Annotated in this window: 41 protein-coding genes (2 of these 41 running past the window's edge); 18 read left to right on the top strand and 23 right to left on the bottom strand. The window is 62.7% G+C overall.

Features of this window, described 5'->3' with window-relative positions:
• The 7 genes from EC919_RS14800 to EC919_RS14770 form a co-directional block, all read right to left on the bottom strand.
• On the bottom strand, positions 1–1,873 hold the 5' portion of the coding sequence (locus EC919_RS14800) for a putative bifunctional diguanylate cyclase/phosphodiesterase (protein ID WP_133775109.1). 218 nt of this gene lie to the left of the window's left edge; 1,873 of the gene's 2,091 nt are visible here — the first part of the coding sequence; its start codon is at positions 1,871–1,873; its stop codon lies beyond the left edge, outside the window.
• Positions 1,874–1,999: 126 nt separating this feature from the next.
• Positions 2,000–3,478 (bottom strand): efflux transporter outer membrane subunit, encoded by a 1,479-nt coding sequence (locus EC919_RS14795; RefSeq protein WP_133775412.1) that lies wholly within the window; start codon positions 3,476–3,478, stop codon positions 2,000–2,002.
• 8 nt (positions 3,479–3,486) lie between these two features.
• Complete coding sequence (locus EC919_RS14790; RefSeq protein ID WP_133775107.1) at positions 3,487–6,594, bottom strand: efflux RND transporter permease subunit; 3,108 nt, start codon at positions 6,592–6,594, stop codon at positions 3,487–3,489.
• A 112-nt stretch (positions 6,595–6,706) separates the two neighbouring features.
• The gene (locus tag EC919_RS14785) at positions 6,707–9,802 is read right to left on the bottom strand and encodes an MdtB/MuxB family multidrug efflux RND transporter permease subunit (protein WP_133775105.1); all 3,096 of its coding nucleotides are present in this window, start codon (positions 9,800–9,802) and stop codon (positions 6,707–6,709) included.
• Positions 9,799–11,139 carry an MdtA/MuxA family multidrug efflux RND transporter periplasmic adaptor subunit gene (locus tag EC919_RS14780; protein ID WP_133775411.1) on the bottom strand — a complete coding sequence of 447 codons (1,341 nt, stop codon included), beginning with the start codon at positions 11,137–11,139 and terminating at the stop codon, positions 9,799–9,801. The genes EC919_RS14785 and EC919_RS14780 overlap by 4 nt, the downstream gene beginning before the upstream one ends.
• Positions 11,140–11,336: 197 nt before the next feature.
• Positions 11,337–11,837 carry a thiol peroxidase gene (gene tpx, locus EC919_RS14775; protein WP_133775103.1) on the bottom strand — a complete coding sequence of 167 codons (501 nt, stop codon included), beginning with the start codon at positions 11,835–11,837 and terminating at the stop codon, positions 11,337–11,339.
• Positions 11,838–11,918: 81 nt separating this feature from the next.
• Positions 11,919–12,854: a LysR family transcriptional regulator gene (locus EC919_RS14770; RefSeq protein ID WP_133775101.1), complete on the bottom strand. Its 936-nt coding sequence runs from the start codon at positions 12,852–12,854 to the stop codon at positions 11,919–11,921.
• Between the two features lie 126 nt (positions 12,855–12,980).
• On the opposite strand from EC919_RS14770, the gene EC919_RS14765 reads away from it, so the two are divergent.
• On the top strand, positions 12,981–13,976 hold the full coding sequence (locus tag EC919_RS14765) for an aldo/keto reductase (protein WP_133775099.1): 996 nt from the start codon (positions 12,981–12,983) through the stop codon (positions 13,974–13,976).
• A 123-nt stretch (positions 13,977–14,099) separates the two neighbouring features.
• Here EC919_RS14765 and EC919_RS14760 read toward each other — a convergent pair whose 3' ends face one another.
• From EC919_RS14760 to EC919_RS14750, 3 genes are all read right to left on the bottom strand, one after another.
• A complete protein-coding gene (locus EC919_RS14760; protein ID WP_133775097.1) occupies positions 14,100–17,783 on the bottom strand; it encodes a translocation/assembly module TamB domain-containing protein in 3,684 nt (1,227 codons plus the stop codon).
• Positions 17,784–17,788: 5 nt separating this feature from the next.
• Complete coding sequence (locus EC919_RS14755; RefSeq protein WP_133775095.1) at positions 17,789–19,519, bottom strand: autotransporter assembly complex protein TamA; 1,731 nt, start codon at positions 19,517–19,519, stop codon at positions 17,789–17,791.
• A gap of 66 nt (positions 19,520–19,585) precedes the next feature.
• On the bottom strand, positions 19,586–20,236 hold the full coding sequence (locus tag EC919_RS14750; RefSeq protein WP_133775093.1) for a GNAT family N-acetyltransferase: 651 nt from the start codon (positions 20,234–20,236) through the stop codon (positions 19,586–19,588).
• Between the two features lie 223 nt (positions 20,237–20,459).
• Between EC919_RS14750 and xthA the strand changes: the two genes are divergently transcribed.
• Together xthA and EC919_RS14740 are read left to right on the top strand one after the other, a co-directional pair.
• Positions 20,460–21,272: an exodeoxyribonuclease III gene (gene xthA, locus EC919_RS14745; protein WP_133775091.1), complete on the top strand. Its 813-nt coding sequence runs from the start codon at positions 20,460–20,462 to the stop codon at positions 21,270–21,272.
• Between the two features lie 264 nt (positions 21,273–21,536).
• On the top strand, positions 21,537–22,883 hold the full coding sequence (locus EC919_RS14740) for a substrate-binding domain-containing protein (RefSeq protein WP_133775089.1): 1,347 nt from the start codon (positions 21,537–21,539) through the stop codon (positions 22,881–22,883).
• A gap of 122 nt (positions 22,884–23,005) precedes the next feature.
• On the opposite strand, the gene EC919_RS14735 is transcribed toward EC919_RS14740, so the two are convergent.
• Complete coding sequence (locus EC919_RS14735) at positions 23,006–24,214, bottom strand: acyl-CoA dehydrogenase (RefSeq protein ID WP_133775087.1); 1,209 nt, start codon at positions 24,212–24,214, stop codon at positions 23,006–23,008.
• Positions 24,215–24,371: 157 nt separating this feature from the next.
• Here EC919_RS14735 and EC919_RS14730 point away from each other — a divergent pair, with 157 nt between their 5' ends.
• The 7 genes from EC919_RS14730 (at position 24,372) to EC919_RS14700 (ending at position 33,214) form a co-directional block, all read left to right on the top strand.
• Entirely contained in the window at positions 24,372–25,319 is a 948-nt protein-coding gene (locus tag EC919_RS14730) for a LysR family transcriptional regulator (RefSeq protein ID WP_133775085.1), read from the top strand.
• Between the two features lie 266 nt (positions 25,320–25,585).
• On the top strand, positions 25,586–25,966 hold the full coding sequence (locus tag EC919_RS14725) for a MerR family transcriptional regulator (protein ID WP_133775083.1): 381 nt from the start codon (positions 25,586–25,588) through the stop codon (positions 25,964–25,966).
• A 54-nt stretch (positions 25,967–26,020) separates the two neighbouring features.
• Positions 26,021–26,920, top strand: a complete 900-nt coding sequence (locus tag EC919_RS14720; RefSeq protein ID WP_133775081.1) for a hydroxymethylglutaryl-CoA lyase — start codon at positions 26,021–26,023, stop codon at positions 26,918–26,920.
• A gap of 691 nt (positions 26,921–27,611) precedes the next feature.
• Entirely contained in the window at positions 27,612–28,775 is a 1,164-nt protein-coding gene (locus EC919_RS14715) for an isovaleryl-CoA dehydrogenase (protein WP_133775079.1), read from the top strand.
• 16 nt (positions 28,776–28,791) lie between these two features.
• Positions 28,792–30,399: a carboxyl transferase domain-containing protein gene (locus EC919_RS14710; protein ID WP_133775077.1), complete on the top strand. Its 1,608-nt coding sequence runs from the start codon at positions 28,792–28,794 to the stop codon at positions 30,397–30,399.
• A gap of 17 nt (positions 30,400–30,416) precedes the next feature.
• Entirely contained in the window at positions 30,417–31,238 is an 822-nt protein-coding gene (locus tag EC919_RS14705; protein WP_133775075.1) for a gamma-carboxygeranoyl-CoA hydratase, read from the top strand.
• Positions 31,238–33,214 carry an acetyl/propionyl/methylcrotonyl-CoA carboxylase subunit alpha gene (locus tag EC919_RS14700; protein WP_133775073.1) on the top strand — a complete coding sequence of 659 codons (1,977 nt, stop codon included), beginning with the start codon at positions 31,238–31,240 and terminating at the stop codon, positions 33,212–33,214. Before EC919_RS14705 ends, EC919_RS14700 begins: the two co-directional genes overlap by 1 nt.
• A gap of 766 nt (positions 33,215–33,980) precedes the next feature.
• Here the strand turns inward: EC919_RS14700 and EC919_RS14695 are convergent.
• Positions 33,981–37,466 (bottom strand): indolepyruvate ferredoxin oxidoreductase family protein, encoded by a 3,486-nt coding sequence (locus tag EC919_RS14695; protein ID WP_133775071.1) that lies wholly within the window; start codon positions 37,464–37,466, stop codon positions 33,981–33,983.
• 211 nt (positions 37,467–37,677) lie between these two features.
• Between EC919_RS14695 and EC919_RS14690 the strand changes: the two genes are divergently transcribed.
• The 3 genes from EC919_RS14690 (at position 37,678) to EC919_RS14680 (ending at position 40,434) form a co-directional block, all read left to right on the top strand.
• Positions 37,678–38,145 carry an Lrp/AsnC family transcriptional regulator gene (locus EC919_RS14690; protein WP_133775069.1) on the top strand — a complete coding sequence of 156 codons (468 nt, stop codon included), beginning with the start codon at positions 37,678–37,680 and terminating at the stop codon, positions 38,143–38,145.
• Positions 38,146–38,596: 451 nt separating this feature from the next.
• Positions 38,597–39,136: a DUF4880 domain-containing protein gene (locus tag EC919_RS14685; RefSeq protein WP_133775067.1), complete on the top strand. Its 540-nt coding sequence runs from the start codon at positions 38,597–38,599 to the stop codon at positions 39,134–39,136.
• Positions 39,137–39,291: 155 nt separating this feature from the next.
• Positions 39,292–40,434: a M14 family metallopeptidase gene (locus EC919_RS14680; RefSeq protein ID WP_133775065.1), complete on the top strand. Its 1,143-nt coding sequence runs from the start codon at positions 39,292–39,294 to the stop codon at positions 40,432–40,434.
• Between the two features lie 112 nt (positions 40,435–40,546).
• Here EC919_RS14680 and EC919_RS14675 read toward each other — a convergent pair whose 3' ends face one another.
• From EC919_RS14675 to EC919_RS14665, 3 genes are all read right to left on the bottom strand, one after another.
• Entirely contained in the window at positions 40,547–41,092 is a 546-nt protein-coding gene (locus EC919_RS14675; RefSeq protein WP_133775063.1) for a cytochrome b, read from the bottom strand.
• Positions 41,089–42,174: a catalase family peroxidase gene (locus tag EC919_RS14670; RefSeq protein WP_133775061.1), complete on the bottom strand. Its 1,086-nt coding sequence runs from the start codon at positions 42,172–42,174 to the stop codon at positions 41,089–41,091. The genes EC919_RS14675 and EC919_RS14670 overlap by 4 nt, the downstream gene beginning before the upstream one ends.
• Positions 42,175–42,680: 506 nt before the next feature.
• Complete coding sequence (locus EC919_RS14665; RefSeq protein ID WP_133775059.1) at positions 42,681–44,279, bottom strand: lactate dehydrogenase; 1,599 nt, start codon at positions 44,277–44,279, stop codon at positions 42,681–42,683.
• 280 nt (positions 44,280–44,559) lie between these two features.
• Here EC919_RS14665 and EC919_RS14660 point away from each other — a divergent pair, with 280 nt between their 5' ends.
• Positions 44,560–44,805 carry a hypothetical protein gene (locus EC919_RS14660; RefSeq protein ID WP_133775057.1) on the top strand — a complete coding sequence of 82 codons (246 nt, stop codon included), beginning with the start codon at positions 44,560–44,562 and terminating at the stop codon, positions 44,803–44,805.
• Positions 44,806–44,900: 95 nt separating this feature from the next.
• A complete protein-coding gene (tspO, locus tag EC919_RS14655) occupies positions 44,901–45,341 on the top strand; it encodes a tryptophan-rich sensory protein TspO (protein ID WP_133775055.1) in 441 nt (146 codons plus the stop codon).
• Between the two features lie 6 nt (positions 45,342–45,347).
• Here the strand turns inward: tspO and EC919_RS14650 are convergent, their stop codons facing one another.
• Complete coding sequence (locus tag EC919_RS14650; RefSeq protein ID WP_133775053.1) at positions 45,348–46,553, bottom strand: MFS transporter; 1,206 nt, start codon at positions 46,551–46,553, stop codon at positions 45,348–45,350.
• Positions 46,554–46,658: 105 nt separating this feature from the next.
• Here EC919_RS14650 and EC919_RS14645 point away from each other — a divergent pair, with 105 nt between their 5' ends.
• Together EC919_RS14645 and EC919_RS14640 are read left to right on the top strand one after the other, a co-directional pair.
• Positions 46,659–47,207: a TetR/AcrR family transcriptional regulator gene (locus EC919_RS14645; protein ID WP_122624928.1), complete on the top strand. Its 549-nt coding sequence runs from the start codon at positions 46,659–46,661 to the stop codon at positions 47,205–47,207.
• 90 nt (positions 47,208–47,297) lie between these two features.
• Positions 47,298–48,623: a leucine-rich repeat-containing protein kinase family protein gene (locus tag EC919_RS14640; protein ID WP_133775051.1), complete on the top strand. Its 1,326-nt coding sequence runs from the start codon at positions 47,298–47,300 to the stop codon at positions 48,621–48,623.
• Positions 48,624–48,753: 130 nt separating this feature from the next.
• Here EC919_RS14640 and EC919_RS14635 read toward each other — a convergent pair whose 3' ends face one another.
• The 7 genes from EC919_RS14635 to EC919_RS14605 form a co-directional block, all read right to left on the bottom strand.
• The gene (locus EC919_RS14635) at positions 48,754–49,458 is read right to left on the bottom strand and encodes a YebC/PmpR family DNA-binding transcriptional regulator (RefSeq protein WP_133775049.1); all 705 of its coding nucleotides are present in this window, start codon (positions 49,456–49,458) and stop codon (positions 48,754–48,756) included.
• Positions 49,459–49,650: 192 nt separating this feature from the next.
• Positions 49,651–50,424 carry an enoyl-CoA hydratase gene (locus EC919_RS14630; protein ID WP_133775047.1) on the bottom strand — a complete coding sequence of 258 codons (774 nt, stop codon included), beginning with the start codon at positions 50,422–50,424 and terminating at the stop codon, positions 49,651–49,653.
• Between the two features lie 85 nt (positions 50,425–50,509).
• Positions 50,510–51,721, bottom strand: coding sequence for an acetyl-CoA C-acyltransferase (locus EC919_RS14625; protein WP_133775044.1), 1,212 nt, complete (start codon positions 51,719–51,721; stop codon positions 50,510–50,512).
• A 16-nt stretch (positions 51,722–51,737) separates the two neighbouring features.
• Positions 51,738–52,505 (bottom strand): SDR family NAD(P)-dependent oxidoreductase, encoded by a 768-nt coding sequence (locus EC919_RS14620; protein WP_133775042.1) that lies wholly within the window; start codon positions 52,503–52,505, stop codon positions 51,738–51,740.
• A gap of 131 nt (positions 52,506–52,636) precedes the next feature.
• Positions 52,637–54,031, bottom strand: a complete 1,395-nt coding sequence (locus EC919_RS14615; RefSeq protein WP_133775040.1) for a DHA2 family efflux MFS transporter permease subunit — start codon at positions 54,029–54,031, stop codon at positions 52,637–52,639.
• Between the two features lie 40 nt (positions 54,032–54,071).
• Positions 54,072–54,755 carry a TetR/AcrR family transcriptional regulator gene (locus EC919_RS14610; protein ID WP_133775038.1) on the bottom strand — a complete coding sequence of 228 codons (684 nt, stop codon included), beginning with the start codon at positions 54,753–54,755 and terminating at the stop codon, positions 54,072–54,074.
• An 87-nt stretch (positions 54,756–54,842) separates the two neighbouring features.
• Positions 54,843–56,756 carry a bifunctional sugar phosphate isomerase/epimerase/4-hydroxyphenylpyruvate dioxygenase family protein gene (locus EC919_RS14605; protein ID WP_133775036.1) on the bottom strand — a complete coding sequence of 638 codons (1,914 nt, stop codon included), beginning with the start codon at positions 56,754–56,756 and terminating at the stop codon, positions 54,843–54,845.
• Between the two features lie 270 nt (positions 56,757–57,026).
• Here EC919_RS14605 and EC919_RS14600 point away from each other — a divergent pair, with 270 nt between their 5' ends.
• A protein-coding gene (locus EC919_RS14600) for an MFS transporter (RefSeq protein WP_166650564.1) crosses the window boundary here: on the top strand, positions 57,027–57,671 show its 5' portion. It continues 639 nt past the right edge of the window; 645 of the gene's 1,284 nt are visible here — the first part of the coding sequence; its start codon is at positions 57,027–57,029; its stop codon lies off the right edge, out of view.

Below are 57,671 nucleotides of genomic sequence, written 5' to 3'. Positions count from 1 at the left end.
CGCTGTCGTGCTCCAGGTCGCGGACAAAACCGCGGTCGATCTTCAATTCGTTGGCTGGGAGACGCTTGAGGTACATGAGGCTGGAGTAGCCGGTACCGAAGTCATCGATGGACAGGTCGACGTGCATGTCCGAGAGCTTCTGCAGCACGGTCATGCTCGCGTCGGCGTCGCTCATGGCAGTGGTTTCGGTGATTTCCAGGGTCAGGCAGTTGGCCGGCAAACCGTGGGTCGCCAGCGCGTGCGCGACCGTCTCGACCAGCCCGACATGGCTGAACTGCAACGCCGAGAGGTTCACCGCGATGCGCCAGTCGGTAAAGCCGCTGTCGTACCAGCGCTTCATCTGCCGGCAGGCCTCGTTCAGCACCCACTCCCCGATGGGGATGATCAGGCCGGTTTTTTCCGCCAGGGCAATGAACTTGTCCGGCATCAGCAGCCCGTGCTGCGGGTGATTCCAGCGCACCAGCGCTTCGGCGCCGACCGGCAGATGGGTGCCCGCGGAGAATTTCGGCTGGTAATGCAGGCAGAACTGCCCTTCCCGCAGCGCAAGGCGCAGGTCCTGCAGCAGTTGCAACTGATTGCGCGCATTGGTGTTCATCGAGGCATCGAAGAAGCTGTAGCCGTTCTTGCCGGCGTTCTTGGCGTGGTACATCGCGGCGTCGGCGTTCATCAGCAATTCCTGCTGGGTGCGGCCGTTGCCGGGGTACAGGCTGATGCCAATGCTCACCGTCACCTGCAGATCATGTTCCTGCACGCTGAACGGCTGGCTCACCAGCGACACCTGGCGCGAGGCGACGCTGACCGCCTCTTCGGCGTCCTCCAGCTCGACCAGGAGGACGAACTCATCACCGCCGATGCGCGCCAGGGTGTCATGGCGATGGAAGTTCTCTCGCATACGCACGGCGACTGCACGCAGGAGCTGGTCACCGACGTGGTGGCCGAACGCGTCGTTGACCGGTTTGAAACCGTCCAGATCCAGAAACATCAGGGCGAACGCGCCACCCTGGGCGTCGGCCTTGCGCATGGCCTGATCGATGCGATCCGCCAGCAGAATGCGGTTCGGCAGCCCTGTGAGGTTGTCGTGCAGGGCCAGTTGGGTCAGCTCGCGATTGGCCTCCTTCAGCGACAGCGACAACTGAGCGGTGCGCGCCTCCAGGCGAGCGTCGAGCACGGAGGTCAGCAGTGTGATGCCTAGCACCGCCATGCTGGTGACCAGCACCAGCTTGTCCAGACCGTTGGTGTGCAGGCCGTTGAGCGTGGCGCCGCAAAAGCTGCCATCAGCGAAGTTTGCCGCGCTCATGCCGGTGAAATGCATGCCGAGAATGGCGAACCCCATGATCACCGCCGCACCCGCGCGGGCCAGCCGAACGTAAGGCGTCTGCCGGCGCAACCGCACCGCAATGGCCAGCGCTACGGCCGACGCACTGACGGCGATCAACAGCGAGAGGCCAAACAGTGCGGGGTCGTAATCGATCCCGGGCTGCATGCGCATTGCCGCCATGCCGGTGTAGTGCATGGCGCTGGTGCCGAGGCCCATGACCACGGCACCCAACAGCAGGTGCAGCAGCGGCACGCGCTCGTGACTGACCAGCCACAGGGCGAAGCCCGAGGAAAAGATGGCGATGACCAGCGAGAGCGCCGTCAGCGGGATGTCGTACGCCAACTGGATCGGCAGGTTGAACGCCAACATGCCGATAAAGTGCATGGACCAGATGCCCACGCCCATGGACAACGCGCCACCGCCCATCCACAGGCCACGGGCACGCCCGCTGGCCGAAGCAATGCGCCCGGCCAGATCAAGGGTTGTATAGGACGCGAGTATCGCGACCAGGAACGAAATCAAAACCAGCGAATAGGTGTAATGGCCGATCAACATGGGCTGGCTCTAAGCTCAACGGATTACGGCCTTTCAGCCCTGATCAATTCGGCGGCGATTGTACCGAAATTCCCGCGAAAGTCCCGTCACTCCGTCGCAAAGATGGCACATCGCTAGCCAGGAGAATCAACGGTCGGTGACTTCGGCGCCCGCTGTCAGTCCGGTGGCGGCGTCCCAACCGCCGCCCAACGCGGCAATCAACTGGGCGCTGGCGACCAATCGGCTCTCCAGCACGTTCAGCACGCTGCGTTCGTTGCTCAATGCCGTGGTCTGCACGTTGACCACGTCCAGGTAGCCGATCAGACCGGCTTTGTACTGGTTGTTGGTGAGGCGCAGGGAATCACGGGCCGATTGCAGCGCTTCGTCGCGCACCCCGGCCTCCTGCTCATACACGCGCAACTGGGCCATGTAGTCCTCGACTTCCTTGAAGCCGTCGAGGACGGTCTGGCGGTACTGCGCAACGGTCTGGTCGTACACCGCTTCGGTGCGGTCCACTTCGGCCGAGCGCTGGCCGCCATCGAACAGGGTCATCGCCAGTTGCGGGCCGACCGACCAGAAGCGATTGGGCAGCGAAATCCAGTTGCTGACGGTGCTGCTGCTGTAACCGCCGCTCATGCTCAGGGTCAGGTCCGGGTAATAGGCGGCCTTGGCCACGCCGATATTGGCGTTGGCGGTCATCACCGATCGCTCGGCGGCGGCGATGTCCGGGCGGCGCTCAAGCAATTGCGAGGGCAGCTGCGCCGGGATCTGCGGTACCGCCGGAATCGAGGTGGTCGCCGCGAGGCTGAAATCCGCCGGCGCCTGGCCCATCAGCACGGCAATCGCGTTTTCGAACTGGGCGCGCTGCCATTGCAGGTCGATCAGGTCAGCCTGAGTGCTTTTGAGTTGCGTCTGCGCCTGGGCAGTGGCATCGCGACCGGAAATCCCGGCGCGGTACTGGTTCCGGGTCATGGTCAGCGAGCGCTGATAGGCATCGACGGTCGCCTCGAGCAGGCGCTTCTGCTCGTCGATCACCCGCAGTTGCAGGTAGTTCTGTACCAGCTGCGATTGCAGGCTCAGGCGCATCGACGCCAGATCGGCAAGGCTCGCCTGGGCGCTGGCCTTGTCGGCTTCCAGTCCGCGGCGCAACTTGCCCCACACATCGGCTTCCCAGCTGACGCCCAATTGCGCGTTGTAGGTGTCACGAATGCCGCTGCTGGAACTGCTCAGGCTCGAACTGCTGCTGCCGGTGCCCTGGCTCGAACGGTTCTTGCTGGTGGTCAGGTCCAGCGTCGGGAAGAACGCGCCCCGGGCACTGCGCACCAACGCGGCGGCCTGGCGGTACTGCGCCTCGTACTGCGCCACAGTCTGATTGGACGTGTTGAGCTTTTCCACCAGCGCGTTGAGCTGAGCATCGCCATAGATCTCCCACCACGCGCCGCGCGCCATCGCGTCACTCGGGTTGGCCTGGGTCCAGCCTTCGGCCTGCTTGAAGTGCGCCGGGGTCGGCATGTCCGGGGTCTTGTAATCCGGGCCGACGGCACAGGCACTGAGCAGCAGCGCACCCAAGGCCACGGCAAAGGTCCTGTGAAACGGCAACGTCCGCTGTGGGCCAGGCGCTTTCATCGAGTCGTTCATAGCGGAGTGTCCAGGGCAGCATCCGTCTGCACACCGCGCCATTGGTTGAAACGGTGGCGCAGACGGTCGAGATAAAGGTAAACCACGGGCGTGGTGTACAGCGTGAGGATCTGACTGAGGATCAGGCCGCCGATGATGGTCAGGCCCAGCGGCCGACGCATTTCCGCCCCTTCGGCGCTGCTCAGCAGCAAGGGCACGGCGCCGAGAATCGCCGCCAGCGTGGTCATCAGAATCGGCCGCAGCCGTTGCAGGCAGGCATTGCGAATGGATTCCACCGGGGTCATGCCGCCCTGACGCTCGAGCTGCAAGGCGAGGTCGATCATCAGGATCGCGTTCTTTTTCACCACGCCGATCAGCAGGAACAGCCCCAGCAACGAGATCAGGCTGAACTGCCCGCCCGTGAGGTAGATGCTCAACAGCGCGCCGACCCCCGCCGACGGCAGCGTCGAGAGGATGGTCAGCGGGTGAATGTAGCTTTCGTAGAGAATGCCCAGCACCAGGTACACCGCCACCAGCGCGCCGAGAATCATCCACGGCTGGCTCTTCTGGGTGGCGGCGAAGGCGTCGGAGGTCCCGGCCATCTTGGCGATCACGTCCTCGGGCAGGCCCACTGCCGCAACCGCTCGTTCGATGGCGGCGTTGGCCTGGTCGAGGGTGACGCCATCGGCCAGGTCGAAGGAGATGTTTTCCGAGGCGAACTGGCCGTCGTGGCTGACCCGGTCGTCTTCCAGGCTGCGCTCGTAACGGGCGATGGTCGACAGCGGCACCCGCGCGCCATCGGCAGTGATCACCTGGACCTGCTCCAGGGTGGTCGGGTCGAGGGCGTATTTCGGGTTGACCTCCATGACCACCTGATACTGGTTCAGCGGGTCATAGATGGTCGACACCTGCCGCTGACTGTAGGCGTTGTTCAGCACGGTGGTGACCATGTTCATGTCGATGCCCAGGCGCTTGGCCGCATCGCGGTCGACGATCAGCGTCACCTGTTGGGTGCCGCCGCCGTCGTTGGCGTCGATGGCGGTCAATTCCTTGAGCGACTTCAGTGCCGCGACGATCTTCGGGTACCACAGGCGCAGGGTTTCCAGGTCGCCGCTTTGCAGGATGTACTGGTATTGCGAGGTGGTCTGCTCGCGGCCGCCGCCCAGTTGCAGGTCCTGGTCGGGTTGCAGGAACAGGCGCCCGCCCGGCACCAGGGGCATTTCCTTGCGCAGCCGCTCGACCACCTCCATGGCGCCGATGTTGCGTTCCTTGATCGGTTTCAGGCGCACGATGATGAACGCGTTGCCGGTGCCGCCGTTGCCGCCAATGAAGCCGGCGACGCTTTCCACGGCCGGGTCCTTGAGAATCGCCGAGCGGAACGTGTCCATCTTCGGCTGCATCACCGAGAACGACAGACCGTCATCGCCGCGCATAAAACCCATCAACTGGCCCGTGTCCTGCTGCGGCAGGAAGGTCTTTGGCACCACAACATACAACGCGACGTTGCCGACGATGGTCAACAGCAGCGTCAGCAGGGTCAGGCGCCGATGACGCAGCACCCAGCGCAGGCTGCGGTCGTAGCCTGCGACCATGCGGTCGTTGACCCGCTGGCTCCAGCGCTGCAGGCGGTTTTCCGAGCCCGGCACGTGGGGCTTGAGCCACCGCGCGCAGAGCATCGGTGTCAGGGTCAGCGACACCACCAGGGAAACGACGATGGACACCGACAAGGTGATGGAAAACTCGCGGAACAGGCTCTCCACCAACCCGCCCATAAACAGGATCGAGACAAACACCGCCACCAGCGAGACGTTCATCGACAGCAGGGTGAAGCCAACTTCTTTGGCGCCGAGATAAGCCGCTTCCATGGGCGGCACGCCTTGGTCGATGTGCCGAGAGATGTTTTCCAGCACCACAATGGCATCGTCAACCACCAGGCCGGTGGCAAGAATCAGCGCCATCAGCGACAGGTTGTTCAGGGAGAAGCCGTACAGGTACATGATCGCGAAGGTGCCCACCAGCGACACCGGCACCGCCAGGGTCGGGATCAGCGAGGCGCGGGAATTCCCCAGAAACAGGAACACCACCAGAATCACCAGAACCACGGCAATCAGCAGCGTCATTTCGGCTTCGTGCAGCGTGGCCTTGATCACCGGCGAGCGGTCCATGGCCAGGTCGAGCTTGACGCTGGCCGGCAGCACGGCCTGCAACGCCGGCAACTGCGCCTTGATCGCCGCCACGGTTTCGATGATGTTGGCGCCGGCCTGACGGTTGATCACCAGCAGCACGGCGGCCTTGTCATTAAAGAAGCCGCTGTTGTAACGGTCCTCCACAGAATCCTTGACCTTGGCCACATCCTTGAGCCGCAGCGCCGCGCCGTTGGCGTAATGGATGATTAGCGATTCGTAATCCTTGGCCTTCTCCAGCTGGTCGTTGGCCTGCACCTGCCAGTTGTGCTCGCTGTTCTCCACCGAGCCTTTCGGCCGGCGCACGTTGGCATTGGAAATGGTGGTGCGGACTTCGTCCAGTGACACGCCGTACTGCGACAGCAGCTTGGGCTCCAGCTCCACGCGCACGGCAGGCAGCGAACTGCCGCCGATCTGCACCTCGCCGACGCCGTTCACCTGGGACAGGCTCTGGGACAGGATCGTCGAGGCCATGTCGTACAGCTCGCCCTTGGCCAGCACGTCGGAGGTCAGCGACAACACCATGATCGGCGCCTGTGACGGGTTGACCTTCTTGTAGGTCGGCATGCTGCGCATCCCGCTGGGCAGCAGGTTGCGCGCGGCATTGATAGCCGCCTGCACTTCCCGCGCAGCACCGTTGATGTCGCGGTCCATGTCGAACTGCAGAATGATCCGCGTCGAGCCCTGACTGGAGCGACTGCTCATGGTGTTGACCCCGGCGATCACTCCGAGAGAGCGCTCCAGCGGCGTCGCAACACTGGATGCCATGATTTCCGGGCTGGCGCCGGGCAACGAGGCGCTGACCACGATCACCGGAAAATCCATGTTCGGCAGCGGCGACACCGGCAGCAGACCGAAACTCATCCCGCCCAGTAGCATGATCGCCAGGCTCAGGAGCATGGTCGCCACGGGGCGTTTGATGAAGGGGCCGGAGAGGTTCATGGGTGGGAGCTCCAGGCGGCAAGCTTCAAGCTGCAAGTGAACGCACCAGCCCCGGCCTGCGCAGTGCTGCTTCTAGCTTGCAGCTTGAAGTTTGAGGCTTGCCGCTGGCCGGTCATAGCGCCGCCTCGGTCTTGGGCTGCCGCGCAAACCGACGCCCCAACCGATCAAAATACAGATAGATGACCGGCGTGGTGAACAGCGTCAGAACCTGGCTGACCAGCAAGCCGCCGACCATCACGAGACCCAGGGGCTGGCGCAGTTCGGCGCCGGAACCTGAGGCAAACATCAGCGGGATCGCGCCGAACAGTGCCGCCAGCGTAGTCATGAGGATGGGGCGGAAACGCAGCAGTGCCGCTTCGTAGATGGCGGTCTGCGGGTCGATGCCGCGGTTGCGTTCGGCGTCGAGGGCGAAGTCGATCATCATGATCGCGTTTTTCTTGACGATGCCGATCAGCAGGATGATGCCGATGATGGCGATCATGCCCAGATCATTGCCACTGATGAGCAGCGCCAACAGCGCACCAATGGCCGCCGACGGCAGGGTCGAGAGAATGGTGATCGGGTGGATGTAGCTCTCATAGAGCACGCCCAGCACGATGTACATGGTGATCACCGCCGCCAGCACCAGCAGCAGTGTGCTGGACAGCGACGCCTGGAAGGCCTCCGCCGCGCCCTGAAATTCCGTCTGCACGCCGATCGGCATGCCGATGTCTTTCTGCACCTGCTCGATGACTTCCACGGCCTTGCCCAGCGCGACGCCGGGCGCCAGGTTGAACGACATCATCACCGCCGGAAACTGGCCGATATGGGCAATCGCCAACTGCGCCTGACGCTGTTCGACCCGGGCCAGACTCGACAGTTTGACTTGCCCGCCGTCGGTGGTCTTGACGTGAATCTGCTCCAGCGCCTCGGGGCCCAGCTCACTGCGCGAGTCGGCCTGCAGCACCACGCGGTACTGACTGGCCTGGGTGTAGATGGTGGAAATCTGCCGCTGCCCGAAAGCGTCATACAGCGCGTCGGTGATGTTGGCGACGGTCACGCCCAGACGGCTGGCAGCATCGCGGTCGATATTGAGGAACACCTGCAAACCCTTGTCCTGCAGGTCGCTGGCGACATCGGTGAGTTCCGGTCGCTGAACCAGCGCCTCCACCAGCTTGCCGCTCCACAGATTGAGCAGCTCGGCGTCCGGCGAGGACATGCTGAACTGGTACTGGGTGCGACTGACCCGGTCTTCAATGGTCAGGTCCTGCACCGGCTGCATGAACAGGCGGATGTCCGACAGCTGATCGACCTCGGGCTGCAAGCGCTGGATCACTTCGGAGGCTGTGACATCCCGCTCGCCATGGGGCTTGAGGTTGATCAGCATGCGGCCGCTGTTGAGTGTCGCGTTGTCGCCGTCGACGCCAATGTACGACGACAGACTGGCGACCGCCGGGTCCTTGAGGATGATTTTCGCCAGCGCTTGCTGACGCTGGCCCATGGAGGCGAACGACACTGACTGTGGCGCTTCGGAAATCCCCTGAATCACGCCAGTGTCCTGCACCGGAAAGAAGCCCTTGGGCACGGCCAGATACAGCAGCACCGTAATCCCGAGGGTGGCGACGGCGACCAGCAGGGTCAGCGGCTGATGCTTGAGCACCCACTGCAACTTGCGCCCGTAGGCGGCCACCAGCCAGTCGATCCACGCGCCGCTGGCCCGGTAAAAACGACCCTGTTCTTCTTCTTTTGGCTCACGCTTGAGCAAACGCGCGCACATCATCGGCGTCAGGGTCAGGGACACGACGAGGGAGATCAGGATCGCCACGGCCAGGGTGATGGCGAACTCGCGGAACAGCCGCCCGACCACATCGGCCATGAACAGCAGCGGAATGAGCACGGCAATCAGCGAAATGGTCAGCGAGATCAGCGTGAAACCAATCTGCCGCGCGCCTTTCAAGGCCGCCTGCAACGGCGTCTCGCCCTCCTCCAGGTGCCGGGAAATGTTCTCCAGCATCACGATGGCATCGTCGACCACGAAACCGGTGGCAATGGTCATCGCCATCAAGGTCAGGTTGTTGACCGAAAAGCCGGCCAGGTACATCACGCCGAAGGTGCCGATCAGCGACAGCGGCACGGCCACCGAGGGAATGATCGTCGCGCTGAAGCGCCGCAGGAACAGGAAAGTGACGAGCACCACCAGCGCGATGGAAATCATCAGCTCGTGCTGCACGTCGCTGACCGAGGCACGAATGGTCTGCGTGCGGTCGGTGAGCACGGTGACGTCGAGCCCGGCGGGCAGGTTCTGGGTGATGCTGGGCAGCAGCGCCTTGATCCGGTCGACCACGTCGATGACGTTGGCGCCCGGCTGACGCTGGATGTTCAGCAGCACGGCCTGATTTTCATTGGCCCAGGCGGCGAGGCGATCGTTCTCGGCACCGTCGACGATTTCGGCGACGTCCTTAAGCCGCAGCGGGCCGCCGTTTTTGTACGCCAGGATCAGGTTGGCGTACTCCTCGGGGGATTTGAGCTGGTCATTGGCGTCGAGCATCGACACCCGCGTCGGGCCGTCGAAATTACCCTTGGGGGTGTTGACGTTGGAGGCGCTGACCAGCGTGCGCACGTCCGCCAGATTCAGGCCGTTGGCCGCCAGTGCTTCGGCGTTGACCTTGATCCGCACCGCCTGACGCTGGCCGCCGGCGATGGTGACCATGCCCACTCCGCTGATCTGCGCGATCTTCTGCGCCATGCGCGTGTCGACCAGATCATTGAGCTTGGGCAGCAGCATGGTTTTCGAGGTAATCGCCAGGGTCAGCACCGGCGTGTCGGCCGGGTTGACCTTGTTATACGTCGGTGGTGCCGGCAAGTCGTTCGGCAGCAGGTTGGTCGCGCCGTTGATCGCCGCCTGCACTTCCTGCTCGGCGACGTCCATGTTGATCTCGAGGCTGAAACGCAGGGTGATGACCGAGGCACCTCCCGAGCTGGTCGAAGCCATCTGGGTCAGGCCCGGCATCTGCCCGAACTGGCGTTCCAGGGGCGCGGTCACGGCACTGGTCATCACTTGGGGACTCGCGCCCGGGTACAGCGTCATCACCCGAATGGTCGGGTAATCCACTTGCGGCAATGCCGACACCGGCAGCAGCGTGTACGCGATCAGGCCCGACAGCACGATGGCAAGCATGCTCAGCGTGGTGGCGACCGGCCTGAGGATGAACAGGCGCGACAGGTTCATACGTTGCCTTTCTTCGCCGTTTCGGCATCTGCCGACTCACCGGGCTCCTTGGCTGGCTTGCCCTGCAACTGCTGCCCCGGTGTGGCCGGAACGTCCTTGCTGTCATTGACCACGTCCACGGCGCTGCCGTCCTTCAGGCGGTCGGTGCCTTCGAGCACCACACGGTCACCGTCCACGAGACCTTCGGTAATCACCGTGGAGTTCTCGTCGCTCGGCCCGGTTTTAAGCGGGCGGATGCGCACGGTCTTGTCGCCGTCCATCACGTACACGAAGGTGCCGTTGACGCCGAACTGCACCGCCGCCGACGGCACCAGCACCACGTTTTTCAGGGTGTTGGCGAGCAGGCGCGCGTTGACGAACTGATTGGGAAACAGCGCTTCGTTGTCGTTATCGAAACGCGCCTTGAATTTCAGCGTGCCGGTGGTGATGTCGATCTGGTTGTCGATGCTGGCAAGCACTCCGGTGGCCTGCAGCTTCAGGTCTGCGCGATCCCACGCCTCCACCGGCAGCTTGCCGCCACTGCGATAGCGGCTGAGCACCTCGGCGAGGTCCTTTTCCGGCAGCGTGAAGTTGACGGTGATCGGCTTGGTCTGGGTGATGACGACCAACGGGTTGGTGTCATTGGCGGCCACCAGGTTGCCGACGTCCAGCTGGCGCAGACCGATGCGGCCCGAGATCGGCGCACGGATCTGCGAGAACTCCAGGTTAAGCTTCGCATCGCCCACGGCCGCCTGATTGGTCTTGATCGTGCCCTGGTACTGGCCGACCAGGGATTCCGCGGTGTCCAGGGTTTGCTTGGCGATGCTGTCTTCTTTGTACAGGCCCCGATAACGCTGTACATCGAGTTGAGCATTCTTGAGCAACGCCTGATTCTGCATCAGCGTGCCTTCGGCCTGCTGCAGGGCAATCTGGTAGCTGCGCGGGTCGATCACCGCCAGCAGATCACCGGCCTTGACCTGTTGGCCTTCCTGGAAATTGATCTTCATCAATTCGCCCGCCACACGGCTGCGCACGTTGATCGTGTTCAGCGCCGTCACGGTGCCGAGGGCTTTGTAGTAGATGGGAAAGTCGCCGGTGGTCGCGGCTGCCACCCGCACCGGCACCGGAACGGTCGAGCCACCGAACCCGGGACGTTTCGCCACCGCCTTGCCGCCGCTGCGGCTGCGGCTGGCGCTAGTCTGGGCCTGATCGCCTTTCTGCGCCGTGGCATTCGGTTGCGACGCAGAACCCGGCCAGAAGCGCCAGCACAGGCCGGCGACGATCAACAGAACCAGCAGGCTTATCAGCCAGCGACGGGAATTACGGGGGCCAGACGATTGCATGAATAAATCAACCAGTGTGCGCGTGAGCGTCTTCGGGAGGCTGAACAATAAGCATAGATAACGGCTAGGCAAAGGGCCTTTACCGGCAATTTACCTCGTGCTTACTTTGGATAAGGTGCTGACGTATCAATAAAAAACGGCCTGAAAGAGTCAGGCCGCCTTAGTGTTGCAGGGTATTGCCGTGCGATGATGGCAATAGGCCCTTTTCGAGCTTACTTCAATACGGCCAAAGCCGCTTCGTAGTTCGGCTCTTGACCGATCTCCGGTACCAGTTCGCTGTGCAGGACCGTGTCGTTTTCGTCCAGCACGACCACCGCACGGGTGGTCAGGCCCTTCATGGGACCGTCGGCGATGGCGACGCCGTAATCCTGCATGAACTGCGCGCCGCGCATGGTTGACAGGTTCTTCACGTTCTCCAGGCCTTCGGCGCCACAGAAGCGTGCCTGGGCGAACGGCAGGTCGGCGGAGATGCACAGCACAACGGCGTTGTTCAGCTCGTTGGCCTGGGCGTTGAATTTGCGCACGGAGGTGGCGCAGGTCGGTGTGTCGACGCTCGGGAAGATGTTCAGCACCTTGCGCTTGCCGGCGAAGGTTTCAAGGGTAGCGTCGGACAGATCGCCCGCCACCAGCGTGAAGGCGGGCGCCTTGCTGCCGACGGTTGGGAGTTCGCCGCTGATCTGTACCGGGGAGCCTCTACGAGTCACTTGTGGCATGAGCTGAGTCCTTGTTTGAGTAGCATGCAAAGGCGGAAGTTAACCATGAAAAAGCGCAGCAACCTACCGCCGGAAATGATTTTATTCCTGGGAAACGCGGTGCATTACCGGTTTGTCCATCAGTCCCGGACGCGAGCACACATCCACCACCCAGTCGACGAACACCCTCACACGCCGTGACGTCTGCCGGTGTGCCGGGTACAGCGCAGTGAGGGGCAAGAGCGGTTGTTCGAGGTCGCCCAACACTTCGATCAGCTCGCCACGACGCAACAAGTCGGCGACGTGGTAGTACGGCGTCTGCACCAGACCGTAACCTGCACTGCACGCGGCGAGGTAACCATCGGCGCTGTTGGTCGCCAGGGCCTTCGGCAGGTCCGACGCCTGGGTCCGGCCATCGATGACGAACTCGATCCCGTAGCGCTTATTCGTGGTCGAAGAAAAGTATTCAATGATCTGGTGGTGCTGGAGATCGGCCAGACACTGCGGCGTGCCCCTGCGTTGCAGGTAGCCTGGACTGGCGCACACCACTTGCCGCATGTGCGCGAGGGGTCGGGCCACCAGCGAATGATCGAGGGGCTGCCCGCCACGGATCACGCAGTCGTAGCCCTCCCGGATCAAGTCAACCGGCCGATCGTTCATGCCGACTTCCATTTCCAGTCGGGGGTAGCGTTCGGTGAACTCCGGCAACAGCGGCATGATGATCAGCCGGCCGATGCCCGACGGCATGTCGACGCGCAGCACCCCTTCCGGGTCCCTGGCGACCGAAGAGAACACCGATTCGGCCGCCTCCAGTTCATTCAGCACAGTGACGCAGCGGTGGCAATAGGCCTGACCGTCCGGCGTGGGCGTCACCTGCCGGGTGGTGCGCATCAACAATTGCACACCCAGCTGCGCCTCCAGCTGTTTGATCAAGATGGTCACCGACGCGCGCGGCATGTGCAGGCTGTCGGCGGCCCTGGCGAAACCGCCCAGTTCGACGATGCGGGTGAACGCCCGCATCGCATTGAATTTATCCATGGTTCTTCACGCGTCCGCTGAGGGATTGTTTAGAAATCACCAATAGTGAAAGCACTTTTAGCCGGTTTATCCCGACGCTGTCGAGGCGTAAGAATGGTGGTCCTCTTGATCGACAAGGCATCCATCATGCAAACGCGTCAACTTGGCAAAAACGGACCGCAGGTCTCGGCACTTGGCCTGGGCTGCATGGGCATGACTGATTTCTACACAACCGGCGGCAATCCCGATGAAGCCATCGCCACCCTTCACCGGGCGCTGGAGCTGGGCATCACCCTGCTCGACACCGCCGACATGTACGGCCCGCACACCAACGAGGAGCTGTTGGGCAAGGCGCTGGCCGGCAAGCGTGACCAAGCGTTCATCGCCAGCAAGTTCGGCATCGTACGTACGCCGGGCGACGCCGGTGCGCGTGGGGTCAATGGCAGTCCCGAGTACATCCGCGCCGCGATCGATGGCACGTTGCAGCGTCTGAAGATCGACACGCTGGATCTGTATTACCAGCACCGCATCGATCCAGGCGTGGCGATCGAAGAGTCGGTTGGCGCCATGGCCGAGCTGGTCAAGGCCGGCAAGGTGCGCTTCCTCGGCTTGAGCGAAGCGTCGGCCAGCACCCTTGAACGCGCTCACAAGGTTCACCCCATTGCCGCCTTGCAGACCGAATACTCCCTGTGGAGCCGAGACCCGGAAGAGAACGGCGTGCTCGACACCTGCCGCCGTCTGGGTATCGCGTTTGTTCCTTACAGCCCGCTGGGACGAGGCTTTCTGACGGGCGCCCTGAAAAGCCCGGACGACTTTGCCGCCGATGACTACCGCCGCAGCAGCCCGCGGTTTCAGGGCGAGAACTTCGCCAAGAACCTGCTGCTGGTGCAGAAGGTCGAGCAATTGGCGGCGGAAAAAGGCATCACTGCCGGCCAACTGGCGTTGGCCTGGGTGCTTGCCCAAGGCAGTGACGTGATTCCAATTCCTGGCACCAAGCAGCGCAAATATCTGGAGCAGAACGTCGCAGCACTGGATGTAGCCCTCAGCGCAGCGGATTTGCAGGCGTTGAAAGACCTGTTTCCTGTGAATGCCGTCGCGGGCGGCCGTTACCCCGATGCAGCGATGAAGCTGGTCAACGGCTGAAGCGGTTTGCTCGACAGCTGCTCAAATGGCGGCTGTTGAGCCACTTCCTGGAACCGGCTCGCTCGCGTAAAGGCGGTCCCGCGAGCAAGCCGTCTTCCCTGGAAGCCGGTTGACCTCATCTGCTCAAAAATCCCGCTTGTAGAAGATGTCCAGCGAACTCGCCACACCGCCCGCGACCTCCAGGTACACCTTCTTGCTCAGCAGATAGCGCAAGGTCAGCGTATTGGCCGGTTCAAACACCCCCACGCCATAACGCAGGCTGAGCTTGTCGGTGATCTTGCCGCTGGCGACCACGGCGGTCTTGTCGCCGCTGCCCGAGGTGTCCAGATCGAAATCCTGAATCCCCAGCCCGGACGCCAGCTTGCCCGCCGTCGAAGAACCGCCGGCCAGGCCCAATGCCAGCGCCGCCTGGGCGACCATGTTGCTGTCTTCGCCGTTAGTGCTCAGCGGACGGCCCAGCACCAGATACGACAGCGCCTGTTCCTGACTCATGGCCGGTTCGGAGAACACGGTGGTGGTCGGTTGCTCGGCGCTGCCGCTCAGGCGAATGCCGGCAATCACGTCGTCGGTCTGGCGAATGGCTTCGATGTCCAGATACGGCTGGTCAACCGGCCCTGCGAATAACAGGCGCGCCTTGCGAATGGTCAGGCGCTGGCCGTAAGCGCGGTAGCGTCCGTCGTTGAGGTTCAGCTCGCCGCGGGTGTCCATGTTGTCGCCGATGTGCACGTGACCGACGAGATTGGCAGTCAGGCCGAAGCCGGTAAAACTCAGGGTGTCCTGGCCCACTTCGACGTTCACGTCCATGGCGATGGCCAGCGGGGTTTTGCCCTGTTTGGTATGCTGACCGACGATCACCGTGTCATCGGAGACTTTCACGGTCGAAGGCGGCAGCTGACGCACAGTGATCTCGCCTTTCGGGATCAAGACCTTGCCCGACACCGCGAGCCTGTCGCCCTGCAGGGTGATCTTGAGGTCCGGCGCCGCTTCCAGCTTGGCGTACGGCTCAACGGTGATCGGCAGGTGGGTGCCCTTCAGGGCAACGTCGACATCCAGCGCATCGGCCCATGCCACATGCCCGCCAATGCTGCCCTGACCGGTCGGGCCGCTGCGCCAGTTGCCGGTCAGATCAAAGCGCTCGCCCGCAATCAATGCCTGCACGTTGAGTTTCTGCAGACTGACCGGCAATTCGGGGCCGGACACTTCGCCGTCATTCAGGGTCACGTTGCCGTTGACCTGGGGCGCCAGCAGGCTGCCGGAGATCCGCCCGCTGCCGTTGAGTTTGCCATTGAGCTTTTCCACCATCGGCACGAAGGGGCGCGCGACCGACACATCCAGGCCGCTGAGGGTGAAGTCACCGGTCACGGGTTTGTTCCTGGCGATCGGGTCGATGCTCAATCGGGCCAGCAACTCACCGAGCTTGCCGCCACGAAAATCCACGCTGGTGTCGACCTTCTTCGGGGTCAGGCTGCTGGTCAGCTTCAGCGTGTCGTAGGGGAAATCCAGCCACTGATTCTTGTCCTTGACCCGCAGCGTCCCGCCACTGGCGTCGATAACTACTTGGCCGTTTGGGCCAGCTGCCGGGACATCCAGCTGAATGTCGGCATTCAACGCGCCCTTCCAGGCGAAATCCTTGGGCAGCCACTGTGCCAGGCTTTCCAGCGGGAAGCGCTTGAGGTGATAGCGCAGGCGCGGTTCAGGCATCAGACGCTGATCCTCGCCGCACAGACTGGCAGGTCCCGACACCCAGCAATGGGCACCGAAGTTGACCTTGCCGTCGGCCAGACGCTCCAGTCTGGCCGGCTGTTGCAGCTTCCAGTCCTGCCCGCCGCTCTGGATATCACCGCTGGCCAGACGCCCGCGCCAGTTGCCTTTGTCCAGATTGCCATCCAGTGCGAGGGCCAGTTTGAGCAGCGGCCCCTGAAGGTCGAGTTTCACTTGCTGACGTTTGATGTCGCCCTGCCCGTTTACGGTCAGCGCGCCCAGTGCGGTGTCGCCGGCTTGAATGCCGGTGGTCTTCAGATCAACCGTCGCGCGCTGGGCGTGGTCGAGCCTGGCCGCCAGTGTGAGGGTTTGCAGCGTATTGGCCTGAAACGCCAGTTGAGTGCCCTGCAAGGCGAGTTGGCCCTGGGGCGCCTGCACCGTGCCAGCAGCGTCGAGACGCCCTTTCATCTGCCCTTGCAAACCAGGCCATAGCTGACCCAGTCGCGGGAGGTTGATGTCCAGCTGTGCGGTCATTTTCTGCTGCAGGCTGCCCGTGCCTTGAATCCGGTTGTCGCCCAGGCGGATATCCAGGGCGTTGAGATTCCATGTGTCGTCGGCGCCATCAGCCTTGGCTTGCAGCACAGCAGGCTGGCCGCGCAGACGCCCTTTCAGATCCAGGTCGGCATTCAGGTTCAATTGCTCGTTGCGCAGCGAGCCTTTGCTGCGCAGCGGACCGGCCAGGGAGCCCGGCAATTCCGCGACCCAATAAGCGGGATCGATGGCGCTGAGGTCCAGCGCTGTATCCCAGGCAATGCCGTCGGCAAATTGCAGGTTCAGGTGGCCACTGGCCTTGCCCTGCCCGGCTACCAGTTCAAGCTGGGGCAGGAAGATCTCCTGCAGATCCCCGCTGAACGGGCTCTGCAACGTGAATGGACCGGCCGGGCCTTTGAAGTCGCCGGCGAAATGGCCGAGGTATTTGCCATCGGTGTAGGACACCTCCCCGGTGAACGTATGAACGCTGACCTGGGGCTCGTCGATCAACGGGTACAGGCGATGCCAGGGAAAATCCAGCCAGTCGATTTTCGCGTCGGCGCGCAGGCCTTGCTGCCAGTCCAGTTTGCCGCTCGCCTTGAGGCGCTGGTTGTCACTGGCCGTCAGGTCAAGCGCCGCAATGTCCGCGCCCTTGGCGTCGACCCGGCCTTGTAATGCCAGCGCCACCGGGCCTTTTTCAGCGGGAAGGCTGGCGCTGCCGGTGATGGCATAGCCCTGGGCAAGGTCGCCCTTCGCGTTGAGAATCAGCTGATTGAGCTGCAACGTGTCTGGCAAATCGGCACTGGGTTTGAACGCGTCGCTGGTAATGGCGATGTTCGCCGGCAGGTTCTCCACCAACGGCTGCAGCTCACCGACCAGATGAGCGACGATATAGCCTTTGCTCTGCGCGCTCAGCGTCAGCGTCCTCAGCAAGTCCCCTTTAATGTTCAGCGCCAGTGACAACGGCTGACCGCTCACGTCCGGCAGTTTCAACTGCCCTTCGGCGGTCAGCGGCCAGTCGCCCTCAGGTTTCAGCAGGCCCGCCAGGTCCAGCGCGATGCCATCACGGCCGGCGTGCAGCGAGTCGATCTTCAACCCTTCAGCGGTCCAGTGCGCTGCCAGTTGTACGTCGCGAACCTGCTCCGTGCCGTCCAGGTGAAGGCTGCCGATCTGCACGCGCCCCAGCTGCAAGGCCAGCGGCAGCTTGAGATTCGGCAGCGTGATCGGGCCGCTGTTCGCCTCATTGCCGGAGGGCGGGAATTGCAGCCTGATGTCGCCCGTTTGCAGGGTGTCGAGGCACAGCGTCATGCGCGCCAGGCACGCCGGGGACCATTCAAACACCGGCGCATCCACTTCAACCTTGCTCAGGCCTTGCTGCCACACCAGCTGATCCGCCTGCCATGCGCCGCCCAGACGACCGGAAAAGCCCTCGACCGAAAGGCCCGGTACAAGACCGAGTGTCCATCGGCTGCCACTTTGTGTGCCGAGGAGAAGCGTCAATGTCAGCACCACAAGGATGATCAGCGACAGAAGCGTAATGGCCGTTATCGCCGCTGTGCGTTTCAACAAAGCCATCTTCGTCACAGTTCAGGTCCCATCGAGAAGTGCAGACGGATACCGCCGTCTTCATCCAGCGCGTGGGCGAGGTCAAGGCGCAGCGGCCCGACCGGAGACACCCAGCGCACACCAATGCCGACGCCCGTCTTCAAGCTCGGCAGGTTCAGGGAATTGAACGAGTTGCCCTGATCGACGAACGCGGCGACGCGCCATTTCTCGGCGATCGAGTATTGGTACTCGGCGCTGCCGGCGATCATGTAGCGGCCGCCGATCTTGTCGCCGTCGGAGTTTTCCGGGGACAGCGATTGATAGTCATAGCCGCGCACACTCTGGTCGCCACCGGCAAAAAAGCGCAGGGACGGCGGGATCGAGGTGTAGCCGTTGGTGGCACTGCCACCGACCTGCACCCGCCCGAGGAAGCGGTGGTTCTGCGCGACAGTAGTCAGCCCTTTGAGCATGACCGTGCCGTGCACGAGGTTGGCGTCAGAGCCGAGACCTTCCTTGGCGACCTGGGTGTCGAACTGCAGCCGGTAGCCGTGGTGCGGATCGATGCGGTTGTCGCTGCGCAGGTACGAATAGCTGACGCCGGGCATGAGCAAGGTGCTGAGGCCCTCGTCGTTGCCCAGTCGGTATTCTTCACGCTGCCATTTCAGCGAGATCACCCGCTCCCAGCCACTGGGCAGTTTGCTGTGCCATTCGGGGCCGACGGTCAGCAGCTTGCTGAGGCTGTCGGTGTCGGCGATTTCTTCATATTGATAGCCGCCGGCGAAACGCAGCTTGTCGGTCAGGGGCGGGTCGAGCGGAATGTCATAGAACAGGCCGACGTTCTGTCGAGGGGCGGAGATTTCGGCTTCGGCGCCATAACTGTGGCCCTGGGGATTGACCCAGTGGCGCGTCCAGTTGGCCTTCACCCGTGGGCCGACGTCGGTGGAATAGCCGACGCCCAGCCCCATGGTCCGCGGCTTGCGGGTCTGCAACTGCACGTCCACGGGAATCACCTGCGCCTGGGCGTCGGTGGGCGATGCGTTGACCCGCACGCCTTCGAAATAGCCGCTCGACTGCATGGCCTGGTTGAGCTCGGCAATCAGTTCGGAGTCGTAGGGCGTGTCTTGTTTGAACGGCACCATGCGCCGCAGCAGGTCTTCGTCGAACGGCGCGTCGCCGCTGAAGGTCACTTTGCCAAGGGAGAAACGAGGCCCGCTGTCGTAGACCAGTTCGATGTCGGCAACCCCGGCGCGCGGGTCAACGGAAAGGCGCTGGGTCACGAACCGGCCATTGAAGAAGCCGTAGCGTGCCGCCTGGGTTTCGATCAGGTGTTTGGCGTCCTCGTAGACGCCGTGATTGAGCACCGCGCCGGGTTTGAGGGCATCGCCTTTTGGCACCCGGAAGCGTTTGAGCCGGGTCGCCTGCCCGGTTACGCGGATAGACACATTGCGCAGGTGGACGGGCTCGCCCGCCTGGACTTTCAGCAGCAGTTGCAGGGTGTTGTCGACATGACGGACTTCGCTGTCAATCTGCGCCTGATAATACCCAAGGGCCTGAGCGGCCTTTTGCGCCTGCTCGACGGCCCCCACACTGAAGCGTTCGAGCGCCGGCTCGTCGCGCTCGCCGAGGCTGCCCACATACCCTTCGATGTTGGATTTGAGCGCGGCATTGGACGGCTTGATCCGGACTTCCAGCTGCGCATCGGCGAATGCCGCACAGCTGGACAACATCAAGAGAAAGCCGCTGGTGTATCGATGGGGAAACTTCATAGGCGCGAATGCTACACGAGCGACGCGGGCTGCTGGAACCCGCTGGAATTGACAAGCTGGTGCAGCTCAAGCCACCGAACCCAATGAAACCTGGGGGTTTGGGTGGAAAAATATGCGTTCTCGGACGGGTCCTACTTCCACTTCGCCGATTTCCTGGTAACCGTGTCGGTTATAGAAATCCAGATAATGGCCATTTCCCGTGTCAAGGACGATGCCTTCCGAGTTCTTGTCCTGCGCACACCAGTCATGCAACGCCAAGAGCAACTGCTCAGCATAGTGCTGGCCCTGAAAATCTGGATGGACGCCAAACAACGGCAGCACGTGAACCGCTTCCGACGGCGCACAGGCCAGCACGTCGTAGTAATACTCCAGATAGCGCTGGGTCCCGCGCAGGCCAGTGCTCATCAACATGCGAATGCGCCAGGCCCAGCTTTCGGTGATGCCCAGCCGCCGCTGCGGTGGCGCAATCAGGGCAACGCCGGCCAGACGGTCCGCGACGAACAGCCCCAACGCCGGCATGTCCTGAAGAAAATGCTGCTTGACGAGCGCACGGATGGTCGCCTTGACCCGGTGCTCATAGCCGGAGCGGCCGGATTCGAACAGGTAGGCGAAGCTCGGTTCCTGACGGTAAGCGAGGTAGAGAAGCGCGCGGGTTTCGCGGGAGTAGCCGCTGTCGAGCTGACGGATCTGCGCCGTTTCGCTGGGCAGTACAGGCATGGTGTTCGTCCTTTTGATGAGCCCCGGGGCGGCCGCTCGGGTGCGCTCTGGGTGGTGGTCTTCAAGGCTTCGAGTCGCCGCGCGCAAGCGCAGTTCCCACGACTTGGGCCGCCTTTCGGAAATGCGCCCCCGCCGCTAGCCATTCCGGCAAGCGAACCGGGTGCTGGCCGTCGTCGGGCAGGTCGGCTAGCATCCCCGTTTGTTTTTGCCAGGACCGCCGCCCATGAAACTTGTGTCTTTTAATATCAACGGCCTTCGCGCCCGACCGCATCAGCTGGCGGCGTTGATCGAGAAGCATCAGCCCGACGTGATTGGTTTGCAGGAAACCAAGGTCTCCGACGAGCAATTCCCCCAGGCCGATATCGAGGCGCTGGGCTATCACGTGCATTTCCACGGGCAGAAAGGCCATTACGGCGTCGCCCTGCTCTCGCGTCAGCCGCCATTGTCGATTCACAAGGGCTTCGACAACGACGACGAAGACGCCCAGCGCCGCTTCATCTGGGGCACATTCGCCGATCGCAATGGCAATCCGGTGACGGTCATGAACGGCTATTTCCCCCAGGGCGAGAGCCGTGATCACCCGACCAAGTTCCCGGCCAAGCTGCGCTTCTACGCGGACCTGCAGAACCTGCTGGAGACGCGCTTTAGCAATGACCAGCCGCTGGTGGTGATGGGCGACGTCAACATTTCCCCGGAAGACAGCGACATCGGCATCGGCGCTGACAACGCCAAGCGCTGGTTGAAAACCGGCAAGTGCAGCTTCCTACCGGAAGAGCGCGAGTGGCTCGGCAAGCTCAAGAACTGGGGCCTGGTGGACAGCTTCCGCCACCTGTACCCGGAAGTGGTCGATCAATTCAGCTGGTTCGACTATCGCAGTCGCGGCTTTGAAGACGAGCCCAAGCGCGGGCTGCGCATCGACTTGATCCTCGCGTCCCACGGCCTGCAGCCGCGCATCAAGGCGGCGGGCGTGGATTACCACTTGCGATCGATGGACAAACCATCCGACCACGCGCCGATCTGGCTTGAGCTGGAGTAATAAGGACAGCCATTCGCGGTGTGGGCCGGCGGTAACGACGGCGCTGACAGTTGTCTTGGCCGGCCCACACGTCCGTCAATGACACGATGCTGTAGGAGCCGGCTTGCTGGCGAACCCCTGACGTCACTCGACACCGCCCCGCCAGACTGACCGCGTTCGCCAGCAAGCCGGCTCCTACGAAGTTCGTGGCATGCGGGCTGTCATCTGGCCGTCATTCGCCTGTCTTACTCTCCGGCCACCTCACCTCATATAAAGATGCCGCACATGCTGCGCACCCGTGTTTTGGTTTTGCTCACTTCACTCCTCGCCTTTTCAATAGACACGAACGCGGCTGCTCTGCCCGCGCCGACTGACGGCTCTCCCGCCCTGCGCATTCAGGGCTCGAACACGATTGACGCGCAGCTGGGGCCGGCGCTGGTCAAAGGCTTGCTGGCGCAGCAAGGCGCATTGTCCATTCAGGAACAACCCGGTGCGCACCCCAACGAGAAGCACCTAACCGCTCAGTTGCCTTCGGGCCAGAACGTAAGCATCGACATCGCGGCCCACGGATCGAGCACAGGGTTCGTGGCGCTGAGGGACGGTTTGGCGGATGTAGCAGCCTCCTCCCGCCCCATCAGAAACACCGAGGCCATGGAGCTGGCCGCCTTGGGTGATCTGCGCAGTCATGGCGCCGAGCAGGTCATCGCCATTGACGGCGTGGTGGTCATTATTCACCCCGGCAACCCGCTGCGGGAACTGAGCACGGCGCAACTGGCGAACATCTTTTCAGGAGAAATCCGCGACTGGGAGCAACTGGGCGGCACTGCCGGGGCCATTCATTTATATGCGCGGGATCAGCAGTCCGGCACGTTCGACACCTTCAACGAGCTGGTGCTGGCCAAGTCCGCCAAGACGCTGTCGAAGGATGCCAGGCGCTTCGAGTCCAGCGAGGAATTGTCCGATCAGGTCAGCCAGGACCGCCAGGGCATCGGCTTCATCGGCCTGCCCTACGTCCGGCAGGCCAAGGCCGTGGCGATCATCGATGGCGAGTCAAAACCGATGCTGCCCACGGTCAGCCTGATCGCCACCGAAGATTATCCGCTGTCACGCCGCCTGTATTTCTACCTGCCGCCTGATGCGAAGCAGCGCTGGGCCAAGGCGCTGGTGCGCTTCGCCCAGAGTCCTGAGGGACAGTCCATCGTGGCGCAGAACGGTTTTGTCGCGCAGACGGTTCAGGCCGTAAAAGTGCGCGCGACGCCACAGATGCCGCTGGAATATCAGAATCTGGCGCGTGAGGCCGAGCGGCTGTCGGTGAATTTCCGCTTCGCCCAGGGCAGCGCGACCCTGGACACCAAGGCGATGCTCGATCTCAAGCGCGTGGTCGAGTACCTGAAGGCCCATGACAAGCTGGAGCAGAAGGTCACGCTGGTGGGGTTTGGCGACGCCAAGAGCGATCCGGCCCGGGCGCAGTTACTGTCCAAACTGCGCGCCATGGCGGTGCGCCGGGAGCTGCTGAAACATCAGGTGGTGTTGCGTGACGTGCGCGGCTTCGGCGACGAAATGCCCGTGGCGACCAATGATGGCGATGAAGGCCGGATCAAGAATCGCCGGGTTGAAGTCTGGGTGGAGTGAGGCAGTTCAAGCCGCTGTGTCCTGGTCACTGAACGCACACTCTGAGCCGGCTTGCTGGCGAACGCATTGGGTCAGTCGACATGCTCATCCCTGATTGACCGGGTTCGCCAGCAAGCCGGCTCCTACAGATTTGCGTACTTGCCGACTTCGAACTTCCCGATCGCCGCGCGGTGCACTTCGTCCGGGCCGTCGGCCAGGCGCAGGGTGCGCTGCATGGCGTACATGTACGCCAGCGGGAAATCGCCGGACACCCCCGCGCCGCCGTGGATCTGGATCGCCCGATCGATCACCCGCAAGGCGACGTTCGGGGCAACCACTTTGATCTGCGCGATCTCGCTTTTCGCCACCTTGTTGCCCACCGTGTCCATCATGTAAGCGGCTTTCAGGGTCAACAGGCGGGCCATGTCGATTTCCATCCGCGAGTCGGCGATCTTGTCGATGTTGCCGCCCAGTCGGGCCAGCGGGCGACCAAACGCCGTGCGCTGCACCGAGCGTTTGCACATCAGTTCCAGCGCCCGTTCCGCCATGCCGACCGAACGCATGCAGTGGTGGATCCTGCCCGGGCCAAGGCGACCCTGGGCAATTTCGAACCCGCGTCCTTCACCCAGCAGGACGTTTTCGTACGGCACGCGCACGTTTTCAAACAGCACTTCGGCGTGGCCATGGGGCGCATCGTCGTAGCCGAACACTGGCAGCGGTCGTACGATTTTTACCCCGGCCGTGTCAGTCGGCACCAGAATCATTGAATGCTGCTGGTGACGAGGGCCGTCCGGGTTACTCAGGCCCATGAAAACCATGATCTTGCAGCGCGGGTCGCAGGCCCCGGACGTCCACCACTTGCGTCCATTAATGACCCACTCATCGCCATCGCGCATCGCCGTAGCGGCCATGTTGGTGGCATCCGAGGATGCCACGTCGGGCTCGGTCATGGCGAAGGCCGAGCGAATCTCGCCCCGCAGCAAGGGCTCCAGCCACCGCTCCTTCTGCGCGTCATTGGCGTAGCGCACCAGCACTTCCATGTTGCCGGTGTCCGGCGCGGAACAGTTGAAGGGCTCCGGGCCCAGCAGCGAGCGGCCCATGATCTCCGCCAGGGGCGCGTATTCGAGGTTCGACAGCCCTGCCCCGAGTTCGGATTCCGGCAAAAACAGGTTCCATAACCCCTCGGCCTTTGCCTTCGCCTTGAGCGCCTCCATGATCGCCGTCGGTTGCCAGCGTTCGCCTTCGGCCACTTGACGCTCGAACACCGGTTCGGCCGGGTACACGTAAGCGTCCATGAAGGCGGTCACGCGCTCGCGCAGTGCCTGAACCTTGGGGGAGTAAGCGAAATCCATGGGGCAGCTGCCTTCTGTGAGGTGGTGTCAGGTCGTGATCCGATGCTAGAACAGCGCCCCCCATTTATCTAACCTATTCTCGGCGTGTATAAACATTCATAACCGATATATGATTCGGCGCATTCCAAACAACAAGAACTGCACGAGGCGCACAGCAATGAACCTGAGCAAGGTCGATCTCAATCTCTTTATTGTGTTTGACGCCATTTACACCGAAGCCAACCTGACCCGCGCCGGTCAGATCGTCGGCATCACCCAGCCTGCCGTGTCCAATGCCCTGTCACGTCTGCGCGAAACCTTCAACGACCCGCTGTTCGTGCGCACTGCCCAGGGCATGGTGCCCACGCCGATGGCGCAGAACATCATCGGCCCCGTCCGCAACGCCCTGTCATTGCTGAGAGTTTCAGTTCAGGAGAGCCGGATTTTCAATCCGCTGCAGGCCAACAAGAATTACCGCATCAGCATGACCGACCTCACCGAGGCGGTGATATTGCCGGCGCTGTTCCAGCGGCTACGGCGTCTGGCGCCGGCCGTGACCATTGAAAGCTTTCTGTCCAAACGCCGGGAGACGACCAAGGAACTGGCGGCGGGCCGACTGGATTTCGCCGTGGATGCGCCGCTGAACACTGACCCGCAGGTGCGCCACGTCAAGCTGATGGAAGACCACTATGTGTGCGCCATGCGCCGCGGTCACCCACTGGCTAACAAGGATGCCATCAGTCTTGATGACTACCTCGGCGTCGCGCACATTCATATTTCCAGTCGGCGTAGCGGCTTGGGTTACGTGGATCTGGCCCTGGGGAAAATGGGTATCCAGCGCAAGGTGGCGTTGCGTTCGCAGCATTACCTGATGGCCTCTCAAGTGCTGCAGCAGACCGACATGGTGATGACGGTTCCCGAGCGTTTCGCCCGACGCAATGACCTGCATTTCGTGTACCTGCCGGTGAACGACGTGCCGACCGTGGAAACTCACCTCTACTGGCACGAAAGCACCGATCAGGACCCGGCGAACCGCTGGATGCGCGAGCAGATCATCGAGCTGTGCCAGTTGGTGACGGCGCAGGAACGCAAGCTGGGCAAGACCCTTGAGGCGGCGGTGAAATAAGCGTTCAGCGGCGCATGCGGTCTTTGTAGGACTGGCTTTAGCCGGGAAGAGGCCGGTGTGAACACCATCAGTTTTGAGGTGCTGCCATCTGACCCCTTCCCGGCTGAAGCCGGTCCTACAATTAGAATGCGATCATCCAGTGAGAACGCGGTGATCAAGTAGGACCGGCTTTAGCCGGGAAGAAGGCGAAGGTATTGATACGCCGCTTGACGTTAACGTAAAGCCCAACTTACGTTACGCCCATGCCTTCCGTATCGAGCACTGCAATGACTGCCACCACCTACAGCATTTCCGACCTTGCCCGCGAGCTGGACATCACCACCCGCACCATCCGCTTCTACGAAGAACAAGGCATGCTCAGCCCGGAACGGCGTGGGCAGGAGCGTGTTTATTCGGCCCGAGACAAGGTCACCCTCAAGCTGATTCTGCGCGGCAAGCGCATCGGCTTCTCGCTCGCCGAGTGCCGCGACCTCATCGGTCTGTACGACCCCGCCGGCGGCAATCACAAACAATTGAGCACTATGCTGGAGAAAATCGCCGAGCGTCGCGCCCAGCTGGATCAGCAGCTTCTGGATATTCAGCAGATGCAACTGGAACTCGACACGGCGGAGGAACGCTGCAAGGCCGCGCTTGAAATAACCCGCTGAATCAAGTCTTTATAAAAACAACCTAAAGCAACACCTTTCAGGAACGATGCCGATATGTCTCTCCCTCAGCGTGTGCGTCTGGTCGAAGTCGGCCCCCGGGACGGCCTGCAGAACGAATCCCGGCCGGTCAGTGTCGCCGACAAACTGCAACTGGTGCATGACCTCGCCGACGCGGGCGTCAGCTATATCGAGGCGGGCAGTTTCGTTTCGCCAAAATGGGTGCCGCAGATGGCGGGCTCCGCTGAGCTGTTCGCCGGCATCCAGCGCAAGGACGGCGTGACCTACGCCGCGCTGGCGCCCAACCTGCGGGGGTTCGAAGACGCGCTGGCGGCCGGCGTTAAGGAAATCGCCGTGTTCGCCGCCGCATCGGAGTCGTTCTCCCAGCGCAACATCAATTGCTCGATCAGCGAAAGCCTGGACCGGTTTCTGCCGATCATGGAGGCCGCGCGCCTGCACGGCATCAGCGTTCGCGGCTACGTGTCCTGCGTGCTGGGTTGCCCCTATGAAGGTGAGATCGCGCCGAAGCAAGTGGCGGCGGTCGCCAACGAGCTGTACGCCATGGGCTGCTACGAGGTTTCTCTGGGCGACACCATCGGCACCGGCACGCCGGGCGCTACCCGCACGCTGTTCGACGTGGTGGCCGGGCAGATCCCCCGCGGCAAGCTGGCCGGGCATTTCCACGACACTTACGGCCAGGCGCTGGCCAACATCTACGCCAGCCTGCTGGAAGGCATTCAGGTATTCGACAGTTCCGTGGCCGGCCTCGGCGGCTGCCCCTACGCCAAAGGCGCGACCGGCAACGTGGCCAGCGAGGACGTGGTTTACCTGCTGAACGGCCTCGGCATCGAGACCGGTATCGATCTGGACAAGCTGATCGCAGCCGGCCAACGCATCAGCGACACGCTGGGTCGGGCAAACGGCTCGCGGGTGGCGAAGGCACGTCTGTCGGCCTGATGTGCGACAAGTTGTCACACAGTGTTACCCTGCCCGCCATCGCGTTCAGGGAAACGGGTAACACGGAAACACCTGGCCACAGATTCAGCACTGAATCCAGGCCGGTGTAGCCCGCAAAGCCCCGTAAACCGGGACCTTCTGGAAGTTGGCATGGCTTCTGCTATCTCTTACGTACAACAAAAATAACAAATGCGATAACCCAATAAAAACAAGACGTATCGGCTCTGACATAACAAGAACAACACGGACAGAGACGCAGCTAACTGATTTTTTTGGAGTGGATTGCGCTACTTGAGGCCTTGGCCTCACGACCGGACTGAGAACAACAAGACTGCGTTCAGGCAGCTACCAGACGAGTCGGATCGAAAGATCGAAGCGGATCAGCGCTCAAAAAAATACGTTTGCTCTTGGCCCCGTTTGGGGGTCGCTCAAAAAAGCAAAAAAAGGCTGGTCGCCAAAAACAACAACAGGCCACCTAACAATAAAAACGAGCATGCAATCGAACTTGAAGGGGAGCCCAGGCTCCCCTTCGTGCTATCTGGCATTTGTAGACCTCTCCCCCTTCCGTTATTCCCGCGGCAGCCATTCATCCCCGTTGACATCAACACGACCGCAGGCTTACGTTAACGTAAAGGTGACACATTCTCCTTCCTCCCTGACAGCCCTCCAATAACAACTCGGGATGCAGTCCATGAATTACCCCACGCTCAATTTCGGCCTCGGCGAAACCCTCGACATGCTCCGCGATCAGGTGCGCGCCTTCGTTGCTGCCGAGCTGGCGCCACGCGCTGCACAGATCGACAAAGACAACCTCTTCCCCGCCGACATGTGGCGCAAGTTCGGCGACATGGGTCTGCTGGGCATAACCGTCGATGAAGAGTACGGCGGCGCGGGACTGGGCTACCTGGCCCATGTCATCGCCATGGAAGAAATCAGTCGGGGTTCGGCCTCCGCGGCATTGTCTTACGGCGCCCACTCCAATCTCTGTGTCAACCAGATCAACCGCAACGGCACGCCCGAACAGAAAGCCCGCTACCTGCCCAGGCTGATCAGCGGGGAGCACGTTGGCGCCCTGGCCATGAGCGAACCCAACGCCGGTTCCGACGTGGTCTCAATGAAGCTGCGCGCCGACCGACGCGGCGACCGCTTCGTGCTCAACGGCAGCAAGACCTGGATCACCAACGGCCCTGATGCCAATACCTACGTGATCTACGCCAAGACCGACCTGGAAAAAGGCGCCCACGGCATCAGCGCGTTCATCGTCGAGCGCGACTGGCGCGGTTTCTCGCGGGGCAACAAGTTCGACAAGCTCGGCATGCGTGGCTCCAACACCTGCGAGCTGTTCTTCGATGACGTGGAGGTGCCGGAAGAAAACCTGCTCGGTGCGCTCAACGGTGGCGTGAAGGTGTTGATGAGCGGCCTGGATTACGAGCGCGTCGTGCTCTCGGGCGGCCCGGTCGGGATCATGCAGGCGTGCATGGACGTCGTCCTGCCGTACATTCACGACCGCAAACAGTTCGGCCAGAGCATCGGCGAGTTCCAGCTGATCCAGGGCAAGGTTGCCGACATGTACACCCAGCTCAACGCCAGCCGCGCCTATCTGTATGCCGTGGCCCAGGCCTGCGAGCGCGGCGAGACCACGCGCAAGGACGCTGCCGGGGTGATCCTCTATGCCGCCGAACGGGCGACGCAATTTGCCCTGGAGACCATTCAGATTCTCGGCGGCAACGGCTACATCAACGAATTCCCGGCCGGACGACTGCTGCGCGACGCCAAGCTCTACGAGATCGGCGCCGGCACCAGCGAGATCCGCCGCATGCTGATCGGGCGTGAGCTGTTCAACGAAACCCGCTGACCGCGCCGGAGGCCCCATGACCACTCTGCATACCCAGATCAACCCGCGTTCGCCGGAATTCGCCGCCAACAGCGACGCCATGCGCAAGCAACTCGACGCGCTGCACAGCCTGCTCGACCACGTCCAGCGCGGCGGCGGTGCCAAGGCGCAGGAGCGCCACACTTCCCGGGGCAAATTGCTGCCCCGCGAGCGAATCAATCGCCTGCTCGACCTCGGTTCGCCCTTCCTCGAACTCAGCCAGCTCGCCGCCCATGACGTGTACGGCGAAGACGTCCCGGCCGCAGGGCTCATCGCCGGGATCGGTCGGGTTGAAGGCGTCGAATGCATGATCATCGCCAACGACGCGACGGTGAAAGGCGGCACGTATTACCCGCTGACCGTGAAGAAACACCTGCGCGCCCAGACCATCGCCCAGCAAAACCGCCTGCCGTGCATTTACCTGGTGGACTCCGGTGGCGCCAACCTGCCCCGCCAGGACGAAGTGTTCCCGGACCGCGAACATTTCGGCAGGATCTTCTTCAATCAGGCCAACATGAGCGCCGAGGGCATCGCCCAGATTGCGGTGGTCATGGGCTCGTGCACCGCCGGCGGCGCCTATGTGCCGGCCATGGCCGACGAAACCATCATGGTCCGCGAACAAGCGACGATCTTCCTTGCCGGGCCGCCGTTGGTGAAAGCCGCCACCGGCGAAGTGGTCAGCGCTGAAGACCTTGGCGGGGCTGACGTGCACTGCAAGGTCTCCGGGGTCGCCGACCACTATGCCGACAGCGATGATCACGCCTTGGCGCTGGCACGGCGCTGCGTGGCCAACCTGAACTGGCGCAAGCTCGGCCAGTTACAGACCCGCCCGCCCCAGCCGCCGCTGTACGCGGATGACGAGTTGTACGGCGTGGTTCCCGCAGACGCCAAGCAGCCATTCGACGTGCGTGAAGTCATCGCGCGACTGGTCGACGGATCGATCTTCGATGAATTCAAGGCGCTGTTCGGCACCACGCTGGTCTGCGGCTTCTCCCACCTGCACGGTTACCCGATCGCCATCCTCGCCAACAACGGTATCCTCTTCGCCGAGGCAGCGCAGAAAGGCGCGCACCTTATCGAACTGGCCTGCCAGCGCGGCATTCCGCTGTTGTTCCTGCAAAACATCACCGGTTTCATGGTCGGCCAGAAGTACGAGGCCGGCGGCATCGCCAAACACGGCGCCAAGCTGGTCACCGCCGTGGCCTGTGCGAACGTGCCGAAGTTCACCGTGATCATCGGCGGCAGCTTTGGCGCGGGCAACTACGGCATGTGCGGCCGTGCCTACGACCCGCGCTTTCTGTGGATGTGGCCCAACGCGCGGATCGGCGTCATGGGCGGCGAACAGGCCGCCGGGGTGCTGGTGCAGGTCAAGCGCGAACAGGCCGAACGCAGCGGCCAGACCTTCAGCGCCGAGGAAGAAGCCGCGTTGCGCCAGCCGATCCTCGATCAGTACGAGCATCAGGGCCATCCCTGGTATTCCAGCGCCCGGCTGTGGGATGACGGCGTCATCGACCCCGCCCAGACCCGCGACATTCTCGGCCTGGCCATCAGCGCCTCGCTCAACGCCGCCATCGAACCGACCCGCTTCGGCGTGTTCCGGATGTGACCCGAGAGAATCGCCCCATGAATGATTTCGCCACCCTCGACATCGCCCTCGACCCACGCGGGTTCGCCACGCTGTGGCTGAACCGGCCGGAGAAAAACAACGCCTTCAATGCGCAAATGATTCGCGAGCTGATCATCGGCCTGGATCAGCTACAGAAGGACGACAGCTTGCGCTTCCTGCTGTTGCGCGGACGCGGCCGGCACTTCAGCGCCGGTGCCGATCTCGCGTGGATGCAGGAGTCGGCCAACCTCGACTACAACACCAACCTGGGCGACGCTCGCGAGTTGGGCGAGTTGATGTACAACCTCGCCAAATTCAAAGCGCCGACCCTCGCCGTCGTGCAAGGCGCGGCCTATGGCGGCGCGCTGGGCCTGATCAGTTGCTGCGACATGGCCATCGGCGCCGACGATGCGCAGTTCTGCCTCTCGGAAGTGAAGATTGGCCTGGCGCCTGCGGTGATCAGCCCGTTCGTGGTGCAAGCGATTGGCGAACGTCACGCGCGGCGCTATGCGCTGACCGCCGAACGTTTCGACGGCACCCGGGCGCGGGAAATCGGCCTGCTGGCCGAGTGTTACCCCGCCGCCGAGCTGGAACAGCAACTGGAACACTGGATCGCCAACCTGCTGCTCAACAGCCCCCAGGCCATGCGCGTCAGCAAAGACCTGCTGCGTGAAGTCGCCGACGGTGAGCTGACCCCTGCCCTGCGCCGCTATTGCGAGAACGCCATTGCACGCATTCGCGTCAGCGCCGAAGGTCAGGAAGGTCTGCGCGCGTTTCTGCAGAAGCGCGAACCGGCCTGGCGCGGCGATCCCCGCATTCCACAAGGAGAGTCGCACTGATGAGCGTCCCGCACACACCACCGCTGAATTCGGTGCTGATCGCCAACCGTGGCGAAATCGCCTGCCGGGTCATGCGCACGGCCAAAGCCATGGGCCTGACCACCGTCGCCGTGCACAGCGCCGCTGACAGCCACGCGCGGCACGTCCGTGAGGCTGACATTGCGGTGAATCTGGGTGGCAGCAAGGCCAGCGAGAGTTACCTGCAAATCGACAAGCTGATTGCGGCCGCCAAGGCCAGTGGCGCCCATGCCATCCACCCCGGCTATGGCTTTCTCTCGGAAAACGCAGGCTTTGCCCGCGCCGTGGAACAGGCCGGCCTGATTTTCCTCGGCCCGCCCGCCTCGGCCATTGACGCCATGGGCAGCAAATCGGCGGCCAAGTCGCTGATGGAAACCGCTGGCGTGCCGTTGGTGCCCGGCTATCACGGCGACGCCCAGGACGCCGCGACTTTTCGCGAAGCGTCCGCCCGCATCGGTTACCCGGTGCTGCTCAAGGCCACGGCCGGCGGTGGCGGCAAGGGCATGAAAGTGGTCGAGCGCGACGAGGACCTGGCCGAAGCGCTGGCGTCGGCGCAACGTGAGGCGCAGTCGTCGTTTGGCGATTCCCGCATGCTCGTCGAAAAGTACGTGCTCAAGCCGCGCCACGTGGAGATTCAGGTGTTTGCCGACCAGCACGGCCACTGCCTGTACCTCAACGAGCGCGACTGTTCGATTCAGCGCCGCCACCAGAAGGTCGTCGAAGAAGCGCCGGCGCCGGGCCTGACCCCACAAATGCGTCAGGCCATGGGCGAGGCGGCAGTGCGTGCGGCCCAGGCCATCGGCTACGTTGGCGCCGGCACGGTGGAGTTTCTGCTGGATGCGCGGGGCGATTTCTTCTTCATGGAAATGAACACGCGCTTGCAGGTCGAGCACCCGGTGACCGAGGCGATTACCGGGCTGGACCTGGTGGCCTGGCAGATTCGCGTGGCCCAGGGCGAGCCGCTGCCGCTCACCCAGGCCGAGGTCCCGCTGAACGGGCACGCGATTGAAGTGCGGCTGTATGCGGAAGATCCGGCCAACGATTTTCTGCCCGCCACGGGGACGCTGGCGCTGTATCGGGAATCGTCGCCGGGGCCGGGACGTCGCGTCGATAGCGGCGTGGCGGAAGGTGACGAGGTTTCGCCGTTCTACGACCCGATGCTGGGCAAACTGATTGCCTGGGGCGAAACCCGTGAGGAGGCGCGCTTGCGGCTGCTGTCGATGCTCGATGAGTTCGCCATCGGCGGGCTGCGCACCAATCTCGCGTTTCTGCGCCGCATCATTGCGCATCCTGCCTTCGCCGAAGCGGAGCTGGACACCGGATTCATCCCTCGCTATCAGGACGAGCTGCTCCCGCCGGCCGAGGGATTGACGGAAGCATTCTGGCAGCTGGCGGCGCAGGCTTACCTGAGCACTGCGCCAATGACGGCCAGAACGGACGATGCCCATTCGCCCTGGTCCACCACCAACGGCCTGCGCCTCGGCGGCCCTGGCGAAGTGACGTTGCACCTGGCGTGTGGCACGCAGAGCCGAAGCATTGTGATGCGCGGTGATCCGCCGCACGGCGTTCGGCTGAACGGCGAACGCTTGTTGATCGAGCAGGACGGCGTGCGTCACCAGACAATTGCGATCCGTCGGGCCGACACCCTGTACCTGCGCTGGCAGGGCGACCTGCACGCGATCCGCCCGGTTGACCCGATTGCGGAAGTGGATTCGAGCCACGCGCATCAAGGCGGTCTCACCGCGCCCATGAACGGCAGCATCGTTCAGGTATTGGTCAGCGTGGGCGAACAGGTGCAAGTCGGCACACCGCTGGTGGTGCTGGAAGCGATGAAAATGGAACACAGCATCCGCGCGAACACAGCAGGCACCGTTGCAGCGCTGTATTGCGCCGAAGGCGAAATGGTCCAGGAAGGGACGGTATTGGTGGAGCTGGCCGCTGTGCCGGACGGCGAATGATCTGCCGCTGGCTGGCTGCAATCTAATGTAGGACTGGCTTTAGCCGGGAAAGCGGCAGTCATCACACCGCGACATTGAGGGTGTACAAACTGGCCTATTCCCGGCTGAAGCCGGTCCCACTAAAAGCATCGCGTGCAGCCAGTGAGATTGGGCGTGAACTCCAATTGTGGGACCGGCTTTAGCCGGGAAAGCGTCAGTCGTCACGCCGCGAAATTGATGGTGTTCACATTGGCCCTTTCCCGGCTGAAGCCGGTCCCACTAAAAGCATCGCGTGCAGCCAGTGAGATTGGGCGTGAACTCCAATTGTGGGACCGGCTTTAGCCGGGAAAGCGTCAGTCGTCACGCCGCGAAATTGATGGTGTTCACATTGGCCCTTTCCCGGCTGAAGCCGGTCCCACTAAAAGCATTGCGTGCAGTCAGTGAGATCGGGCGTGAACGCGAATGTAGGACCGGCTTTAGCCGGGAAGACGTCGGTCGCGACACCACGAAATTGAGGGTGGCAATACCGGCCTCTTCCCGGCTAAAGCCAGTCCTACAATTGCACCGCGTGCAGCCAGTGAGATTGGGTGTGGTTTCACCCACGCATCGCGGGCATGCAATGAGATCGAGCGTGAACGCGAACTGTGGGACCGGCTTCAGCCGGGAAGGCGTCGGTCGCGACACCACGAAATCGAGGGTGGCAATACCGGCCTCTTCCCGGCTAAAGCCGGTCCTACTAAACGATGCATCCGGTGATATGGAGGCCTGAACGACCTCCTCCTTGTCTTTACGCTGCTACTTCATACAACTTCAGCACTTCAACCTCGCCACTGACCAGGCTCTGGCGCATGCGCGCCGCCTGCAGTGCCGCTGCCTTCATGGCGCTTTCCTTGATGTGACCGTAACCACGAATGCGCTCCGGAAGTCGCGCAAGACTCAGCGCGGTGTGCCGGTTGCCTGCGCTCAGGTGGCCAAGGATCAGCTCGATGTCGCCCACGTATGCATCGATCAACTCGCGTTCCTGCCGACGCTCGACGCTACGGCCGAACGGATCGAGCACTGTGCCGCGCAGGAATTTGAAACGCGCCAGCACGTCAAACGCTTTCAGCATCCACGGCCCGAAACTGCGTTTGCGCGGGGTGCCGTTGTTCGGGTCGCGCTTGGCCAGCCAGGACGGCGCCAGATGAAACTCGATGCGGTAATCGCCTTCGAACTGCGCTTCCAACTGACGGGTGAAATCCCCGTTGCTGTAGAGCCGCGCCACTTCGTACTCGTCCTTGTAGGCCAAGAGCTTGAAGTAGTTGAACGCCACCGCCTCGGTCAACGCAGGCGGCTGGCCCGGGAACAGCCGCGCTTCGGCATCCCGCACCCGATTGACCAGCGTCAGGTAGCGCTCGCTCAACGCGCCATTCTGATAGGCGATCAAGCCGTGGACGTTGCGCGTGACGCGCTCTTCCAGAGTCAGGTGCTCAGGGTCCGGCGTTGGCTGAGTTTGCGGATTGGCCGCCGCTTGCACCGCAGGGAGGTCAAACGCTGCTCGACGCCCCCACAGAAACGCTTGCTGATTCAGATTGACCGCCACGCCGTTGAGCTCGATGGCTTTCTCGATGGCCGCAGAGGTCAACGGAATCAACCCCAACTGGAAGGCATAACCCAGCATGAAGAGGTTGCTGGCAATGCTGTCGCCCATCAGCTTGGTCGCCAGGTCCGTCGCCTGCACAAAGTGCGTTTTCTCGGCGCCGACGGCTTCGCGGATGGTCTGCATCATCGCTTGGGCCGGGAACTCGGCGTCGGGGTTGCGGGTGAACTCAGCGGTCGGCGTCTGCTGACTGTTGATCACCGCGTGGGTCTTCGCGCTGTTGAGCTTGGCGATGGCATCGGGACCCGACGCCACCAACAGGTCGCAACCGAGCAGCAGATGCGCTTCACCGGCCGCGATGCGCACGGCGAACAGATCTTCCTGCCGCGCGGCGATGCGGATGTGGCTGACCACCGGGCCGAACTTCTGTGCCAGACCGGCCTGGTCCAGCACGCTGCAGCCCTTGCCTTCCAGATTGGCCGCGTATCCGAGCATCGCGCCGACGGTGGTCACGCCCGTACCGCCCACGCCGGGCAACAGAATGTTGTAGGGCTGAGCGAGGCTCGGCAGTGTCGGCTGCGGCAATTCAGCGAACGCCTGTGCCTGCTTGGGCAATTGCGGCTTGCGCAGCTTGCCGCCATGCACGGTGACAAAGCTCGGGCAGAAGCCCTCGACGCAACTGAAGTCTTTGTTGCACGCGCTCTGGTCGATTTCGCGCTTGCGCCCTTCCGGAGTTTCCTTCGGCAGGACCGACAGGCAACCCGACTTGACGCCGCAATCGCCGCAGCCTTCGCACACGGCCGGGTTGATGATCGCGCGCTTGTCCAGATCGACCATCGTCCCGCGTTTGCGACGACGGCGTTTTTCCGTGGCGCAGGTCTGGTCGTAGATGATCACCGACACGCCCTTGAACTCACGCAGCTCGCGCTGCACGGCGTCAAGGTCGCTGCGATGGTGGAAGGTAGTAATTGGCGCGAACTGCTCGCGGCTCGGGTATTTCTCCGGCTCGTCCGAGACCAGCGCGATGCGCTGCACGCCTTCGTTGAACACCTGCCGGCTGAGCTGATCGACGCGCAGCACGCCGTCGATAGGCTGGCCGCCGGTCATGGCGACGGCGTCGTTGTAGAGAATCTTGTAGGTGATGTTGACCTTGGACGCGACCGCCGCTCTCAACGCCAGATGACCGGAATGAAAGTAAGTGCCGTCGCCGAGGTTCTGGAACACGTGGGGCGTTTCGGTAAACGGCGCCTGGCCGATCCAGGTCACGCCCTCGCCGCCCATCTGGGTGAACGTCTCGGTTTCCCGGTCCATCCAGATGGTCATGTAATGGCAGCCGATACCGGCCAGGGCGCGACTGCCCTCGGGCACGCGGGTCGAGGTGTTGTGCGGGCAGCCTGAACAGAAATGCGGGGTGCGCTGGGTATTGAACAGCGGCGCGGCGAGGGCTTTTTCCTTGTCGGCCAGAAACTGCAGGCGCGCCTCGATTTTCGGGCTGCTGTAGATCGGCGCGAGGCGTTTGGCGATGACGCGGGCGATCATCGCCGGCGTCAGTTCGGCCAGGTTGGGCAGCAGCGAGCGGCCTTCTTCATCGAATTCACCGACGACACGAGGGCGCTGATCCACCGGCCAGTTGTACAGCTGACCGGTAAGTTGGTCCTCGATCACGCTGCGTTTTTCCTCCACCACCAGGATTTCGTCCAGCCCCTCAGCAAAGCCGTGCACCGACACCGGTTCCAGCGGCCAGCTCATGCCGACCTTGAGCACGCGAATGCCCACCGAAGCGCACAGGTCCTCGTCGATGCCCAGCTCTTCCAGAGCCTGACGCACGTCGAGGTACGACTTGCCGGTGGTAATGATGCCCAGACGCGGCTGCGGCGAATCGATGACCACTTTGTTGAGGTTGTTGGCCCGGGCAAACGCACGGGCGGCGTAGATTTTGTAGGTGTTGAGCCGCGCCTCTTGGGCGAGGGGCGGGTCGGGCCAGCGAATGTGCAGGCCGCCTTCGGGAATCTGGAAGTCTTCGGGGATGTGCGTCTGGATGCGCAGCGGATCGACTTCGACCACGGCCGAGGAATCGACGTTTTCGGCGATGGTTTTCATTGCCACCCAGCACCCGCTGTAGCGCGAAAGCTCCCAGCCGATGATGCCGTAATCGAGGATTTCCTGGACGTTGCTCGGATTAAGTACCGGGATCATCGAAGCGATGAAGGCGTGCTCGCTCTGGTGCGCGATGGTCGAAGATTTGCAGCCATGGTCGTCGCCAGCGAGGATCAGTACGCCCCCATTTTCGGCGACGCCGGCGGAGTTGCCGTGCTTGAACACGTCGCCGCAGCGGTCAACGCCCGGGCCCTTGCCGTACCAGAGGGCGAAGACGCCATCGTACTTGCCGTGGGGGAACAGATTGACTTGCTGACTGCCCCAGACCGCCGTCGCGGCGAGCTCTTCGTTGACGCCGGGCTGGAAATGAATGGCGTTCTGCTGGAGATACTCCTTGGCGTCCCAAAGGCTCTTGTCGAGATTGCCCAACGGCGAGCCGCGATAGCCAGAGATAAACCCGGCGGTGTTGAGCCCGCGGGCTTCGTCGCGCTGCTTCTGCAGCATCGGCAGGCGGGTCAGCGCCTGGGTTCCGGTCAGGTACAGATTGCCGGTTGCGAGGCGGTACTTATCGTCCAGACGAATATCAGCCAGGGACATTCAGGCACTCCTTTATTTTTATTAGTGCGTTTTGAATGCGGCGCCAGCGGCGTTTGCAGCCTTGCCAGCGCCTCGCCGTCAGGACGGTTCAGCCCGACGGTCACAGACAAAATACTGCCTGCGTGGCGCAGGCTTTTTCTTCCTAAATCGGCGTGAATCTGCTCATATCGTGCATGCCCGTTCCCGTTCAAGAATAAAAAAGGGTCAATTCATGCAGGTCAAGCTCAGCCCCATCGATCGCAAGATCCTCCGTCTGTTGCAGCACGATGCCAATCTCTCCGCCGCCGAGATCGCCGAGCGCGTCGAGCTCTCGCAGTCGCCGTGCTGGCGCCGCATCAATCGTCTGGAAGAAGAAGGCGTCATCGAGCGCAAGGTCGCCCTGCTCAACCCGGCCAAGCTCGGGCTGACCATGACCGTGTTCGTCGACGTCAAGCTGTCCGGCCACGGGCGCAAGTACCTGACGGAGTTCGAGGAGGCGATCACCGGATTTCGCGAAGTGCTGGAGTGCTACACCATGGCCGGCGACATGGATTTTCTGCTCAAGGTGGTGGTGCAGGACATCGCCTGCTACGAGCGTTTTCTGCGCGATCACCTGCTGCAAAGCCCCCATGTGCAGGAAGCGCATTCGAACATTGCGATGAGTGTGGTGAAGCGCACGACAGAATTGCCGATCGACTAGGCTGCCGATCGACTGGGAAGCAAAGGCAAAAACCGCCCACAGGAAAAACTCTTTTCACTGGGGCGCGAAAAAAGCATTGACTCTCAAATGGGAATGATTATTATTGAGCGCAACCGGTCGCGAGACTGGTTGGTAACCCAGAAGCCTTAGGTCGGCTTCCGGATTATCTCCTCATCAGGCTAATCACGGTTTTTGACCCGGCTTATAGCCGGGTCTTTTTTTTATGCCCTTTTCGGGTCTGGGTTCGGTCGGGTGTTGCGTCTTCAGGCTAATGAAGAGGGTTTGACAGTGATCTGTCTTTTCGATGGCGCGCATCATAGCAAATGGATCGAGCGATGGGCCGTTACTGCTGTCAAAAACTGACACATTCAGTAAAAAGCTCCCATAAAAACTGTGAAACCACGACGTTGTTTTCCGCGACCGCCGCTATTCAAACAGTGAGCAAGACGCCATGACTCAGCTCCTCGACTCGTTGATCACCGCCTCCCCCGTACAGCCTGCCCCGGGCGCGAGCGCCGAAACCGATCTGTACCGACGCCGCCTCCAGCGACTGCCGCGCAGGGTTCTGCAAGTGTTTCTGCTCAGCCGCCTCGACAACCTTTCCTATACTGATATCGCCCATCTGCTTGACGTGGACGCCAGCACCGTCGAACGCTGCATGACGGTTGCGCTTGAGCATTGCGTCAGCGAATCCGCCGAACATGATCCGGCGCGGGCGATTCTGCTGCAGGCCCTGCGCTGGTATGTGCACCTGCAAAGCCCTCAGGCTACCGCCAGCCAGCGTATCGAGTTCCGTCACTGGCTCGACGCCGATCCGCGACACCTGGCGGCGTTTCAGCACAGCGAGCAGTTTTGGCGCACGCTGCAGCCTCCGGCCGCGATTCTGGGGGCCAGCGGGTGGCATCGGCGCAAACCCCGCGTCTATTTCGGCTGGTTGCTGGTAACGATGCTGCTGTGCGGCCTGCTGGTCACCGCCGAGGCGTACAGCTGAGGCCGCAGCTGACCCTTTGGCGAACTATTCTGTCGCCGTCCTTCAACCTGTTGCGTGTAAAGTAATTGTCATAACAGCCCAGCGCGGCAGTCGGGCGTTGTCTCGATTGCCTCCCGACGGCATCGCGTTGGCAATCACGTACTCAGGACGCTCCCGTGACTCAAACCGCCCTTACCCTCTCCGCCGATTTCGACAGCGGCAACATCGTCGTGCTGGACGCCAGCAATCCGAAAGCCGTTCAGCTGGCGATACGCCCCGACACCCGCAGCGCGCATTTCCAGTGGTTTCACTTCAAGGCTGACGGTCTGCAGATCGGCGAGCCCCATGGCTTCAGCCTGACCAACGCCGGCGAGTCGAGCTACAACCGCGCCTGGACCGGCTACAACGCGGTCGCCTCCTACGATCAGAAAACCTGGTTCCGCGTGCCGAGCCAGTTCGACGGCAAGGCGTTGAACTTCGAGCTGACGCCGAGCGAATCCCAGGTGTGGTTCGCCTACTTCGAACCTTACAGCCGCGAGCGCCACGACTGGCTGGTCGATCAGGCGCTGAACAAGGCCGGCACGGAGCTGCTGGCCACCGGCAAAAGTGTCGAGGGCCGTGACATTCCGTTGCTGCGCAAGGGCGACGGCGCTGCGGGCAAGCGCAACCTCTGGATCATCGCGCAACAGCATCCCGGCGAGCACATGGCCGAGTGGTTCATGGAAGGCATCATCGAACGGCTGCAGGAAAACGACCCTGAATTGCAGGCTTTACTGGCCTCGGCGGACCTGTATCTGGTGCCACACATGAACCCGGACGGCGCGTTCCACGGCCATCTGCGCACCAACGCCCAGGGCAAGGACCTCAACCGCGCATGGCAGGACGCGACCCCCGAGCTCAGCCCGGAAGTGTTCTTCGTCAAAGAACAGATGGAAAAATACGGCGTGGACATGTTCCTCGACGTGCACGGCGATGAAGAAATCCCCTACGTCTTCACTGCCGCCTGCGAAGGCAACCCGGGGTACACCGACAAGCAGGCCCAACTGGAAGCGGATTTCCGCGCGCGGTTGAGCGGCTTGACCCGGGATTTCCAGACCCGATATGGCTATCCGAAATCGGCGCCGGGCAAGGCCAACATGAACCTGGCGTGCAACAGCGTCGGCGAGCGCTACAGGTGCTTGTCGCTGACCCTGGAGATGCCGTTCAAGGATAACGATGACGCCCCCGATGTCGTCACCGGCTGGTCGGGCCAGCGCTCGAAACAGCTGGCCCGCAATGTGCTGACCACGCTGGGGCAGATGGTTTCCGTCTTGCGCTGAATCGCAGCCTGATTCGGATAAGCTGACCGGAGCCCGGAAACAACATCGCCAGCGGGGTTAAGCCCACTGGCGATGTCGTCTGCCTTATTCACAGCAGACAATCACTGCAAGATCAACCCCGCGATTTACCCCGCAGCATGCTGTCCAGCACCTCATCCCTCCTCACCCAGCCGTGAAACAGCGCGGCGGCCAGATGCGCCAGGATCGTCAGGAAGAACAGGTACGCCAGGTAGGCGTGGGCCTTGCGCAGAAACGCAAAGGTTTCCGGGTTGGCGGCAACGATGGACGGCAGGCGCACCGAACTGCCGAGCATGACCGGATCCCCGGCGGCGGAGATCATTGCCCAGCCAATCAGCGGCATCGCCAGCATCAGCGCATACAGCAGGTAATGGGACAACTTCGCCGCCAGCGCCTGCACGGCCGGCAAGTCGGCCGGTAACGGCGGCGTTTGAGTGGTCACACGAACAATGATCCTGACGATGACCAACAGCAGAATCGCGATGCCCAGGGGCTTGTGCAGGTTCAGCAGCCACTCGTGCCGCTCGGACACCGACGCGACCATGCCGGCGCCGATGAACAGCATGGCGATGACCATCAGCGCCATCAGCCAGTGCAGCAGACGCGCCAATGGGGCGAAATGCTTGACGGGCGTACTCATGGCTGTTTCTCCTGGGCGGGCTCGGCTTTGAGCTGATCGACTTCACTCGTGCGACGCATGTACGACGCGGCGTAGGCAGCCGAACGCGCGGCGAGCAGCGGGTCATCCGAGCCCTCGATGCCACTGGGCAGGATAAGCGGATCGTAATTGATGTCGCGGCAGTCGCCATTCAGCTGCGGGCTGTCGGAATTGACCACCAGGGTCCCGGCGTCCACGGTCTTGTGCTCACCGGACCAGGCTTTGGATGCGTCGTTGGTCGGGTCCTGAGGGTTGGCCAGGGTCAGGATCAGTTTCCAGCGTTGGGGGCCGCTGGCGAGTCTTTCGCTGAGGTCCTTGTCCAGATAGTCCTTGGCGTCCGGCGCCGGTGCCGCATCGGTCGCTTCCGGCACCAGACTCCAGCGCACGGGCTGGCGCTTGCCGTTGGCATCCACCAGAACGAAGGCGTTGACGCTGTTGTAGGTCTCTGTGACGAAACTGGCCGAAGGCTTGGCGGTTTTGACCCAGGCCAGAAACGGCTGGGCTTCCGGGTGCGCGGCAAAGAACACCGGGGGTTTCGCCGGGTCGGGTTTGCCGGTCTTGGGGTCAGGCCCGGTGGCGACTTGCAGATCGATGAAGGCCTCGGGCGTGCCGACGGGAAACACCGGCATGCTGTTCATGCCGGTGCGCCATTGCTGGCCGTTGGGCTGGGTGAACTGCACGGCGAAACTGCGCAGGGGCGCGCCGCTGTCGGGGGAATACGGATTGCCGGTGGGCACGGCCAGACGACCGATCACGGGCGTGCGCCCGCTGGCGAAGACTTCGGCTTTGGACAGGCTGGCAGCAGCACCGTTGCTCTCGAACACGCCGGCGACGCAGATGCCTTTGGGGTGGTTGCGACGGTAACCGGGGTGCACACCGTTGTTGCGTTCGAACACATCAACCACCCGCGCAGGCGTCAGTCGGTGTGGGTCGAGGCTGCCATTGACGTAGGCGAACGCGCCAGCGGCGACCAGTACGATCAGGCCGATGCCGGCCAGACGCGCCAGTTTTGCGGAATTACTGAGCGGGGGTTTGCGGGGGTACGGTGGCTCACGGTCAATCATCGATAACACTCCGGGCGTCTAGCCTCTGGGAACAGCAAGGTGCTTGGCACGCTTTGTTTATAGCCGGATGCTTGCGGTTTGTCAGGTCGAGGACTGTGAGCGCCTGGCTGCCGGAGCACGGCCAGAATCTGCGGCTGATCACACTGGCCCCTTCCCGGCTGAAGCCGGTCCTGCTAACCGACTGCGTACGACTGTAGGATCGGCTTTAGCCGGGAAGGCGTCATGCGTCACGCTGCAAAACCGGGGGTGTTCATGCTGGCCCCTTCCCGGCTGAAGCCGGTCCTGCTAACCGACTGCGTACGACTGTAGGACCGGCTTTAGCCGGGAAGGCGTCATGCGTCACGCTGCAAAACTGGGGGTGTTCATGCTGGCCTCTTCCCGGCTGAAGCCGGTCCTGCTAGAACATCGCGTGCGGTCAGTGAGCTTGCGTGTGAACTCGACTGTAGGACCGGCTTCAGCCGGGAAGACGTCGGGCGTCGCACCGCAAAACCGAGGGTGTACCGCTATCAGCCATTCAGCATCGACGGATCGCTCTGCAGCAGCACCTTGGCGTGAATCCCGGCCAGGGTGCCTTGCAGCGTCGACGCGCCACGGCCCTGCTTCGCCTCTTTGTCCTGTTGCAAGGCCTGCTGCAGCACGCTGAGGAAGCTCTGCGTCCTGGAGGTGGAGATCGGCGTATGGGTTTCTTTCTCCAGACGGCCCATCACGTACTTGGCGATGCGCGTCGACTGACTGGCAGACTGGCTGAGCGTCGCATCCACCAGTTCGCCCTTCTTGTAGCCGATGCTGATTTTGCTGCTCGCCTGATCGCTGACCTGGTAATACAGGTAATTCTGCGTTGTGGGATCGGTGCTCAACGCCAGGTTTTGCCCGCCTGGCAGGGGCTTGTGATAACTGGCGATCAGCTGGGATTGCTGGTCCTGAACGATGGTCCGGTTCAACTGATCGCGGCCTTTGGACTGGGTGGTCTGCGACAAAGTGTAGGCAAAGGAATCGAGCTCGCCGGGGCGGCCCGGGTTGCCTTCGACGCTCTTCTCGCTGACCGAGGCGCTGAAGTCGCCGAGGCCGGTCAACAGGCCGTGATCGGTGTCCGTCAGTTCGATCGAGCTCACCGTCTGCGCCGCCGTGGAGACGCGGGTGTCCGGGTAGTTGGAGTGCAGGGTTTTGAACGCGTCCTCGAACATCGACAGCAACTGTGCGTCGCCGTCCCCACGCTTGCGCGCCGCCTCGATCTGGCTGACATAGCCGTCCAGCGCTTTCGCCTGCTGAGCACTGTCACCCCGAATGGCGGCGTTTTTCAGGTCCACCGAAAGGTCGAGATTACCGAGCGCGCCACTCATGCGCACCGAACGCTGGTCGGCGTCGGCGTGCAGTTCAAGGGTCTGGGCGCTGCCGTCTTCGAGTTTAAAACTGCTTTTCAAATCAACGGAAGCAAAGGCCTTGGCGTCGAAATGGGTCAGGGCGTCGAGTTTCAGGGTCGGCGGTTTGGAGGTCAGGCCGTCGATGGCTGACTGAAAACCGTCCGCCATGGCATTCAGCGCGTTCAGCTCGTCGTCGCTGAGCTTGCCGCCGCTCACCTGAGCCTGCACCGCCAGACCGTCGTCCTGACTGGAAAGGCTCAGCTCGATGGTTTTGCCGCTGGCGGTTTTCAGCGTCAGGCTGATGCTGTTGGCCGGGTTACTGTGCAGGCGGTCCTGGGCGGCAGCGAGCTCTGCAGGCTCCAGTGCTTTGCCGGTGGTGGAACGCAGCACCGATTGGGAAATATTCTGGCCGGTCTGGGCCAACTGACTGAGCAGCGTCGCGCCCAGGCCCTGGAAGCGACCCGAGGTGGCAGAAGTGCTGAAATTGCCCATCATCGCCAGCGAGACCTTGTCCTGCCGGGTGTACTCCCAGGCGGGCGGTACGTTGGCGTCAGGCATCAGGCCGCGGACGTTGTAGACCAACGAGGCGCTGACCTTGTCGTCCTGGCCGAGCATGACGACGGACGATGGCGTAGCGCTGGTGGTGTTGCCAGCGGCGGCGTTGTCATTCAGCGCCACGGTGGCCGCCGGTTTGACCACCGGCATTAACTGGGCGGACGAGGTGACTGAAGCAATCGCTGACATGGCACTTCCCTGTTCAAGTGAGTAATAGACTTCCTGAACAGGGTGTCGGCGGGCGCCTTTGTAACTTGAGCGATACAAAGCTGGTGCCAGATCGACACAGTGAAAACCTGAAAACACTGATGCCGCCCAGGGCAAGGGCGAGAGCAAGGCTGTGATTTCACTATTTTGTTTCTCTGGTGGGATCTGCGCCGTAACTCGGCCACAATACGCACCGATCCCAGGCTCCAGGGCTTCACGCCTCTCGGTTCGCCGCCAAACCCGACACCCCCAGGACTGAGCAATGCCCCAAGAGCGAATCGCTGCACTTCGGCTACCCAAACCCATCCAGGGTCCTATCGATGATCTGGTGCGCGCGTTGAACGCCGCCACCACCAAGGAAGACCTCGAACGCGAGGCCGCCATGGAGATCAGCTTCATCCTTAGCCTGGAGACCAGTAAACGGCTGCGCCCGGCGGATGTCGAAACGCTGTACATGATCTTCGACGACGCCGTGCAGGAACGCCTTGGCCAACTGGGTCACGACTGATCTGCACACGCGCAGGATTTTTCCGGCGCAGACGTATCCAATGCCGAGACGGCCCCACGGCCTGCACTTCGAATGGTTTCAGCAAAGGACTCCACATGACGTTCTACATTTACCTCATTGCCTGCTGCGCGGCGGCCAGCACCGGCATCATTTTCAAACCCGGCAGCTGGTACGAGTCACTGCAAAAGCCACGCTTCACCCCGCCCAACTGGCTGTTTCCGGTGGCCTGGACGACGATCTACCTGCTGCTGGCCTGGGCCGGTTATCGCCTGACCCTGATCCCCGGCAGCGAAACCGTGCTGGCGTTGTGGGCTGCGCAGATTGCCTTGAATACGCTGTGGACGCCGGTGTTCTTCGGCGCCCATCGCATCCTGGCGGGCATGATCATCATCTTGCTGCTGTGGCTGGTGGTTGCCGCGATGGTCGTGCTGGGCATCCAGCTGGACCTCATCACCGGGCTGATCCTGTTCCCCTATCTGGTCTGGCTGACCGTCGCTTCGGCGTTGAATTTTTCGATTCTGCGTCATAACCGGTAACGCGGATCAAGCCGCTCTGGCGCGGCCGGCTTGCTGAATCAGCAGACCGGCCAGCGCCGACACCGCCAGCAAGACCACGACCCCACCGTAGACATTGGTGGTGGTCACCAGCCCCGCCGTTTTGATCGACACACCGGCCAGCAGCGCCGGAATGCAGAACGCCAGATAACTCAAGGCCAGGAACGCCGCCATCAACGCACCCCGCTCGTGGGCGTGGGCCAGCGGCAGCAACAGCCGCAGGGCGCCGAGAAAGCTTGCACCAAAGCCGATGCCCGCCAGCACGGCACCGGTAAAGAACAGCCATAACCAGCCCAGGTTCACCGCCGCCAGAATCACCGAAACCCCGATCGCCAGAAAGCTGCAGCCCACCAATAAGGCCAGCCGGGGGGCGCGCAAACGCAGGTGATGGATCGAAATCGCACCACTGAGGGTCAGCGCCGCCACGGCAAAGCCGCCGTTGAGCACCGAAGTCGAGCCGGTCGCGGCAGTCAGCAGCGACGGCGCCAGCGACAGAAAGAATCCGCCCAGCGCCCAGGCGGCGATGTCGGCCGGCAGCACCAGCAACAACGTCCCCCTCGCCTGCCCAGGTACGGCGAGCCGCGGCCGCAGGGTTTTCAGCACGCCCGGCTGCGGCGTCACCGTTTCAGCGACCCGCAGCAGATACACCGACTGACCCACAAACGCCGCGAGGAGCAAGCCATAGGCGAGGCCCATGGGCAGCGGCGCATACTCCACCAGCGCACTGGTGCCAAGCGCGCCCAGCGCCATGCCGAACATGGGTGTGATGCTGTTGAGCAGCGGACCTTGCTGCGCATCGCTGTCGAGCATCGCGGCACCCAGCGCGCTGGTCGCAATGCCCGTCGCCACGCCCTGCAGTACTCGCGCGACGATCAGCCAGCTGACGTCGGTGGCGGCGATGAACAGCAGCATCGAGACAATCTCCAGCAGCAGCCCGATAAAGATGACCGGGCGGCGGCCGAGGTAATCCGACAGCGAGCCGAACACCAGCAGCGTGGCCAACAGGCTCAGGGCGTACACGGCAAAAATCACCGTCAACAGTGCCGAGGAAAAGCCCCACGCCTGTTGATAGAGATGGTAAAGCGGCGTCGGCGCACTGGACGCGGCGAAGAAACACAGCAGCACGAAAGCCAGAAAACCCAAGTGGCTCCGCCCCCGACCATCGACTTGCGGGTTCTGCAAAGAATCAGACACGAGTACACTCTCCCGAAAAAGCACGTCACAAAAGCTATGAATTAGCGTTAAGAGTGTGCGAGCAACGTCTGCTTAAAGCAAATATTTTGTGTTAGGGTCCGCAGCATGGCTATCAAAGAAGGCATTCGCACCGGCGGCCGCAGTGCCCGGGTGCAGACATCGATTCACGCGGCGGTTCGCGATCTGCTCCAGGAGCAGGAACGTTCGGCCCTCAGCGTGCCCATGATTGCGGCCCGTGCCGGTGTCACGCCGTCGACCATCTACCGGCGCTGGGGCGACCTGACCTCGCTGCTGGCGGATGCCGCTGTCGAGCGCCTGCGTCCCGACGAGCCGGTGGATTGCGGCAACCTGCGCGACGACCTGCGCACTTGGGTCGAGGTCTACCTCGAAGAAACCAACTCGGCGCCCGGCCGCGAGATGATGCGCGATGTGGTCGCCAGCAGCGCGACGCTGTGCTCGGGCAAGTGCCTGAACATGGTCCGCGATCAACTGCAGATCATCATCGACCGGGCGCGGGAGCGCGGTGAGCAGAGTCCTTCAGCGGACGAGCTGGTCGATGCCGTCGTCGCGCCCATGGTCTACCGCATTCTGTACGCCGAGTCGGCGCCATCCCTTGAGCGCATGCATCAATTGCTGGACCGCTGCCTGAGTTGATCCCTCGCCTGTCATGCTCGTACCAAACGAGCAACGGCCGGGTTGACTGGGTATCATGGCCGTCCATTGATCACAGGCGCCCTTCCCCCCATGCACACCCTTGCAGACCTGCGTGCCGGCAAACTGGCAGGCATCACGCGGCTTAATCTCAGCGCCGACCTCGGCGAATTCCCCGAGGAGATTTTCAGCCTCGCCGATTCCCTGGAAGTGCTGGACCTCAGCGGCAACCGGCTGACGGAATTGCCCGCCGACCTGCACCGTCTTAAGCGCCTGAAAATCCTCTTCTGCTCCAACAATCCGTTTACCCGGCTGCCGGAATGCCTGGGTCAATGCGAGCAGCTGTTCTTCGTTGGCTTCAAGGCCTGCGAGATCATTGATGTTCCCGCCAGTGCGTTGCCGCCTTCGCTGCGCTCGCTGGTGCTGACCGACAACCGCATAGAGACCCTGCCTGAAGCCATCGGCGACTGTGCGCACCTGCAGAAGCTGATGCTGGCGGGCAACCGGCTGCGGCAATTGCCCGAATCCCTGGCCCGCTGCGGGCGCCTGGAATTGATGCGGATCGCGGTCAACGATCTTCACGAACTGCCGCGCTGGCTGCTGGAGATGCCAGCGCTGGCGTGGCTGGCGTTTGCCGGCAATCCGTTGAACGACATCCACACCGAAGAGCCCATCCGGCAGATTCCGTGGCATGAGCTGACGCTGCAACAGGTGCTGGGCGAAGGCGCTTCGGGGGTCATTCAGCAGGCACGGTGGCGCGTGGATGACGATGCTTCGGCGCTGGACGTTGCGGTGAAGCTGTACAAAGGCGCTGTCACCAGCGACGGCTCGCCGTTGAACGAGATGCAGGCCTGCATCGCGGCGGGGCGTCATGGGCATCTGATTCCAGTGCTCGGCCAGATTCAGGGCCACCCCCGGGGCGCTCGCGGTCTGGTGATGGAGCTGATATCTCCCTCTTTCCTCACCCTCGCCCGCCCGCCGACCCTGGAATCCTGCACCCGTGACACTTACGCAGGCACACGGCTGAGCGTTTCGACCGTGAAGCGCCTGGCCGCCGGTATCGCCGCAGCGTGCGCCCATTTACACGCCCACGGCATTAACCACGGTGACCTGTACGGGCACAACATCCTCTGGAACGAGGCTGGGGATAGCCTGCTGGGGGATTTCGGCGCGGCGGCGTTTTACCCGGATGAAGACACGGGACGCAGGCTGGAGCGCATTGAAGTGCGAGCGTTCGGGGTATTGCTCGGGGAATTGCTGGACTGTTGCGAGGCAGACGATGGAGAGACTGCCGGCCTGCGGGCGTTGGAGAAGCGCTGCGTGCAAGGGGATGTGATGCAGCGGCCCGGGTTCGCGGAGGTCGATCAGCAGTTTAGAGGCCTCAACTCGGGTGTCAGGTCTGCCCCGTCACCTTGGTAGGACCGGCTTCAGCCGGGAAGAGGCCAGCACGGACACCCTTGATTTCGCAGCGTGCCCACCGACGCCTTCCCGGCTAAAGCCGGTCCCACTAAAAGCACGCGATTCTCCAGTGGGACCGGGGCCGCCAGCCTTATCCCGCCAACCCTACGTACACGTTTTGCACGTCATCGTGGCTGTCGATCGCTTCGAGGAAGGCTTCCACTTCGGCCATCTGCTCTTCGCTCAGGCCTTCAACCGGGTTCTTCGGGCGGTAGCCGATCTTGGCGGATTCAACGGTGAAGCCAAACTCTGGCAGCGCCTTGCATACGGCGTCGAGGTCAGTGGTGTCGGTGTAAAACGTCGCAACCCCTTCTTCGCCTTGTTCAACGTCTTGGGCGCCGGCTTCGATGGCAGCTTCCTCGGCGTCTGCATCGTCTTTAGCAGCGACGGCGTCGATCATGCCCAGATGGTCGAAATCCCAGGTGATCGAACCTTCGGCACCTAGCTGGCCCTTGCGGAACAACACGCGGATCTCGGACACGGTGCGATTGATGTTGTCCGTCAGGCACTCGACGATGACCGGCACCTTGTGCGGCGCGAAGCCTTCGTAGGTGAGTTTCTCGAAGTGCACGTGCTCACCGAGCAAACCGGCGCCTTTCTTGATGGCTCGCTCTAGCGTTTCGCGCGGCATCGACGCTTTCTTGGCCTGCTCGACCACCAGACGCAGGCGCGCGTTCATGTCGGGGTCAGCGCCGGAGCGCGCGGCAATCATGATTTCCTTGGACAGCTTGCCGAAAATACGCCCCTTGGCGTTGGCTGCCGCTTCTTTGTGTTTGACCTTCCACTGTGCGCCCATGATTGCTCTCTTGTTCCGGTGGCGATAAATCGCGCGGATCCGACGCGTCTTGCGCGTAGGGCCGATGGCGATAAATGCTGAAAATAGGGTGATCGATAATGACAGGCCGGGGGTGAACCACGGCGACCGGCGCATTTTATACACGCTGGCGCCAGAAGACACCCCTGAGACGCACCACCGTCCAGACCCGAATCAGCGATGCTTGAACGCCGGCTCGCGCTTCTCGATGAACGCCGCCATGCCTTCCTTCTGGTCCTCGCTGGCAAACGCCGCATGGAACACCCGGCGCTCGAAACGAATCCCCTCGGCCAGGCTGACTTCAAAGGCGCGATTGACGCTTTCCTTGACCATCATGGTCGCCGGCAACGACTTCGCCGCAATGCCAGCCGCCACCTTGAGCGCCTCATCCAGCAACTGCTCCTGCGGCACGATGCGCGCCACCAGCCCGGCACGCTCCGCTTCGATGGCATCGATCATGCGCCCGGTCAGGCACATTTCCATGGCCTTGGCCTTGCCCACCGCGCGGGTCAGACGCTGGGTCCCGCCCATGCCCGGCAGCACGCCCAGCTTGATTTCCGGCTGACCGAAGCGCGCGTTGTCCGCCGCCAGAATGAAGTCGCACATCAGCGCCAGCTCGCAGCCACCGCCCAGGGCAAAGCCCGAGACGGCAGCAATGATCGGCTTGCGGCGGTTGGCCACCCGATCGCTGTCGCTGAACAGATCGTCCAGATAGATCTGCGGGTATTTCAGCTCGGCCATTTCCTTGATGTCGGCCCCGGCGGCGAACGCTTTGGCCGAGCCGGTCAGGACGATGCAGCCGATACCATGATCGCGCTCCAGCTCGTCGAGGGCGTGATTGAGTTCGCTGATGAGCTGGGCATTCAGCGCGTTGAGCGCCTCTGGACGGTTCAGGGTCAGGAGCCCAACGCGACCTCTGACTTCCTTGAGGATTGTTGTGTAATTCATTGTTTTATTGACCTTTTCTTATTTCTCTAGCCAGACAGTGATCACTACAGATTCAACCTGAGAATCACGACGCAAGCCATTGATATCAAACGACAAGCTCGACAGCCATCGCCGTCGCTTCGCCGCCGCCGATGCAAATGGCCGCCACCCCCCGCTTGAGTCCACGCTGCTTCAACGCCGACAGCAACGTCACCAGGATCCTTGCCCCGGAGGCGCCAATGGGATGCCCCAGCGCGCAGGCGCCGCCATGCACGTTGACCTTGTGATGGGGCAGCTGCAGGCGAGCCATGGTGACCAGCGCGACGACGGCGAACGCTTCGTTGATCTCGAACAGATCGACCTCGGCCAGTGACCAGCCGGTCTTGCCCATCAGCTTGTCGATGGCGCCTACCGGTGCGGTCGGAAACAACCCGGGTTCATTGGCATAAGCGGCGTGGCCATGGATGACTGCCAGTGGCTTGAGCCCGCGTCGATGCGCTTCGGACTGACGCATCAGGGTCAAAGCGGCAGCGCCGTCGGAGATCGAGCTGGAGTTGGCCGCCGTCACCGTGCCGCCCTCGCGGAACGCCGGTTTAAGGTGCGGGATCTTGTCCAGCTTCGCCTTGGGCGGCTGTTCGTCCTGGCGAATGGTCTTGCGCTCTTTGCCGATCATGACTTCCACCGGGACGATTTCAGCGGCGAACCAGCCGCGCGTCATGGCCTCCTGCGCCCGGGTCAGCGAAGCGACTGCAAAACCGTCCTGGGCTTCCCGACTGAAATTTTCAAGCCCGGCGCACTCCTCGGCGAAGGTGCCCATCAAGCGGCCCCGGTCGTAGGCGTCTTCAAGGCCGTCGAGAAACATATGATCAATGATCTGGCCGTGGCCCATGCGGTAACCGCTGCGGGCTTTCTCCAGCAGATAGGGCGCGTTGGACATGCTTTCCATGCCGCCGGCGATGACCACGTCGGCGCTGCCGGCCATCAGCATGTCGTGGCCGAGGATCGCCGCCTGCATGCCCGACCCGCACATCTTGTTCAGGGTGGTGCAGGTCGTGGCGTTGCTGAGCCCGGCGCCCAATGCCGCCTGACGCGCCGGCGCCTGACCCAGTCCGGCGGGCAAGACACAACCGAACAGGACTTCATCGACCTGCGCCGCATCGATGCCCGCGCGTTCGACCGCGGCGCGGATGGCGGCGGCGCCCAGTTGCGGCGCGGTCAGGCTTTTGAGATCGCCCTGAAAGGCGCCCATGGGTGTGCGCGCAGCGCTCACGATCACCACGGGGTCGTCGTTCAACGTCTGGCGTTTGTTCAAAGACATGATGGGGTTTCCTCGATTAGCGAGCGGCCATGCGCAAGGCGCCATCCAGACGGATCACTTCGCCGTTGAGCATGCTGTTTTCGATGATGTGGCGGGCCAGCGCAGCGTATTCCTCGGGCTTGCCCAGGCGCGGCGGGAACGGCACGCCGGCGGACAGGCTCTCGCGCACCTGGGGTGTCATGCCGGCCATCATCGGGGTTTCGAAGATGCCCGGGGCGATGGTCATGACGCGAATGCCGTAACGCGCCAGTTCACGGGCGGCGGGCAAGGTCAGGCTGACAATCGCGCCCTTGGACGCCGCGTACGCCGCCTGACCGATCTGGCCGTCATAGGCGGCAACCGATGCCGTGTTGATGATGACCCCGCGCTCACCCCCGGCGTCGGCCGTGCTTTCGGCGATGGCCACGGCGGCGAGGCGCAGCAGGTTAAAGCTGCCGACGAGGTTGACGTTGATCACCCGGCTGAAACTGTCGAGGCCGTGGGGCCCTTCCTTGCCAAGGATTTTCTCGGCGCCGACGATGCCCGCGCAGTTGATCACGCCGTTGATCTGGCTGAATGCACTCAGCGCGGCATCCACCGCAGCCTGAACGGCGCTCGCCTGGGTGATGTCGCTGACGCTGGCGCGGGCATTGCTGCCCAGCTTGGCCACTTGGGCCGCGAGCGCCTCGGCGTTGACGTCCACCAGCATCACCCTGGCCCCTGCGTCGATGAGCATCTGTGCGGTGGCCGCCCCCAGCCCGGACGCGCCGCCACTGACCAGAAATGCCTTGCCTTCGATCTGCATGATTGTGTCGTCCTTACACTTTTATTGTTGGAGTGGCGAAATACTCCGCTCTGCCGCGCCGATGGGCAATAGTCAAAGCGCGCAGAACGCCTGGTGGTTTTGGCCAGTGGCGCTTCGCGGCAGGTAGAGGATCACGCCTTGGGTTGCAGCAGCGCCGCGCCGGCCTGGGCCGACACCCGGCGGTTGTCCAGCAACGCCAACGCCGCGATCACCGCGACGCCCATAAACGTCAGCTGGAAATCAGCGGTCACCGCGGACCCGTCGTTGCCATGCACGACCATTGCGCCACGCAGCAGCAACGCGGCAATCGCGACACCCAGGCCCATGCTCAACTGAAAGCACATGCTGAACATCGTCGACGCATCGCTTATCTGCGCCTTGGGGACGTCGGCGAAACCCAGCGTGTTGAACGCGGTGAACTGCATCGAGCGCGACAGCCCGCCAATGAACAGGATCAGCAGGATCATCGGCCAGCCCATCGTCTGATCAAGCAGCGCGCAGGCCGCAATCGCCGCCACGCCGATGCAACCATTGACCAGCAGCACCTGACGAAAGCCCCAGCGCTGCATGATCACGCTGGTAAAGGGCTTCATCGCCAGATTGCCGGCAAACACCCCCAGCACCAGCAGCCCGGCGTCGAACGCGGACAGGCCGAAGCCCAGCTGGAACATCAGCGGCAAGAGGAACGGCAGCGTGCTGATGGCGATCCGAAACACCGAGCCGCCCAGCAGGCTGACGCTGAAGGTGCGGATGTGCACCACCTCAACGTTCATCAGTGGCTGCGGATGCCGGCGCATGTGTCGCCAGGCCAGCGCGCCGCAGACCACGCCGAGCGCTGTTACCGCAAGGCCCGGCCACTGACTGCCATGGCCCTGCCCCAGCCGTTCCATCCCGAACAACAGCGCCGTGCAGGCCACGCCGAGCAGCAGGAACCCCTTCAGGTCGAACGGCCGGGTGCTGACTTCATTGCGTTTGGGAATGAGGATGAGCGTGGCAATCAGCGCCATGACGCCAAGGGGCAGGTTGAGGTAGAAAATCCACGGCCACGACGCGTGGATCACGATGAACCCGCCCAGGGGCGGCCCGAGAATGGGCGCCACCAGTCCCGGCCAGGTGATCAGCGAAATGGCCCGCACCAGGTCCTTCTTTTCGGTGGCGCGCATCACCGCGAGGCGCCCCACCGGGACCATCATCGCGCCGCTCATGCCCTGCAGGACGCGGGCGGCGACGAAGGTCTCCAGGCTGTCGCTGATACCGCAGAGCATCGACGCCACCGTGAACAGCACGATGGCGCCGCCGAACACCCGTCGTGAACCGAGTCGGTCGGCGAGCCAGCCGCTGAGGGGAATGAACGCGGCGATCGCCAGCATGTAGGCGCTCATGCCGATATTCAGGTCCACCGCCGCGACGCCAAAGGTCCGCGCCATTTCCGGCATGGCCGTGGCAATCACCGTGGCATCGAGGTTTTCCATGAAAAAGGTGACGGCCACCAGCAAGGCGATCAGCGTGGATTGGCGTTGCGACATCGTTGGCTCCTCAGGCAAGCGTGGCGTGGAACTCGCCCGGTCACGGCAGCAGGTAACGCATCACCGCTTCGCAGATCATCACCTTCTGCCGGGACTTGACTGCTTCGTCATCCAGGTCGATCTGGAAAATCTCGGAAAAGGTATGGCGGTTCGACACGCGATAGAAACAGAACGAACTCATCAGCATGTGCAGGTCAACGGCCTGTACGCCCGGACGGAACACGCCGTCCTGCTCGCCACGCCGCAGAGTTTGGTCCAGCGCCTGCAAGACATTCCGGCTCAGCTCGCGGATCGTCGCGGACTGTTTGACGTTGGCGCCGTTGTGGATGTTTTCGATGCAGACGATGCGCACGAAGTCGACATTGCGGTCGTGGTGGTCGAAGGTGAACTCCACCAGCCGCCTGATCGCTTCTTCAGGCGCGAGCACATCGAGGTCAAGGCTGCTTTCCGTGGTGCGGATGTCGCCGTATAGCTTCTCCAGCACTTCGGTGTACAGCTGCTCCTTGCTGTTGAAGTAGTAATAGATCATCCGCTTGGACGTTTGCGTGCGCTCGGCAATCGCATCGACGCGGGCGCCGGAGAGCCCTTGGGCGACGAACTCGGCGACCGCCGCCTGAAGGATGCCTTCGCGGGTTTTTTCCGGATTGTTCTTGCGGGACTTGCGTGCCGGCTCGGGAATGCCACCTGCGGGCGCCTCGGCGAGGCTGTCGTCAACGGTTTTCATGCGGGGCTCACGACCACGGGGAATCGCGGGATTATGGGCTGCACCCGCGGGTTACGGAAGCGGCACGTGTCGACGCGCCCGGCGCCATCAGCCCCCTGCCGACCCGCTGCGCGCCCTGGCCATCGCTGCCAGGCGCACCGCAGCATTCGCCTCGCCATCACCGGCGTAGCCATTCCTGCGCTCGAGCATTTCAAAAAAGAACCGCTCCTCGAACGCCTCGGTGCAGGCGTGAAACAGCTCGCCACCGTTGGCGTCGCGGTCGTACAGCACGTTGTGGCGCGCCAGTTCGCTGAGCACTGCATCGCCGAAGCCGAAGCGCGCCCCCAGGTCGTCGTAGTAGTTCTGCGGGATAGCCAGCCACTGCACGCCTGCCGCCTCGCCCCGAGCGATCTGCGCGAAGATGTCGTCGCAGGCAAAGGCGACGTGATCAACACCTGCGCCGCCGTCGCTCGCCAACGCGTGAGCGATTGCCGTATTGCCACGATCCGGCGTGTTCAGCGACAGGCGCACGCTGCTGCAACGGCTGCGCAACGCCCGGCGCCTCACCAGACCGTAAGGGTCAGGCAGCAGCACGTCGGCATCCGCTTCGAAACCCAGCACGCTCTTGTAGAACAGCACCGCGCTGTCGAACCTGTCGGCGGGCAACCCGATGGCCACGTGATCGATGCGCTGCAAACCGCTTTGCATCAGGGGCTGCGAGCTCAGGCTGAAATCACTGTCCCAGCTCGATTGCCCCGGCGCGGCGGGCTCGACCAGATACATCAGGCTGCCGTCCGGCGCACGCACTGCCGGTATCTCTCTTGGCCCGGCGCCGGACGGTCCGCCATAGGTTTCGGCATTGAACTGACGTGCCCGCTCCAGCGCAGCAGCGCTGTCGTCCACCCGCAACGCCATCGCACACAGCGACGGGCCGGGGGCTTCTGAAACAGACTCAGCAGAGGATGGAGCAACCAAAGAACCGCGCTCGGCGTTCAACACGATCTTGATATCGCCCTGCCCCAGCAACGTCACGGCTTTGCTGCGGCGCTGACCCAAGGTGCCGAAGCCCAGCCCGTGCAGCCAGTTGCCCAGCCGCGCGCCCTGGGCCTCATCCACGGCGAACTCGAGAAACTCGACGCCATTGCAGGCACTGGGCGCCGGCGGATGGAACAACAATGACGGCGCATCGGGTCGAGACGGCTGGTTCAGCAGCGTGCGGGTTTGCGCCTCCAGGTACAGCAACGAACGCAGGCCTTCGGCGGCATTGGCCCGGGTAGGCGCGGCGCGGAACACGTCGTTGAAAATCTCCAGCGACAGCGGCCCGGTGTAACCGCTGCGCAGGATCGCTGCGAGAAAGCCGGGGCAATCGAACGCGCCCTGCCCCGGAAAACACCGGAAGTGCCGGCTCCACTCCAGCACACCCATGTTCAGCAGCGGCGCATCGGCCATCTGCACGAAGAAGATTTTGTCGCCGGGAATCTGCGCAATCCCGCTCGGATCGCCCTTGAGCGACAACGTATGGAAACTGTCGAGCAACACGCCGAGGGCCGGATGGTCGACCTGCCGGACGAGATCCCAGACCTGCTGCCAGGTGTTCACATGGCGCCCCCAGGCCAGCCCTTCATACCCCACACGCAGTTGACGCGCGCCAGCCCGTTCGGCGAGCGACCCAAGGTCATCGAGTAGTATGTTTCGCTCGCCCAGGGAATCCTTGGCGGTATTGCTGCACACCAGTATCAGGTCGGTGCCAAGCGCTTGCATCAGGTCGAACTTGCTCTCGGCGCGGTCGAGGTTGCGCTGCAGATGCTCGCGGCGACAGCCTTCGAAGTCGCTGAAAGGCTGAAACAGGGTGATGGCGATGCCCAGGTCTGCGCACAACTGGCGCACCTGGCGCGGGCTGCCGTCGTAACAGAGCAGGTCGTTTTCGAAGATTTCAACCCCGTCAAACCCTCCGGCGGCAATGGCTTCCAGCTTTTCCGGCAGGGTGCCGCTCAAGGAAACGGTGGCGATCGAGCGCTGCATGCGGGTGGGAACTCCTGACAAACACATGGGCACCCGGCACGTCGATGAAGCTCGAACCTGGCGGGTGTTCGTGGGATTATTCGCGCCGTTGGACACGACATCAAATGAAATGAACCGTACGGTTCATTTCATGACGCTTTTCCGGGTCAAGCACGGCACTGGCCGCGCGGACACCACCCTAACAATTTCGAAACAGGCTTGATGCTTATGCGTTCCCCTTCTGCTTCGCCTGCCCCGGTCGCCTCCAGCCCGGCGCATCCTCATGCCGGCATGAAGGAGAAGATCCGCAGCGCCCTGGCCGTCGGCAAAACCCGTTGGGGCATGCTGACACTGGTGTTCTTCGCCACCACCCTGAACTACATCGACCGCGCCGCACTGGGCGTCATGCAGCCAATCCTCGCGGCGCAGATGAGCTGGACAGCGATGGATTACGCCAACATCAACTTCTGGTTTCAGGTCGGTTACGCCATCGGCTTTCTGCTGCAGGGGCGTTTCATCGATCGGGTCGGGGTCAAGCGCGCGTTCTTTCTCGCGGTGCTGTTGTGGAGTGTCGCCACCGGCGCCCACGGTCTGGCGACATCAGCGGCGGGCTTCATGGTCTGCCGGTTCATTCTCGGCCTGACCGAAGCCGCCAATTACCCGGCCTGCGTCAAGGTCACCCGGCTGTGGTTCCCGGCCGGAGAGCGCGCCGTGGCCACCGGGATTTTTAACGCCGGCACCAACGTCGGTGCGATGGTCACGCCTGCCTTGTTGCCGCTGATCCTGACCGTGTGGGGCTGGCAGGCGGCGTTCCTCTGCATGGGCTCGCTGGGGCTGGTCTGGGTCATCACCTGGGGGCTGACGTATTTCAATCCGCAGGAGCATCCGAGGGTGCGCGCCAGCGAGCGGGCCTACATCAACAGCGATGCCGAACCG

Source organism: Pseudomonas graminis, from assembly GCF_004364335.1.
GTDB classification, from domain to species: domain Bacteria; phylum Pseudomonadota; class Gammaproteobacteria; order Pseudomonadales; family Pseudomonadaceae; genus Aquipseudomonas; species Aquipseudomonas graminis_D.
The sequence above is the reverse complement of the archived record's forward strand: the minus strand, read 5'-3'. Positions and strand labels throughout refer to the sequence as shown.

Coding starts and splice junctions, on each gene's coding strand:
- EC919_RS14795 (WP_133775412.1), bottom strand. CDS start 3,478: ATGAAAGCGCCTGGCCCACAGCGGACGTTGCCGTTTCACAGGACCTTT.
- EC919_RS14790 (WP_133775107.1), bottom strand. CDS start 6,594: ATGAACCTCTCCGGCCCCTTCATCAAACGCCCCGTGGCGACCATGCTC.
- EC919_RS14785 (WP_133775105.1), bottom strand. CDS start 9,802: ATGAACCTGTCGCGCCTGTTCATCCTCAGGCCGGTCGCCACCACGCTG.
- tpx (WP_133775103.1), bottom strand. CDS start 11,837: ATGCCACAAGTGACTCGTAGAGGCTCCCCGGTACAGATCAGCGGCGAA.
- EC919_RS14770 (WP_133775101.1), bottom strand. CDS start 12,854: ATGGATAAATTCAATGCGATGCGGGCGTTCACCCGCATCGTCGAACTG.
- EC919_RS14765 (WP_133775099.1), top strand. CDS start 12,981: ATGCAAACGCGTCAACTTGGCAAAAACGGACCGCAGGTCTCGGCACTT.
- EC919_RS14760 (WP_133775097.1), bottom strand. CDS start 17,783: ATGGCTTTGTTGAAACGCACAGCGGCGATAACGGCCATTACGCTTCTG.
- EC919_RS14755 (WP_133775095.1), bottom strand. CDS start 19,519: ATGAAGTTTCCCCATCGATACACCAGCGGCTTTCTCTTGATGTTGTCC.
- EC919_RS14750 (WP_133775093.1), bottom strand. CDS start 20,236: ATGCCTGTACTGCCCAGCGAAACGGCGCAGATCCGTCAGCTCGACAGC.
- xthA (WP_133775091.1), top strand. CDS start 20,460: ATGAAACTTGTGTCTTTTAATATCAACGGCCTTCGCGCCCGACCGCAT.
- EC919_RS14740 (WP_133775089.1), top strand. CDS start 21,537: ATGCTGCGCACCCGTGTTTTGGTTTTGCTCACTTCACTCCTCGCCTTT.
- EC919_RS14735 (WP_133775087.1), bottom strand. CDS start 24,214: ATGGATTTCGCTTACTCCCCCAAGGTTCAGGCACTGCGCGAGCGCGTG.
- EC919_RS14730 (WP_133775085.1), top strand. CDS start 24,372: ATGAACCTGAGCAAGGTCGATCTCAATCTCTTTATTGTGTTTGACGCC.
- EC919_RS14725 (WP_133775083.1), top strand. CDS start 25,586: ATGACTGCCACCACCTACAGCATTTCCGACCTTGCCCGCGAGCTGGAC.
- EC919_RS14720 (WP_133775081.1), top strand. CDS start 26,021: ATGTCTCTCCCTCAGCGTGTGCGTCTGGTCGAAGTCGGCCCCCGGGAC.
- EC919_RS14715 (WP_133775079.1), top strand. CDS start 27,612: ATGAATTACCCCACGCTCAATTTCGGCCTCGGCGAAACCCTCGACATG.
- EC919_RS14710 (WP_133775077.1), top strand. CDS start 28,792: ATGACCACTCTGCATACCCAGATCAACCCGCGTTCGCCGGAATTCGCC.
- EC919_RS14705 (WP_133775075.1), top strand. CDS start 30,417: ATGAATGATTTCGCCACCCTCGACATCGCCCTCGACCCACGCGGGTTC.
- EC919_RS14700 (WP_133775073.1), top strand. CDS start 31,238: ATGAGCGTCCCGCACACACCACCGCTGAATTCGGTGCTGATCGCCAAC.
- EC919_RS14695 (WP_133775071.1), bottom strand. CDS start 37,466: ATGTCCCTGGCTGATATTCGTCTGGACGATAAGTACCGCCTCGCAACC.
- EC919_RS14690 (WP_133775069.1), top strand. CDS start 37,678: ATGCAGGTCAAGCTCAGCCCCATCGATCGCAAGATCCTCCGTCTGTTG.
- EC919_RS14685 (WP_133775067.1), top strand. CDS start 38,597: ATGACTCAGCTCCTCGACTCGTTGATCACCGCCTCCCCCGTACAGCCT.
- EC919_RS14675 (WP_133775063.1), bottom strand. CDS start 41,092: ATGAGTACGCCCGTCAAGCATTTCGCCCCATTGGCGCGTCTGCTGCAC.
- EC919_RS14670 (WP_133775061.1), bottom strand. CDS start 42,174: ATGATTGACCGTGAGCCACCGTACCCCCGCAAACCCCCGCTCAGTAAT.
- EC919_RS14665 (WP_133775059.1), bottom strand. CDS start 44,279: ATGTCAGCGATTGCTTCAGTCACCTCGTCCGCCCAGTTAATGCCGGTG.
- EC919_RS14660 (WP_133775057.1), top strand. CDS start 44,560: ATGCCCCAAGAGCGAATCGCTGCACTTCGGCTACCCAAACCCATCCAG.
- tspO (WP_133775055.1), top strand. CDS start 44,901: ATGACGTTCTACATTTACCTCATTGCCTGCTGCGCGGCGGCCAGCACC.
- EC919_RS14645 (WP_122624928.1), top strand. CDS start 46,659: ATGGCTATCAAAGAAGGCATTCGCACCGGCGGCCGCAGTGCCCGGGTG.
- EC919_RS14640 (WP_133775051.1), top strand. CDS start 47,298: ATGCACACCCTTGCAGACCTGCGTGCCGGCAAACTGGCAGGCATCACG.
- EC919_RS14635 (WP_133775049.1), bottom strand. CDS start 49,458: ATGGGCGCACAGTGGAAGGTCAAACACAAAGAAGCGGCAGCCAACGCC.
- EC919_RS14630 (WP_133775047.1), bottom strand. CDS start 50,424: ATGAATTACACAACAATCCTCAAGGAAGTCAGAGGTCGCGTTGGGCTC.
- EC919_RS14625 (WP_133775044.1), bottom strand. CDS start 51,721: ATGTCTTTGAACAAACGCCAGACGTTGAACGACGACCCCGTGGTGATC.
- EC919_RS14620 (WP_133775042.1), bottom strand. CDS start 52,505: ATGCAGATCGAAGGCAAGGCATTTCTGGTCAGTGGCGGCGCGTCCGGG.
- EC919_RS14615 (WP_133775040.1), bottom strand. CDS start 54,031: ATGTCGCAACGCCAATCCACGCTGATCGCCTTGCTGGTGGCCGTCACC.
- EC919_RS14610 (WP_133775038.1), bottom strand. CDS start 54,755: ATGAAAACCGTTGACGACAGCCTCGCCGAGGCGCCCGCAGGTGGCATT.
- EC919_RS14605 (WP_133775036.1), bottom strand. CDS start 56,756: ATGCAGCGCTCGATCGCCACCGTTTCCTTGAGCGGCACCCTGCCGGAA.